This window comes from Glaciecola sp. 2405UD65-10 (genome assembly GCF_048820975.1).
GTDB lineage: Bacteria > Pseudomonadota > Gammaproteobacteria > Enterobacterales > Alteromonadaceae > Glaciecola.
On sequence record NZ_JBMEUF010000001.1, the window covers coordinates 2,076,175 to 2,133,845 of the forward strand.

The window sequence follows — 57,671 nt, forward strand, 5'->3', positions numbered from 1 at the left end:
ACAAATCAATGGCTCACTAGCCCAATGGATAGAGCAATCTGTTTCTTTTCCAAACTCCATGGTTGATTGTATTACGCCAGCTACTTCCGACTATGAAAAACAAAAATTGCAGTCATTGTTTGGAATTGAAGATAAGGCCCCAGTATTTTGCGAACCCTTTCGCCAATGGGTTCTTGAAGACAACTTTGTAAATGGCCGTCCTGCGCTTGAAAAAGTGGGCGTAGAGTTTGTTGATGATGTTGCCCCTTACGAACTTATGAAACTTCGTATTTTAAATGGTGGGCACGCATCTATTGCATACCCTGCAGCGTTAATGGGCATACAATATGTACATGATGTAATGGCAAATGAGACCATTAATCAATATTTAGCAAAGTTAATAAACAACGATATTATCCCAAGTCTTCCTAGTGTTCCGGGTGTAGATTTTAATGATTATTTTGCGCTAATTCAGTCGCGCTTCGCAAATCCTGAGGTAAAAGATACCGTTCCAAGGCTATGCATGGACGCGTCTAATCGCCTTCCTAAATTTATTTTGCCTATTATTCAAGCTAATTTAGATGAAGGGCGTGATTGCAAAGGTTTAGCTTTGGTAGTGGCCTTGTGGTGCAGAATGTGCGCTGAGGGCGCAAACGCAAAGGGAAGCATTAGTATTAACGATCCTCAAGCTGAACGCCTAATTAACAATGCCGTGAAAGCGAAGCAAGTACCGACTATCTTTTTGCAAATGAATGACATATTTGGTGACTTAGGTAATAATGGTGTTCTTCAAGAACATTTCGCATTTTGGCTAAACTTGCTTTGGGAACAAGGTACAGTATTAGCCCTAGAAACATATCTGCAAGAATAAGCTCAGCAGTATAAAAGGTAATCCATGTCTACGTTAAGTACGCCATTAAAAAGTGCAAACATACAGCTAGTAATTTTTGATTGTGACGGCGTACTTGTTGATAGCGAAGGTTTAAGTAAACGAGTACTTTTACAAATGCTAGCAGACATAGGTGTGGTAGCCTCAGATGCTTATTTTGACCAGCATTTTTTAGGCAGAAGCTACGAGGCTGTTACCGCAAGTATATTCAACGATTACTCAGTAACTTTACCTGCAACTTTTCAACATGAGTATCAAACACAGTTACTTCAGGTTTTTGCGCAAGAATTGAGACCCACTATTGCTCTTACGCAAATGCTTGCGCAACTTACCTTACCCTATTGCGTTGCAACAAGCTCTAGTCCCAATCGTGTTGATTTTGCCTTAAAGAGCACAAATTTAATCGATTACTTTGCGGGGCAAGTGTTTACTGCTTCTGAAGTAAAACATGGTAAGCCCGCCCCTGATTTATTTTTGCATGCTGCCAAGCAAATGGGTATGGCGCCACAAAATTGTTTGGTTATTGAAGACTCTCAAGCAGGCATTGAAGCAGGGCTGGCAGCAAATATGCATGTAATAAAATACGCAGGTGCAAGTCATTTGGTTAACAAAGCAGCTTCAACAAATGACAAACAAGATAAAATAACAATTATACGTGAGTGGCCGGAATTATTTTCTTATATTCCATCTGCGCGCTAAATATAAGTAAACGAGGTTAATGTGGTAAAGCTATCAAACACTGAAATGCGTAAGTTAGACGATGCAGCTCGAGCGGGCTGGTTGTATTATGTAGCTGGTAAAACCCAAGACGAAATTGCCAAAGATTTAAATATTTCACGCCAATCGGCTCAACGCATGGTGGCTTTGTCAGTGAGTAAGGGCTTAATAAAAGTGAGGCTTGAACACCCTATAGCAAAGTGCATGGATTTAAGCGTTAAGTTAAAAAATCGTTTTGATTTACTCTCGTGTGAAGTGGTTCCTAGTGAAAATACTGACACCACATCAAACTTAGGCTTAGCACAAGCAGGCGCTAGCGAAATAGAGCGTCACTTAAAGTCAGACCAACCCAAAGTAGTAGCTATGGGAACTGGCCGGGTGCTTAGAGCATGCGTAGACGAGTTAGCGATAATTGATTGTAAGCAACATAAAATAGTGGCCTTATTGGGTAACATGGCTTTAGATGGCTCGGCCTCAGCTTATGACGTAGTGGTTCGCATGGCTGAACACACTAACGCTAAACACTACCCCATGCCTTTACCGGTGCTTCCGCGCAGTAAAAAAGAAAAAGAACAACTGCAATCTCAGCACAATATTGCAAGTAACTTAGCCTTAGCAGCTAACGCAGATGTGACCTTTGTGGGCATTGGTAATTTAGGCCTTAATTCGCCATTACTTTTAGATGGTTTTATTACCCAAGAAGAGCAAGACGAGCTTCAGAAAAAAGGGGCCGTGGGTGAAATTATTAGCTGGGCCTTTGACCGCAACGGTAAACTTCTCGACTGCAAAGTTAATGATAGAGTGGCCAGTACGCCACTTACCGTTGGTTCACAAAAACCGGTAATTGGTATTGCCGCTGGCCAAGAAAAGATTGATGCTATTTTAGGAGCGCTGCGGTCAAAGATGATAAATGGGCTTATTACCAACGAATACACCGCAGAAAGTTTGTTAAGCTTAGATTAACTTTTAGTTCAAAGTGGCCGCAATGACAGAGTAGCCGCAATGACAGAGTGGCCGCAATGACAGGGGGCGTCATCGTGGCGTAGGCCACGACCTGCTGTTAGCTTTGGAGTTTGCGGCCTTCGCCGCAATGACAGAGTGGCCGCAATGACAGAGTGGCCGCAATGACAGAGTGGCCGCAATGACAGAGTGGCCGCAATGACAGAGTGGCCGCAATGACAGAGTGGCCGTAATGACAGAGTAGCCGCAATGACGGCCTTTGGTAATGACAATCTGGCTTATTGATATGCGCCGCTAGCGTAGTGTAATTCATAGCTGTGGCTGTAAATTTCAAGGATATTGCCGAACGGGTCTTCCATGTAAATCATGCGGTAAGGTTTCTCACCAGGGTAGTAGTAGCGTGGGGCTTTCATACGTTTTCTGCCACCGGCTTCGACTATACGCTCAGCCAAACCTTCTACGTCAGGGTCTTGAACGCAAAAATGAAACACCCCTGTTTTCCAATATTCAAAGTTATCTTCTGGGTTTTCTTGATTTTTAAACTCAAAAATTTCTACCCCCACGCGATCACCTGTTGATAAGTGCGCAATGCGAAACCTTTCCCAGCCGGCGCCAAATACATCAGTACACATTTCACCAATAGGCGAATCGTCTTCAGTAATTGTTGTTGGCTCCATAATTAAGTACCAGCCCAATACTTCAGTATAAAATTTTACCGCAGCTTCAAGGTCAGGCACTGATATACCAATGTGAGAAAAAGTACGTGGATATGGCTTGTTGGTTTGTAAGTTCATTGTAAGCTCCTATTTGCTAATTGATGTTTATATTAGCTAGACATACTCCAAACTTGAAATTATGATTAATTCTAAAATTGATAATATAAATTTATAGCATGATAAATCCACAGTGGCTTGAAACTTTTGTAACATTGGTTAAAACCGGTAATTTCACCCGTACTGCAGAACAGTTATTTATGACGCAGCCTGGCGTTAGTCAGCACTTAAAAAAGCTTGAAGAAGCTTGCGCTTGCCAGTTAATAATTAGGTTAGGTAAAGGGATTGAGTTAACCGAACAAGGAAACCGCGTTTATGAACATGCTATTCAGCTAAACAAGCACGAACAGGCCCTATTAGAAAGTTTAAGTTTTGATAAACCTTTTGAGGGGAAGTGTTTATTAGCCTGCTCTGGTGCATTGGCCCAGCGCATATATCCGCTTCTTACTGACTACCAAGTAAAACATCCTAAACTAAGCATACATTTAGAGGTTTCGCCTAACCGCGGAATTTTAAGCAGCATCCAAAATGCCACCTGTGATTTAGGAATGGTTACTCAAGCACCTGATGCAGAATTATTTTCATCACAAAGCATTGGCGCTGAAGAACTTTCTATCATTTTGCCAAAAAATAGCGCGGTAAATGAAAGTAATATTGCAGACAAACTAGTCCAACTTGGTTTAATTAATCACCCTGATGCCATGCATTATTTAAAATTGTATTTTAGCCACAGTAAAATTCCTAGCTTGGAAAAACTAGATCCAAACCGCATTTATCGAAAAGGGTATATTAATCAATTATCACAAATTTTATTACCGGTAAGTAAAGGGCTGGGTTTTACTGTGCTACCAACAAAGGTGGTAGAGAGCTTTAGCCAAGCAAGTACTTTACATATTTTCCCAACAAAAATTAGAGTGGCAGAGCCCATATACTTTGTTAAAACACCGCATAGAACTTTGCCCGCTAGGTATGAAAATATACAGGCTTTAATCAAAACAGAATTAACTGCCCATTAATAGTCTTACTAATGGGCTAAGCTAGTTTATTTACGGTTAAGTGTGTCAGTAAATATTTTAAACACTTTTTTAGGCTCAGTTGTTTCGCACACCTTGATAAGAGGATAGTGAGAAGACTCAACTAACATGCCCGCTTTTTCGGCATCTAAATGCTGGCGTGGTTTGCCGTCCCAGCGAGTGCTTGGCATCGTTAAATCTGAAGTAGGTAACCAAGGTTTACTGGTAGGTGCATGTTCAACGGAAAACGCTTTCATATATCCTTCGCAAAGGCTTTCATCTATGGCGATAACGGCAGCCAGAGTATCCCAAAAATAATATTCACCTGATTCAATAAACCAGTCATTTTTATCAAGCACTTTATCCCAAAATTCGCCCGCAGGCGTGGCTACTTTTTGCTTAAAATGCTTGGCGAATCCGGCGGTTACTCTAACACTATTGGTTACATCTAAACCAACTAACTCTATAGGCAATTTTGAAGCAAATACAATATCTGCCGCTAGAGGGTCAACAAAAATGTTCCACTCAGCACTTACATTGGGATGACCATCAGTAAAGTTTGGCACAATAATATTACCCGGCGCGTTAACGTTCCCCCCCATAATAATTAATCGAGACACATGTTTCACATCTTCCGGATATTTTTCTAACCATTGTGCAATATTCGTTAAGGTACCCGTAGCTACAATAACAACCGGTTCTAAAGACTCACCAATGACCTCATGGATAACTTGCGCAGCGTGCTTAGACGAGGCTTTTCGCTTGCTCTTAGGTAACTCAACACCTGACAAGGTATCTGAATCTTTGCGCCATGCATCAGGAAACACAGCATAACCATCAAGTGGCACGCTGTCACCGCATGCAACCACTACAGAATCTGCACTATATGGTGATAAATCAAGTAAGGCATTGGCATTTACAAGTCCAGGCTCACAGTGGCTTTCGCCACTCGCGGCTACGGTAATAGCGCGCACATCGGTATCGGGGTGTTGCAATAAAAATAGCAATGCGGCCCAATCGTCTATGGCCATATCGTTATCAAAAATAACCGGGCTTGCAAAGGTGCTTAACGAGAATAAGCTGGTAAAAAGAAGAATGAATCGTTTCATGAATTTGTCCTTAAGATACTGATAATTTGTGCTTGTTTTAATTGTCTATTTTGCGCACTTAATCAGTGCATTTGCACGCTAGCAACCAACGAAAGTGTGCGGCTAAGCAAGTATTGAAGCTAGAATCGCTATAAAAACGGGGCTTTTTAATACGTGAGCAATGGGAACTGAAATTGCATTACTGTTTTATCATCTTTCGCAATAAGAAGTAAGACTATGCAAACATTTATTGAAAAAATGCCAAAAGCAGAACTCCACGTTCACTTAGAGGGCACACTTGAGCCTGAAATGAGCTTTGCTCTAGCGGCCAAAAATGGCGTGAGCTTAAAACACGATACACCCGAGTCACTTATTGCAGCCTATGACTTTGTTGATCTCTCTTCGTTTTTAGCTATTTACTATCAAGCCATGCATGTATTGGTTGATGAAGATGACTTTTATCAACTCTGCTATGCCTATTTAAAAAAGGCTAGCAGCCAAAACACCGTATACGCAGAACTATTTTTTGACCCACAAGCACACACAAGCCGCGGCGTAAGTTTTGATACTGTTATAAGTGGTATTCATAAGGCGCAGCTTGATGCAGAAAAAGATTTAGGTATTAAAAGCCAACTCATACTGTGCTTTTTACGCGACATGAGCGCTGAATCTGCTATGGAGCACCTAACGCTAGCGGCTCCCTATTTAGACTGGCTGGTAGGAGTGGGGCTTGATTCAGATGAACGCAATAATCCGCCCATAAAGTTTGCTGAGGTGTTTGCCAAAGCCAAGCGCATGGGCTTAAAATTAACCATGCATTGTGACGTGAATCAGCTTAATACCCTTGACCACATTGAGCAATGCGTAAACCTTATTGAAGTTGACCGAATTGACCACGGCGTGAATTCGCTAGAAAGCAAAATGCTGTGTGAATTGATTGCCCAGAAACAGCTTGGGCTCACCGTATGCCCCGTATCAAATCAATTTGTGGTTCAGTCACTCACGGTAAATGAAATAAAAAGCATGTTAGAACAAGACATGCTAGTAACCATCAACTCTGATGACCCCGCCTATTTTCGCGCATATTTAAATGAAAACCTGTATGCCCTTCAAGAAGTGGGTAACTTTAACAAAGCTGAAATTGTGACCTTAGTGGGTAATGCATTTAAAGTAGCATGGATTGATGACGCTCAAAAAGCAGACTACCTGACTCAATTAAATCATTATGTACAGCAACATTAAAGTACGTATGAAGGCCGCGCTATCTAGGATAGCGCGCAGCTTCATTTTCACCCGCAAGAGTATTGAGAATAAATTCACGCAGATCATTGTTTGACTGCTTTAAGTCATCGCGTCTTAAATACATCATATGGCCACTTCTATACCCTTTGAAACTTAAGCGGTCTTTCATTTTACCGCTTGGATCTAATTGCCACATTGTGTATTTAGCATCAAAGTAATTGGTTGCACCATCATAATAGCCGGCTTGAACTAGCACGTTTAAATAAGGGTTTTGTGCCATTGCTAAACGCAAGTTTTCACCCGTGTTATCGTTGCTATTATCCCATGGGCGAACAGGGCCAAACATATTATATTTCATATCTGTTTTGTAGTTTAGCTCAGTGCGTATGTAGTGGTTTATGGCAGGAGTAAATGAATGAAGCCAAGAACTTAACTCAGCCCAATAGTCAGGTCTGTCGCCGGTTTCTTTTTTATCAATGCCTAAATAGCGGCTATCTAAACGACCTAGTGTTTTACCTTCGTCACGGAGTAACTCTTTCCAGAAAAACTGCGTACTAATATCTAAATTACTTTGTTCTACCGCTTTTTCGCTCAAACCACTGTAGCGAGCTACCTTTTTAATTGTGCTTTGTTTTTCTTGGCTAGATATAAAGCCGCCTTTTGCAATAGCCGGAATGTAAGCATTAACGGTGTAGTCTTCTACTTCCGCTAGCACGTCATATAAATCTTTTTGCTGTAAGTCAGCAGGAAGCTTTTTATGATGCCAAGCTGTAGCCGCGAAGTACGGTAATCTATTTGCCGCTTCTACCGGGCCTTCGCGCTCAATACCAATTTCAGTGGGTGATACAAGCACGACCCCATTTAAATACATCCACTGTGTATTTTGTAGTTCAAGAGCCAAACCCGATACCCGTGTTGTGCCATAGCTTTCGCCAATAAGGTATTTAGGCGATGTCCAGCGTTCATGCCTAGTTACAAAGGTGTTTAACCATTCAGCCAAATATTTGATGTCAGCATTTACACCAAAGAACATCGATTTTTGTTGCTCTTGTGAAAGTATGGCGCCATCTTTATTTTTAAGCACTCGGCTATAGGCCGTATTTACAGGATTAACAAAAACGATGTCAGCCACATCCAAAATAGAGAAAGGATTGGTTTGCACGCCATAAGGCTGAACGGGATAGCCTTCGTCATCAATGTTTAAAATTCGCGGGCCAGTATAGGCAACGTGCATCCATACCGATGCTGAACCTGGGCCACCATTAAACGAAATAACAAGCGGGCGTTTACTGCTGTTTTTTATGTCGGTGCGTTTGTAGTAAGTAAAAAACAAAGTAGCTACGGCATCGCCTTGTTCATCCCAAACAGGTTGCGTACCTGTAGTGGCGGAATAACTCACTCTATTTCCATTAATTTGCGTTTTGTGCTGGGTCACAACCGTGCTATCTGCACTTATATTTCGCGTACTTAATTCATCGGCTTTCACTAATTGAATGCTGAACAAGATAAGTGAAAATACTAAAATTTTGAATGTTTTTATGGGCATATTAAGCCTGCCGGTGTAAGTTAGATTCGCTTTTAGAATAAAGTACAAGCTACTGCTATTCAAGCACTCAACTAAAGTCTAACGAATAAGAATAATAATAAGCTGAATGTTAAATAAATGTAAAAAAGACACTTTATGCAAATTGTTAGGCAATTAAGGTAACACGGTTCAAGGAGATAAAATGAACGAAATGAACGAAATGATCAACGACATAGATATTAACGAATATTTACCGGCAGCGATTGAATGGGCCACAAATATTCTTCTGGCAATTGTGATTCTGCTAATAGGTTTATGGCTAGCTGGCAAAGTTAGAAACATAATAGTGAGTTTAAGTAAAAAATACACCCACTTTGATGACACCTTATTCCGCTTTTTAGGCAGTATGGCTCGCTATATTATTTTAGCCTTTGTGATTATTGCTGTACTCAATCGTTTTGGGGTACAAACGGCTTCTATTATAGCGCTTTTAGGTGCAGCCGGTTTAGCGGTTGGTTTAGCATTACAAGGAGCAATGTCGAATTTAGCGGCAGGTGTTATGTTGCTTATATTCAGACCATACAAAGTTAATGATTTTATTGAAGCGGCTGGGCGTTTCGGTAAGGTGACTGAAATAGATATGTTCACCACTATCTTGCAAACTTTCGATAATCAGCAAATTGTTATCCCTAACAGCCAAATTTGGGGTGCTCAAATTATCAATCATTCTCATCACCCAATTCGTGGTGTAGATATGCATTTTGGCGTTGCATATGATGAAAACACAGATGAAGTTCGCAAGGTTATTGATGGCGTGCTTGCTGCCCACCCTCATATTTTAAAAGACCCTGCACCATTTGTTGAAGTAGAAACCTTAAACAATAGCTCTGTTGATTTCTTGGTTAGGCCATTCTGCCTAGGTGAACATTATTTTGAAATTTTGTATACCGTGCCGGAATTAATCAAAAAAGCCTTAGATGAAAATGGAATTGAAATACCGTTCCCACATCGTAAAGTGATTTTGGTAAACGAAGATAAAGAATAAGTTGATTTAAGTAACTTAAACGCAAAGGGCACTTTTTAAGTGCCCTTTTTTGTACGTAATTATAAGCTTACATCAAATATAAGTACGACAGAATGAGTAGTGCTATCCAAATAGTTTCAGACACTATAAGCACTATTGGCAACATGCCTACCTCAGCTAATTTTCCCAAATTAGATTTCATTCCAATGGCGGTAATTGATACCACAAGGAAAAAGCGAGAAATTTCTGTGCCTGCGGTAATGACTAATTCGGGCAAACTTACAAAACTGTTAAGTAGCATTAAAGCAACAAAACCCACTAAGAAAAGCGGTAGCTTGGGTACTTCACCTTCTACATCGCTTGCAGTGCTATGCACACGCTTTACGATAGCCATCATAATCATCACTACGGGAAGCAACATGGCTACGCGTACTAATTTGGTTAAGGTGGCTAGGTCACCCGCATCTTGTGATACAGAATAACCAGCGCCTACAACCTGCGCTACATCATGAATAGTACCGCCTAAAAATATACCGGCCTGGGTGTCATTCATGCTTAATTGCCCAGCTATAATAGGATAAAGCACCATAGCAATAGTAGACATTGCCGTTACGCCTATTACAGTAAGAAGGGTATCGCGTTCATGATTTTTACCGGCTGGCAGTATAGTACAAATAGCTAAAGCAGCCGATGCCCCACATATAGCAACTGATCCGCCAGTAAGTGCGCCTAAGCGTTTTTGCAAACCCACACTTTTTGCCAGTACCACGCCTAAAATAATGGTCGAGAAAATAGCAAAAGCCAGCATAGCTGCCGTTTGCCACCCCAGCACGGCTAGGTCACCCAATGCAATACGCAAACCAAGCAACACCACACCTGCACGCAGTAAAGTACTGGCGGTAAAATCAATACCTGATTTACATACGCCATCATCTTGATACAAAAACGATATCGCCATACCCAGCAGTAAAGCAAACAGCATAGCCGGTGCACCGTAGTGCTCACTTAAAAACATTGCTGCCATACCGGTAATGGCGGCTATGCCAAAGCCAGGCCAAATAGATTTACACTTTGCCGCTAGCTTTGTCACAACAATTAACGCTCGGCAGCTACAAGCGCCACAAGCACTTGACGTTTTCTATCACCTGAAAATGGGCGGCGGCCATGCATAGCTCTATAGTTATCAACAAGTGCAACATCACCATCTTGCCACTCAAGGTCAAAGGTAAATTTTTGTGAAAGCTCAGCAATACGCTCCAAACCTTCTTTTGGAATGGCACTGCCATCGCCAAAGGTAATGGCTGATGATGGGTTTTCACGCACACCCTTCCAACCCATGTATGCCGCTATTAATTGATTGTAGAATGATTGCGAACCGTCACTTAGTTCAATTACTGCTGGCAACACGGGGGTAATGGCGCGCAGGCTACCATCTTCCAGCCATTCCCAGCTATATCCAAGCTCTTTTAATTTCGCTTCACCCTCGCCAGTGTTATTCACACTTAAGGTACTTTTCCAGCTTCTACCTTGACCTGAATTAGCATCATCGGCGGCGGGCATAGTCGTTGTATACTTAAGGCCTTTTTCTGCAAAATCTTGCGCAAGGGCTGGATTTTCGGCTTTTAATGCTTCAAATAATTTGTCAGAGCGGCACAGTGGTGTTGCCCCGCCTTTTTCTGCTGCAGACTGGCAATAAAAGAATAATTTACTTGGCGAAATAGGGGTTTGTGCCATTTCATGATGTAGAAAAATTTCGACATCTTTGGGTGCCTCGTTAGCGGTAAATACTCTTTCGGTAAAATTAATGCGTACCGCATTTGATAACGACTCTTTATAAGTAAAGTTGGCATAACCAAAGCCAGCAGAAAATATATCGAAGGTTTCAGCTGAATTTAATGGAAAACCGCGAAACAACAATGCGCCTGAAATGGCTAGCTGGGCTTCAAGCTCGGCTTGGTTAGCTTGAATGTAACTCACCGTATCTTCAATGGTTTTACAAGCCCCGTTGTTTACCACAATTTGCGGAAAAACTTGCTCGTTGTAATTGTGCTGGGTAGGCACCTTAGCGTATTCAATAGCATTGCTCATAACGCGCTCCTAGTCGTAAATTGGGTGAAAACGATTAAACGCGGCTTCACAGAAATGACCCGGATCATTAAAGCGGCGATTCATGTTTAAATCTGATATAGCCTGCATTTCTTCATTACTTAACTTGAAATCAAACAAGGCTAAGTTTTCACGCATTCTTTCAGGCTTTGAGGTTTTTGGAATAATGGCATTACCCCGTTGGATACCCCATCGAAGTACAACTTGTGCGGGTGTTCTGCCATGGGCAGAAGCCGCTTTTTTCACCACGTCTTGCTCAAGCACTGATTCTGTTTTATCAGCCATTTCTAACTCAAGGTATGACAACGCACCTAAAGGAGAAAACGCGGTTACATTTAGCTCATAGTCTTTGGCTAGTCGAATTAAACGCTCTTGGGTAAGGTATGGATGCGATTCAATTTGCAACATGGCAGGTTTAATACGTGCGTAAGTCATAAGATCATGCAATAAACCCGTATTGTAGTTACACACCCCAATACGCGTTACTTTTTTGCTATCAACCAAAGCTTCCATTGCTTCCCATGTTTTATAAAGGGGCACAGGAGCAAGCTCCATAGTAGGATTTTTCGCGCTTGTATCGTAAAACCACTCAGGCGGGTAACGCGTTTCAATAGGCACGAACTTTTGCGCAATAGGAAAATGTATAAGATATAAATCAAGATAATCTAACTTTAAGTCACTCAAGGTTTTTTCAAGCGCCAAAGGCACATGCTCAGGGGCGTGAAAGGTATTCCATAACTTAGAGGTAATCCAAAGCTCTTCGCGCGTGCATAGGCCGTCATTTATAGCGCGTTGAATACCCTCGCCTACTTCTTTTTCATTGCCATAATCAGAGGCACAATCTAAATGACGGTAACCCGCTTTTATGGCTTCATAAGCAGTGTCGGCACAAATGTCGGTATCGACCTTCCAAAATCCAAATCCCACTTCTGGAATTGTATTTAACGCATTCATAGCTTTAATCCTATTAATTAAAAAAAGACTTTAGTCTTGTATAAGACATAAGTTATTATAGCAAGGGTGGCATGTCAACAAAGTGTTAACAAATTTAATATTTTGAGGTTTGTTTGATTAAACGAAAAGTTATAAGGGCCTTTACCCTGCAAGGGTTCGCAGAGTGAAAAGTTAAATTGAGTTTTTGTTACCGCAGTAAATTTAGTCTAGTTCAACTTGGTAATGGTAATGGTCGCTTCTGCATTTGCTTTCGCGATATTCAATTAATTTGCCGTCAATAGATTCAGTAACACGAGTTACTAAAAGCAGCGCAGTACCCGCTTCTATTTGTAGAAGTTTTGCATCATCTTCTGTGGCTAATACAGCTTTGATGCTATCGCGCGTTTTAAATACAGTTTGGTTAAAGTCAGTTTGATAGAAGTGATACAAGGTATGTGGAATGTCTTTTCGTTCATGAATACCTGAGAAGTATTTCGCTGGTAAGTAAATGGTTTCGAGCATGCAAAACTCGTTATCAAGTATTCGTCGCCGCTCAATTTTGGTGACTTTTTCTTTACTCGTAATGGTTAAGGCACTTTGCACACTTTTATGAGGGCTTACTTGCTCAATATGTAGCAATTCTGCTTTGGGTAATTCAGCCCCTTTACCATCAGCCTGTAAAGGGAAAAAGCGAAATAGCGCGTCTTGAGCGGTGTGCTCTGATACGAACGTACCCACACCTTGGCGGCGAGTCACAATTTTAGTGTCAGTAAGCAAATTTAGGGCTTTGCGGACAGTCCCTTGGCTCACTTTAAATTCATCAGCAAGGCGAAATTCACTGGGTAACATTTCGCCGGGTTGCCATCTTCGCTCTACCACTAGTTGCTTGATATATTCCGCAACTTGCTGGTATAGCGGTTGAAACGCCAGACTGGGACCACCTAACTTATGATCAAACTGTGATGATGACATGTAACCCTAACCTAATGCTTGAAGTGTATTATTATGTTTTGTTTAAGTGTTATAGCGCATTTTTATATTAAATTACATACAACCAGAGGTGTATCAACGCAATGCAACTTGAAATCTTATTGCCCATGTTCATTCTATTAGGCTTTGCAACTATATTGCAAACCATAAGTGGATTTGGTTTTGGCTTAATGGTCGCATCAAGTTTTACACTATTTCACTTGCTCCCCCTTACCGCCACCACATTTATGATAAGTGTACTGGGCATAGTTAACTCTACTACCATTGTTATAAAAAACATACATTTAATACAAAAGCGCGCGTTTACCTTAATATTAATTGGCGGAATTCCGTTCATAGCCGCGGGCTATTTTTTACTGGAGTTTCTTTCAGTTGGGCTTGCGCTTTGGTTAAACGTTCTATTGGGCCTAGCCATACTTATATGTTGCATACTGTTACTAATTCGCAGTAGTAAAGCTAAGGCATCAGGGAAGGCTTGGGGTTTTTTAGTATCGGGTGCCCTAGGTGGTGTATTGGGTGGCTTATTTTCTACATTTGGCCCCCCGGTGGTGTTTCAATGTTATCGCCAAAGTTGGTCAGTGCATGAAATTCGTTTTACGCTATTGGCTGTGTTTAGTGTAACGGCTTTCATTCGTTTGGCCATGGTTCCTTTTGGTACCCTGCCGAATCAAATGACTATTATTTCAACATTGTTGGCAATTCCGCTTATATTAATATTTACAAAATTAGGCCGCGTTTTAGCACTCAATATAGAGGCTAAATTTGTAAGAGCCTTAGCAATTAGTATGCTCGCACTCAGCGGCATCACACTCATTGCGCAGAACTTACCTTTACTTATTTTGTAGATGCGGGGCGAAGCTTCTTTTTGTTTTTACGGGTAATACCTTAAGCAACTACACAGTAAACCAGCCTTTCACGTTACTTATATGTAATTGCTCATTGACAGGTAAGTTACATTTCATTAACTTATGTCTTATATAAGACACATAGAGTAAGCTAGTATGAGTAATGAATTTTCGGTAACAGAGCCTGATTGGAACAGCATTAAAGCTGCAGAAATTACCGCCAGCCCTTATTTAATAAATGATAAACATCTTGCCGTGCCTACACAATATGGCAGTTTGTTATTTTCAATTAGCAAATTTGGGCTGCGTATTCAATCTGGCGGCGAAACTGCTACTGTTGCAGATAGTTTTGACTACGGCATGCTTACTACTACGCCAAATGCCTTAGCGCTTACATATGCTGGTAGCGAACAGCAATACAGCATTACTGCAGGCGAGTATCGCTTAGACTTATTCTCAGCCCCGCTACACTTTAAGCTGTACCGCAATAATGATTTGGTGCAAGAATCGGCTACCGACGGTCACTTTGTACGCCAACATCGCCTACCGCCTTTTGCTAAAACAGACGCAGGTTGGATCATTAGCCTTGAACTTGGTGATGATGAGTCGGTTTATGGTTTGGGTGAAAAATGGGGGAAACTTGATAAACGCGGCCAACTGGTTCGTTCGTATAACCATGATGCACTTGGCGTAAATACAGAAAAGTCTTATAAAAATACTCCTTATGCTTGGAGCCCTGAAGGCTGGAACTTATTTGTTCACACACCCACGCCAGTGACTCACGGCGTAGGCTATGCGCCTTGGTCGCAGCGCGCGTATATTTGCGTAGTAGAAGACACTCAGCTAGACATGTTTTTGTATCACTGTGATAGCCCAGCACAAAGCATCCACACTTATAGCAGCTTAACTGGGTTTGCGCCGGTTCCACCGAAGTGGAGCCTAGGCGTTATTCTTTCCAAGGCCTATTATAAAGACTCACAAGAGCTATTAGCAGTTGCCCGCGAAGTGCGCGAAAAAAACATGCCTTGCGATGTGATAACGCTTGATGGCCGGGCGTGGCAAGACACCGATACCCGTTTTGCATTTGAATGGGATCCAACTCGCTATGCCGATCCTAAGCCTGTGCTTGATGAACTAAAAGCAATGGACTTTAAAATTTGCGTATGGGAATACCCCATGATTTCAGTGAAAAACCCACTGTACGCAAAAGCGGCTGAAAAAGGCTGGTTAATTAAAGACAAACGCACAGGTGAAGCTTATCGCTACGAATGGGATTTAAGCCCTTTCGGTGAAGTACTTACTCCACTGCCTGATTCAGGTATTTTAGATTTCACCCACCCCGACGCTTACGAATTTTGGAAAGAATCACACAAGCCTTTATTTGAATTGGGTGTTGATATGATTAAGGCTGATTTTGGCGAGCAGTTAGAAGATGACAACATGCTCTCTTACAGCGGTGATTCAGGTGACCGACTACATAACGTATACAGCATGCTATATAACCGCTGCGTATACGAAGCGGCTGAGAAATACTGCAAAACCGGTCCGTTTTTATTCAGCCGTTCTGCATGGACCGGCAGCCAGCGTTTTCCTTCACAGTGGGGCGGTGACCCTCAAGCCGACTGGCACGGTTTAGCTGCTAGTATTCGCGGCAGCCTTTCTTGGGGTATGTCGGGTGGGCCATTCTTCGCCACCGACATCGGCGGTTTTTATAAAGATACACGCGATTCAGAGTTATACGTTCGTTGGACGCAAGCATCAGTATTTTCAGCTCATATGCGTTTACATGGCATTGGCCCTCGCGAACCTTGGTCATACTCTGAAGAGGCCTCTGAAGCGGTATTTGAAGCACTTAAACTGCGTTATCGTTTATTGCCTTATTTAGAAAAAACCACACTTCAAGCCAGTGAAACCGGTTTGCCCGTGCAACGCTCTATGGCACTCGCTTTCCCTAATGACCCCCTTGCTCGCCAATTTGAACAGCAATTCATGTGCGGTGAAAGCTTATTAGTGGTGCCTTGCATTGTGCCAGGGGGTAAGGTGAAGTTTTATTTGCCTGAAGGTGAGTGGCTTCGTTTCAACGTAAATAACACCGGGGCAGCAAATGCAAATACCTACCAAGGCGGTAAATACTACGAGCAAATTTTAAGCTTAAATGAACTTGCCGTATTTGTTCGCAGGGCCGAGCACGTTATTTTAGGCCCCGAGGTAGAGCATACCGAAATGGATATGTCGGCAACCACTATGTGGCCGCGCTAGCGCTTGGAGTATTAGCATGAACGTGACGCTTACCTTACTGACCTGCATGGCTTTTATGGCTGTGGTCGCTTTTATTTCATATCAAAAAACAAAGGGCGAAGTAAACACACAAGATGGTTATTTCCTTGCAGGCAGAGGCTTAACCGGTACTTTCATAGCCGGTTCTATGATCTTAACAAACTTGTCTGCAGAGCAGCTTATAGGCCTTAACGGCTCAGCATTTGGTTACAATTTAAGCGCCATGGCCTGGGAAGTTACCGCCGGTATTTCTACCATTATTATGGCTTTGATATTTTTACCTCGCTACTTAGCTGGTGCATTCTCAACCCTACCTGAATTTTTACGTGACCGCTTTGATGACAAAGTAAGAAGAATGACGGTAGTCTTATTTATGGTGGGCTATACCTTAATTACTATTCCGTCGGTGCTTTATTCAGGTTCTATTGCGGTACTGCGCTTGTTTGATGTGCCAGGACTACTCAATTTGAATTACGAAACCAGCTTAGTCGTTACGATTGTAATGGTGGGCAGTATAGGTGCCCTGTACGCCATATTTGGCGGGTTAAAGGCCGTTGCGGTATCAGATACCATTAATGGTATTGGCTTATTAATTGTAGGTTTGCTTGTACCTATATTAGGTTTGATTGCATTAGGTGACGGCAGTTTTTCAGCCGGCCTAACAACCATAGCCACCACAGAAACTGAAAAACTGAATGCGATTGGGGGGGCCGATGATCCCGTGCCCTTTGGTACCATTTTTACTGGGATGTTATTAGCCAATTTATTTTATTGGGGTACTAATCAATATGTTATTCAGCGTACTTTAGGCGCTAAGAACCTCGTTGAAGGTCAAAAAGGCGTGTTGTTTTCGGGCTACTTCAAAGTATTGGTTCCATTTATGATGATGTTGCCTGGTGTAATTGCGTATCATTTATATCAAAACGACAGCATGCAAACCATTGACCTAGCCTACCCGCATTTGGTTAAAGACGTGCTTCCACAGTATTTATCAGGCTTTTTTCTAGCCGTGCTATTGGGCGCGGTGTTTAGCTCGTTCAACTCTCTATTAAATAGTGCGGCCACCCTATTTTGCCTAGACGTATATAAACCCTTTAAAAAAGAGAAAGTGAGCGACTCAGAGCTTATTCGTGTGGCTAAAATTACAAGTATAGTGATTGCGGTAGTGTCTTTTATAACGGCGCCTTTATTGATGTTTGCCCCCGAAGGCTTGTGGCAAATTATACGAATATTCACAGGTTTTTATAACATTCCTGTTATTACGATTGTGTTAGTGGGTTTGTTTACTAAAAACGTGCCCGCTTTAGCGGCAAAAGTGGCGATTATATTTCACGTAATTGCGTATGGATTGCTTAAGTTTGTATGGCAGGTAGAAATAAACTTCATTCATATTTATGCCATTTTATTCGCAATAGAATTAGCCATAATGCTAGCGATAGGCCACTTCTACCCAATGGCAAAACCTTGGAAGTTTATACCTAAGGCCGAAGTGGATATGACACCTTGGCGCTATGCTATTCCTTGCGCAATAATACTCGTTGCTTTAATTGCAACCTTGTACCTTATGTTTTCACCCATAGGGTTTGTGGGCGGCATAAGCGCTGCGTTTATCCCATCGTTATTAGGGGTATGGTCAACCTGCGTTATTGCAATAATGTTTAGCTTGAAATGGTGGCGTGCAAGGTATGAATTGAGCTTAAAGCACCTAGCAAGCGAGCCTAGCTAAGGCTTGGAGGTCGTGGCCTTCGCCACGATGACAAGAATTAGCCACTTTTCGTCATCCCCTTGAAGAAGGGGACCTTTGCTAAAGCTGAGGTGGGAGGTCGTGGCCTTCGCCACGATGACTAGCTATTTATTAAAGAGCGAATTTACTCTTGTGCTTTATACAAACGCTCAAATTTCAGGCCTTTCGCGGTTCGGTTATCAAAACCTTGCCAGTAAGTATGCTCATCTTTCTCTTGGCCGCTTTCATCTTTAGCCCATACACCATCGTTAGAATTAGGCACTAAGTCTAGGTAGGGTTTCATATCATCATCATTTTTCAAATATTTATTTAGCCAAGCGCTTACAAAGTGCTGTGCAATATTATTCATACGTACGTTATCCCAAACCGCATCAGAGTAGTGAGCACTCACACTACCGCCAAGTTCAGCGTTGTATACATATGACTCCTCAGGAGCAGGCATAACTGCGCCGGCATTATGGTTTGCGTTCATGTAAGTTAATAAGCTTCGGTCAACGTTTTTTGCACCTTGCCAAATGGCGCGCACACCGTTTTCATAACCTGAAACATCATCCTGTGAACCCGACACAAGCATTATTGGAATAGATATGGTATTAAGGTCAAACATATTGTAGTTCATTCCCCAAGGGGCAAATGCAATAATGGTTTTTAAGCGTTCATCAACCTTAGGCTTGAGCCCTGATTGATGGCGCTTTAATGTGCCAAATGGCGCTGATAATGGACTGCTCACAGCTTCTTTTGTTATACCTGCTCCGGCATTAATAAGTGCTCCATAGCCCCCCATAGAGTAGCCAATTAATGCAGTATTATTTGCATCAACCAGCTCATATAAAAATGAGCTTTTATCTGCGGCCATGTTAGCTAAGTGGTCTAAAACAAAAAGCTGATCGACTGGACGATTAACTAAGGTTGAAGCGAATGCATCTTTTGATCTGTAGGTTGAATCGGTGTGGTCAATTGATACTACCACGTAACCTTTTGATGCAATATTTTCTGCTAAATGTGCCAATAAGAATCGGTTTCCTGGATAACCGTGCGACACAATTACTAAAGGAAATGCCTTTTCGCTGGCAATGGCTTTTGCATCACGAATCGCTCTTCCGTGCAATTCTACTTGCTTTTTACCATCACGAATATACGCATTAATTATGGTGTTGCTCGCAGTGGCAGTACTCGAAGCTTGTGCCGGATACCATACTTCAGCGGTTAAGGGCCTGTCATACATGGGCATTTCATTGGGCTTAGATTGTTTTGGATCAAGCGCTAAAATATTGATTTGATCAGGGTTAACTAACTCAAGGGTTCTCACGCCAATTTTATATTCGCCATAAGCGGCTAATTGTGGTGCATCAGGGCGCTGAGCATCGATTCTATTTTCAGCCAAAGCAAAATTTAAAAGGCCTAGGCTTATTAATAACATGCATCCTTTGGTGAAAGTTTTTACTCTCACGTTTTTCAGTACAACAGATGAATCCACTTGATTTCTCCTAAATAAAAGACGAATTATGCCCATACAATTATGACCATTTGATAACAAAAAATATGAAACCACATTTATTGTGGCAGCTCACTTTGTATTTAACTGACAAATACAAGATAAAACACGACACTTATTGTTATATTATTGTATAAGCACTGCGAATTGTGACTATTCACAGCAACTAAAACATCGCAATAAAAAACTCAAAAACAAATAAAATCATATAGATAAAGAACTGCGCCCTTTTACAATCTTAATTCAAACCAAAACCAACCTGTTAACAAAAAGATTGCAATTGATTTACTTTTTAGTTAAGTTTTACCTGTCTTTTGTCTTATACAAGACAAAAGAAACTTAAACACATTTACGTAAAACAAAAAAGACCGTTGGACACACGGCACATTGTAAGTGCAATAAACCTATAAAAATGAAATCGTGGAGAGCACCATGTTACTAAAACCTAGCACACTACATACAGGTATTACTCGGGCATTAGCTATTAGTACTTGTATGACAATCGGCTTTGCAGCCAATGCACAAGAAGTTGAAACTGAGGAAGATAAAGGGCTCATGGAGACCATTACAGTTACTTCACAAAAACGTGTAGAAAATCTAAATGAAGTCCCTGTTGCCGTATCAGTTTTACGTGAAGACCAAATCAACTCTGCGTTTTCTGCCAATATTGAAGGTTTACAAGCCTTGGTGCCATCCGTTAGTTTCCGTAAAGGAAACACAACCAGAAACTCAGCTATTACTGTTCGTGGTATTGGTACAATTTCATTTAGTGTTGCAGCTGAGCCAAGCGTATCAACGGTAGTTGATGGTGTAGTGCTAGGGCGTTCTGGCCAAGCATTCGTTGATTTATATGACTTAGAACGCATTGAAGTGTTACGTGGCCCGCAAGGTACCTTATTTGGTAAAAATGCGTCTGCCGGTGTTGTGAATATTACCACTAAGCGCCCAAGTGATGAATTTGAAGGTTCAGCGGAGGTCACCTTATTCCAAGACAATGAATATCGTTTAAAGAGCAGTGTATCAGGCGCATTAAATGACAATGTAAACGGTAGTTTAACGGTACTGAAATCACAGTTTGACGGCTACATTAAAAATGTTTACAACAACGAAATGACCAACGGTTATGACAAAGAAGGTATTCGTGCCATGCTTGATATTGAAGCGGGTGACGAAACTGACGTACTATTCATTTTTGAAAATGTAGAATCGAATGATGGATGCTGCGCTGATTTAGAGCTTTCGCCAAGTGGTCGCCACCCGGGTTCTGAAGCCTTACCTAACAGCACGGGAACTGGGGATTTAGATTTAGAGCAACGCCTAGTTGATCATGATTTTGAAACACGTACCTTAGATGAAACCACCGGCTTTTCTATGCAAATAGATACTATGTTTGGGGATCATCAATTTACCTCTATTACCGCATACCGAGATTGGGACAACACTGAATTTCGTGAAGGTGACTTCACTTCTACCGCGGGTACTCGCCCTTTCCCTGTTTTTGCAGAACCGTTCCAACTTCATGACATAGGTGCGCAAAATTGGAAGCAAACATCACAAGAATTCCGCATTGCTTCGCCAGTAGGAAATGATTTTGATTATCAGGTAGGTGCATTTTGGTGGAGCCAAAAATCAACCAGAAACTTTACTCGTGATGCAAGTTGCCAAAACAATGGTGGGCAGTTCCCTGCAGCAATTAGCACCTATTTAACAGAGACCTTTGGCATTGCTGAACCAAGTGATGATCAAGTAAATCAATTTATTGAAGATGAAGGCCTAAGCTGTAATTCAAATGATATTGTAAGTGCCACTGCTTACATGGAAACACAGTTTGATAACTGGGCGCTATTTGCTGATGGTAAATACCATATTAATGACGATTTACGCCTATTGTTTGGCATTCGCTACACTGATGATGAAGTAAGTTACTCACACAATAGAAGCAGCAATGACCAATACAGCAGAACGGGTGTTGGCGTGCGTAGTTTTGATACCGACTATAGCGGCTCTACTGATGAAAGTAATGTGTCAGGGAAATTAGGTGTGCAATATGATTTATCTGACAGCAGCATGACTTACCTAACCTTCTCACAAGGTTATAAAGGCCCTGCATTTAACGTATTTTATAATATGTCAGCAACCGATACGTTACCCATTGGCGAAGAAACGTCTGATGCATTTGAGCTAGGTTATAAATATGCAAGCCGCGATATTATTTTTAACGCAGCGGTATTTAGAACCGACATTGATGGCTTCCAAGCGAACAACTCTGAACTACTTGATGAAGTTACTATTACTCGCTTAACCAATGCGGGCTCGGTAACTACCCAAGGCATTGAGTTTGATTTCATGTGGCAAGTAAATGATGACTTTGCTTTAAGTGGCGGTTTATCAAAAGTAGATGCGGAAGTAGATGAATTCCGCTGCCCTGTAACCGACCCTACTTGTACGGGTAGTTCAGGTGCTGATTTACCGTTTTCACCAGATCTTAAATACTCCGTTACGGGTGAGTATATTTGGGAAATGGAGAACATGGATATTATCTTAAACGGTTCATACGTTTATACCGATGAAATGTTTGTTGGTGCACCGGGTGCATTTGCCACCGATAGCGACCCTGCCGTGCTGCCTGACTACGCAATTCTTAATGCGAGTTTAGCGTTCTCATTCAGCGATGATGATTATCGCATTAGTTTAATTGGTAAAAACTTAACTGACGAAAGCTATGTAACCACATACAGTGGTGACAACTTCCGTTATCAAATCCCGCGTGACGCAGACCGTTACTTTGGTGTGCAATTACGTGCTAGATTCTAATTACATGTAAACAAAAATATAAGGCGCCTAGTTGGCGCCTTTTTTCATTAACGTAACACTCATAAAGTGACTTAAAAGTTTTCGCGCCAATGAATAAGTTTATCTTCTCCTTTGTACACACCAAAGCTCGCTGTAGCGGTAGGTAGTTCATCAAATACACCGTCATTGTCCCAGTCATATAAAAGCCACTCAAAAGCATCATACGACACCCCTAGCTTGCCCTGATTACCTGCGCCTGGTGCTTGTAAAATAATTGCCTCTGACTTTCCAGACACAAACTGCCCAGTGCCTCCACTTACCTCTGTAAGAGACGGTGCTAGGCTTATATTGCTTAGAATTAGATTTGAGGCATCATATTCTAGGCAGTTATCAGCGCTAGACACGAGAAAATTATCGCCATCGAAATATTCCACTTGGAGTACCTGAGCTAAGTCTTCTGTTTCTGGGCCAAAACTGTTATTCAGTACCAAACGGCCAAAATAGACATCCAGTCCTGTAGGTGACGCCGCTGCTAAACTAGATGCTTCAATGGCGTCTGTATCAATTACTGACAACACGTCAAAATTAATATTAGCGGTAAATGGCGCTACTTTCGTATTTGCTGAGCGTGGATAGAAAAAGTGATCGTCACTCGAAAGCTGATAATGTAATACGCCTCTTGGCAGTGAATTTGTGCTTGTTGTATTGGTTAAATCGAATTGGCTTAATATGCCTTCGCTTAAATTGGCTTCAACACTTAAGTAGCTTCCGTCAACACCGGTGGCTTGTTCATCTTGAGTAGGGTTAGCAATAAAAATAGATGACGAACTCAGCTTCATAAAATCATTTTCACTACCTTCAGCATCTTGGTAATAATTTTGTGTAACCGCCCCTTGTTTATTATAAGCCGTTATTTCCAACACGGGGTTAGTTAAATAGGATATAGCCCCTTTAGAAGCCGTTTCTTGATCTTTTTGCCCGCTGTAAGCAATAAACGACATTGCAGTGGAGCAGGTTGCTTGGAATAAGCCGTCATCGGCTATAGTTTGTTCAAAATGATGGGGAATAAAGCGCCCTATATTTACGTTGTCGGCATTAAGAACAATACCTTGGCCACCGTAGTTGGCATCTTGAATGTCTAAACTGAGTAAACCAACCTCTGAATAACTCGCATCGCTATAACTAGAAACCCCGCCTGAAAAATCAGACAGATTTACATTGGTAAACGCTGGAGTAAGGCTTGATGAGAGGCTTGAGCCATTAGCATAAACGAAACTTCCATCAACGTTTCCTTGAATATTAGGCGCGCTGCGAGTCAGCGCCACTTGCATTTGGCCGGGAGTATAATTGCCAGTGAGGGCTCCTAATGCATTAACAGCGCTAACACTAAAATTAAAGCTTTCACCAGCCTTATGAGTAACAGCTGAATCAGCAGCATTACCATTTAATTCCACACTCCCATTGTTGACGCTAGCGACTAACTGAGCAGGGCTTACCCAAAAAGCATTACTACTGCCTGAAACCTCAACACCATTGTTACTGTAACTTGCATGCAGTTGAATGTTTCCTGCATCTAAATACATGGGGTTAGCGATAGTAGCAATGCTGTTTGCGTCAAAATTAACACTCACACTGCTTGTGGTAGGGTGCTTAGCTATTGCGTTTCCATTAGTGGTAAAACTAAGGCCACCATTGCCGCTAGGTTCAATATTTTCCTGTGATAAATTAACACTTGTTGCTCCGCTAAATAAAGACTCACAAACGCCGTTGTTTGATCCAACAGCCTGAATTTGTAGCGTGTCAGGAAAACTTTGACCCGCAACTTGATTCGGAATTATGGTGTTTGCATCACCTGCGTATAAAAACTTAAATGCGGCATTTGTGTAGTTTAAATCACAAGAGTTGGTGCTGCCATTATTGCAAATAAAGCCGTCGGTTGCCTCAATGGACGCATTGGCTATTGATAAGGTAAGAACCTCTTCATTGGTGCGGCTCACACTGACTACCGTGCTTCCCGTAAAAGTCTCAGTGCTTATAAGCGTGTTGTTACCCAAAAAGTCCAAGCTAATTTCATCAGGGCTTAAGGAAGAGCAGCTTTCGTCGACACATGCTCTTACAGTTATGTTTTCAGCCTCACAGGTTAAGCCACCTCCATCATGCACTATCTCATAGTGATGCGGAGCCTGCCCCACACATGAGTGAGTTTCATTCATAATAGTGTTAATTTGCGAAACACTTAAGGCGCCATCGTAAATACGAAACTCGTCAATTAAGCCATGAAATCTATATTCGCTGTCGGAGTTCCAACCACCAATACGCGCATCACTTGAAACGTAAGCTAAGTTGTTAAGAGGTGAGCCGGCTAACTGACTTAACGCTTGCTCTTCACCATTTATATAGATTTTGTTGCTACTTACTTGCCCATTGGTAAATTCAAATACGAAGTGATACCAGGTATTGGCTAAGCCTGAACTGTACATACCATACAAATCACTATTACTAGTATTAAAGCCAATCCCTCCGCCAGCTATAAATATATCGTACAGCTCAAAACCAATAGGCATTATTCCATTTGTGCCGTCCCATTTCATCCAAAATGCGATCGACGTTTTAGCGCCCGCTGTTGTATCAAGCGGTACATTGCTAAGTGCAATAGCACCATTACTTTGGCTCGCATACCCGCAAGTTCCTGGATTACCATCCACCGCTGGTGAGGCAATTTCAGGGCTGGAGTTACTAATTATATTCGCGTGATTTTCATTGCCAGTGTAGTCAATAATTTCACCAGGAGTGCCATCCCACACTTCTTCTTCAAACCTATATTCTAAGACGGGAGTTACCTCACCTTGGCAAAAACGCGTGCTTCCATCATAGTTATTACCTACATTTTGATTAGTATATACTTCCGTAATTTCAGATTCATTCAAAGCAGTATCAAATATTAATAGTTCATCAAGCAGGCCATCCCAAGCTTGCGATGCTTGAAAACTGCCTCCCACTGAATCTTGCTCTTGGCCTATAATTAGACCGCCCTCGTCAATTGACACCGCGCCGCTTTGAGAATTCATCTCGCATTCAACCAATGTTCCATCTACGTAATAACATAAATTCCTTCCGCTTCGTGTCCACACTAAATGATGCCACTCACCGTCACCTATACCACCATTACTTGTTGCTGAACGAGATGATTTAATATACGGTTCAAATGTACTCGTACCGTTAAAAAACATTAACATTTCATTATTTTCATTGGCATTTGCACCTGACAAAACAGCGCCGCTGTTTAAGTTATCAATTTTACTCCACACCGATACAGAAAAATCGCTAAGTCCGTCAGCAGCCTCTTTGGCTAAACTCAAGTAATCACTTGTGCCCGTTGCAGTAAAGTCGCCAGCTGCACATATTTTGCCATTTTCAGTGGTGGTCATATTAATTGATACGCCATGATGTTCATATCCAGAGCTATCTGACACTTCGTTCGTAGCTCCTATCCAAACATTTTCATCAAACTGATAATTAGCGACGGGGCGAGATTTACATGAGTAGGTTTCATTCACAAGCGTTGTCACCTGAGCACTGCTTAGCTCACCGTCAAATACTTGCACTTCGTCAATTAGTCCGTGAAACCGATAGCTACTGTTTGCTGACCACCCCCCTATACGCATTTCGCTTTTAACATAGCTTCGTCCGTTTGACGGAGTCCCCGTGCGTTGGCTAAGGTTTTTTAGGACACCGTCAATGTATATCTTACTATTGGCCACATTTCCGTTGTTAAAAACAGCTACAACGTGGTGCCAAGAGTTGGCCAAACCATTTACAGAAATACCATATACGTCATTATTGCTTGTGTTGAAGCCAAATCCGCCGCGATAAATAAAAAGGTTATATCTGTTCCAGCCAATGGGCATTACGTATTCAGTACCATCCCAGTACATCCAAAAAGCAACCGTAGTTTTAGTGCCGTTACTTGAAGTGTCTACAGGTAAATTTCGCACTTGAATTGCGCCGCCAATTTGGCTTATGTAGTCACAAGTACCGGGGCTGCCGTTAATGGCTGGTGATGAAAACTGAGAACTGGTATTGCTTAATATATTGCCAACATAGCCATTGCCGGAGCTGTCACTCACTTGATTTGAGCTCACTTCCTCAAATGTAAATTTCGCAAGGGGTTCGGGGCTAGACTGCGCATTTGAATAGCCAGCGAATAACAACTGAACACTTAAGATGCAAGTTAAAAAAAGTATGCGTTTGCAACAGCAAATTTTTTTGTAAAACTCGAAAGAGGAAACAGACGATAAGCAATTTATCATTAACTATATTACCTTACTGCGACAGAATCTTGTCATTAGCTCAATGTTCAGCCGCCAAATTGACCATATTATGGCAAGCCAAGCAAAAATTACGCCATGCACTGCAACACAAAGCTATAGAAAGAAGCTTGTCGCTATTCAAGCCACGTAATGTTGGTGAAATACTATGTTTCATTGTCGCACAAAATCAAGGCCTTACGAACGAATCACTTTTACGAAAGAATACTTAAGTATAAATATTTATACGCATAAGAAATGGCGGTATGGAATACTCACTTTACTTTTGTGATCTTTTTTGAGATACATGACATTTATTAATAAACAATATTTTATAGCAGTAGCTATTCTATTGGCCTCATTTTCTGCGAATGCAGAAAACAACTTTGCTGACCGCTTCACTTTTAGTGGTTTTGGACAAGTTGTTGCTGGCTATTTAGATGAATCAGATGCTGACTACCAAGGTTATTCCAATAGCGTGTACTTGGGTGAACAGTCGCTTTTTGCGGTCCAAGCTGATTTTACCTTCAATTCTTCACTTAGTGTTTCCGGGCAACTATTAGCGCATTCAGCTAGTGATAGAGATTCCGGTGTGGAATGGTTGTACCTAAATTATGAGCCTAGCGCGAATTGGCGATTTAAATTAGGAAAGCTGCGCACCCCCTTCTTTCGTTATAGTGACGTAATTGATGTAGGTTTTGCCTACCCATGGATAAGCGCTCCGCAGCAAGTTTATAGTGGATTTTTATTTTCAAACTATGAAGGCGCCTCTGCAACCTATTTACGTAGTTATAAAGATTACAACTTCGAAATTGAAGCTTACTACGGTGTGTACAGTGGTTCGTTTAGCCGGGCGGGTGAAGACACGCCATTTGATGTGGATGAAATTAAAGGTTTAATATTTAGTGTTAATCATGGCAACTTAAATATGAGAATCTCGACCATAGAGTCTTCTGATTTTGATGCTGAAATACCTGATTTCGACGGGTTTGCTGATATTTTGGAGATAAGTGGTTTTATCGATAATGCCAATGCCTTTCGTTTCGATGGCAAAGCTACTGCTTATCAAGCCAACATCAATTATGACACTTTAGATTACTTTGCCGCAGCTGAGGCAATAAAGATCACTTCTGATGTGCTGGCGGTTCCCGAACTAACCGCGTATTACGCCACAGCAGGGTATAACTTCCACCCCTTCCAAGTGCATATTACGTATTCCACTTCGAAGAGTTCGTACAACGTACCTGAAAATCAGATTCCCGTAGGTATTGCGCCACAAATTGATCAGTTGTCGTATGCCTATGACCTAATCACGTCGAGTCTGCCTTTGTATAATTTAGATTCGGTTACATTTGGCGCGCGCTGGGATGTGCGCCACAATATTGCGTTAAAGGCAGAGCTTACTCTTCTTTATGGTGAAGACGGCGAAGGCTCATTCTATTCTAATATTACTGATGAGGGTTTTGATAGAAAATCAAGACTGTATCAGCTTGGAGTGGAGTGGTACTTCTGATGAATTTATTAAAACACTTCATGTTCGCCGTACTAGTTTGTTTTGCATTTACTAGCAGCGCTCAAGGCCTCATTATTGTTGCGAATACTAACGATAACCTTAAGATAGAAAAGCGACAGGTAAGAGACTTGTTTATGGGGAATAACTCCCAAATAAGTTTACAACCCATCGCCCTGTCGCCTTCAAGCGAAACGCGCTTTGTGTTCAACACTAAAATTGTGGGCTTAACTGAATCTAGAATTCAATCTTACTGGACGCAAATGCGCTTTAGCGGAAGAAGACGCCCGCCTAAAGAATTTGATTCAATTGAAAAAGTGCTTGAATACCTTAAGAGCACACCGGGCTCGGTGGCTTACATTCCTAGCGGAACTGAGATCCCATCGGAATTAACGGTAATATATCAAGTAGATTAAAACGCGTTAACCTGCAAGTACAGGGGCTAGGCACATTAACCTCGCCCCCCTGCAATGCAAGTATGGGGAACTTACTTCAGAGCTTGCGCAATACTCTTATTGCCGTTAAACAGCTCTGTTACCAAGTTGGAATCAGCTGGATTTTTAACAATATACAACAGCGCTTTGGCTACATCTGCGCGAGTAATTTTAGCATCGTCTTTGTTACTCGGGCGTTCAGTGGTGATTTGCTCGCTTGGCTCATCATCAGTCAAGGTGCCAGGGCGCACAATGGTATATTTCAAGCCTCTTTGTACTAAATGTTCGTCAGCCATGTGCTTGGCAACTAAATACGGCTGCATTTCTTCTGGGCCAGAAGATGGCGCATCAGCACCAATTGAACTCACCATTATGAAGTGCTTAATATCATTATTTTTTGCATAATCCGCGGCGCGACAAGCAGCCCACAGGTCAATCAAGATTGTTTTATCGGCACCAGTATTTCCACCTGAGCCCGCTACAAATACTACCTGTGTGCAATCTTCGAATGCGTGTTCAAAATCTTTTGTAAGATCTGCTTCAATTATTGATAAGTTGGCATCATCAAATTCTGATAATTTGTTCTTATCACGAACAAGGGCTGCAACTTTTTGGCCGTCGTTAAGCATATTACGCGTTAACTTTTTACCTATTTGTCCACTTGCGCCAATAATTAATGTGCGACTCATTGTATCTCCTTAAACAAATTTATTTCAAAGTACTGTTACTTTGCCAGTTACCTTGAAGCAAATACTGTTCCTATGGGGCGTATACTCTGTAACTCACTGTTTATAGGGCTTGTGGTTTTTTTAGACGTAATAGCTAGCTACCTGCATGTAAAGTTATCATGCAGGTTTGTAAATATAACAGGGGGAGTAAAGAATTAGCAGCCCGTAATAGTTAGGCTGTAAAATACAGGTTCATCAGGAAAGCTAGTGTCTACATTGTAGTAAACGTTGCACGAGTCAAATGTTGTATAGCCTTGCGGTACTATATATATAGCAGGTGTGTTAGGTAAATTATAAATACCCCAATCAGCCGTAATCGAGTCATTCGCGTTTATCATTACTTCATAAGAGCCTTGTAGCGCTTTAATTACGTTGGCCCCTGCAGGAGTAAGGTTACCTAAAGTCGTATTAACCGTTTCATTTCCTAAAGTAATGGAGCCTGCTGATGATTTTTCTTGCCCTGCCAACACTGCTTTGCTGTATACAAGTGTATTCGCTGATTTTAGGGCCGCCATTAAAGCATTCATTTGCGCTTCGCGTGCATCATCTTGAATATCAATGAAACGAGGCGCCGCAGTGACCGACAAAATACCTAAAATCACAATCACTATAATAAGTTCAATAAGGGTAAAACCGCCTTGTATGTTTCTCTTAATCAACTAAACATCTTCTTTTATTAAGCGTGTAAAACGCTATTAACATGGTAATGACTAGAAGTTTATGCGCTTAACAAGGCCTTGTCATGGGGCACTACAATACCTTTATATTCAGTTTAATACTCAAGGTGTATTAACATATTGCATTTAGCACTACTTTTTACTTAATGCCTCTGCTAATTCATAGTTACCTTGGCTTAAAGCAATATCAGTTAAGCCATTTCCCGCTTTGTCTTTAGCCTTAATATTAGCGCCTGCGGCGCTGAGTTCGTTAATAGTGTTGGTGCGGTTAAATAAGGTAGCGAACATCAATGCCGTTTGCCCACTTGCGTTCACTTGATCTATATCGCAGTCAGCCTTTATTAAGGCTTTAATTGCACCAAAGTTCCCTTTAAATATAGCGCCCATTAGCGCAGTATTACCTGTATTGTCTTCCTGGCATGGGTTAACGTGTTTATTGCTAAGCAAAAACTTAACAGCCTCAGTGTGGCCATGGTATGCCGATAGTATAATTGCAGTGTACCCTTTTTCATCGGCTACATTAGGATTTAGCCCAGCTTCGTAATAGGTTTGTAGAGTAGCAATATCACCTTGGCGCGCTGCATCAAAGTACATAGCCTGTAACTTAGCACTATCATTTGCCAACGCCAGCAGGCTTACCTGCATTAAAATAAACAACGACAGTAATTTAAATGCCGTGTTGTTAAATGTAAAAAGCTTAAAGTTTTTCATAGCCGTATTCCTGAAACATTGGGAAAATGAAAAACATGGCTTGTAGTTACTGTTTCAAGCCATGTAAATTCAAGGTTTATAAAGTGGCTTATAAGTCCATGTTATAAGCAATACGAGCGTAGTCATCAGCTACTTTTTTCGCTTTGCTTTCGCGCGCTTGCTGTGCTTCCATAAGTTCCTTCGCTACTGATTTAACTTTGGCAAGCGGTGCTTTAGCAAGCTTAGCTACGCCGGTTCCATAATTAACATCAGCGTTGTACATATAGGCACTAATAATCACTCTTATCTCTTCTTCTGGCACACCGGCTAAGGTATTACCTAAGTTTTGAATCAAGTTCTTTTGCTCGGCTTTCGTGAATGAACGGAATCTCTCACCGGCTTGAGCAAAGTTGCGCTGTTTATAAAATGGCGCTTGTTGTGTCGTACCTGCTAATGGCGTTTGAGCATATTTGTACTGGTTGTCGTCATTCACATTTAAGCGGCGGCTTGGCTGGTAGTTAACATCACGAGATGTGCTACTAGTGCGTAATTTACCGTGCTGCTCATGGTTGTTGATTGCAGCGTTGCGCGGCGCATTAATTGGAATGCGGTAAGCATTTACACCTATTCTATAGCGCTGAGTATCAGCATATGAAAATAAACGGCCTTGTAGCATTCTGTCTTCCGAGGGCTCAATACCGGGAATTAAGTTACTTGGTGCAAATGCTGCTTGCTCAGTTTCTTCAAAGAAGTTGTTAGGTACTCGATTAAGCGTTAACTTACCAATTTTCTTCGCTGGAATAAGTGTTTCAGGCCAAATTTTGGTGGTATCTAATGGGTTGAACTCAAAGTCATCAAGTTGTTGCGGCTCAATAACTTGCAAGTACAAATCCCACGACGCGGTTTCACCTTTATCACCAATGCGAGTGTAAATATCAGTAGTCATAGGTTGAAAATCTTTGCCTTGCATCATTTGCGCTTCTTCAGCAGTAAAGTTTTTTACACCTTGGTTTGTTTTCCACGTTAATTTGAAGTATTTCACTTCACCTTTTGCGTTCACAAATTTATAAGCATGCACACTTGAGCCATCCATGTTTAGGTAACTTTGCGGCGTACCTAAATCAGAGAAAAGGTGCGTAAGCATATGGGTTGACTCTGGCACATGTGAGAAAAAGTCAAACAATCGAGCGGCACTTTGCGCGTTAGTAACTGGCGATGGCTTAAGGCTATGTACCATATCTGGAAATTTTATTGCGTCGCGAATAAAGAACACCGGAAAGTTGTTACCAACTAAATCCCAGTTCCCTTGCTCTGTATAAAATTTAACGGCAAATCCTCTAGGATCACGCAAGGTTTCTGGCGATAAATGACCATGAATTACTGATGAAAATCGAACAAATACATCTGTTTTTTTGTTTTCACCCTGAAACGGCGCCGCTACGGTTATGTCTGACAAGTCTTCATAATTTTCGTAATAACCATGAACACCGGTTCCTCTAGCATGCACCACACGCTCAGGCACTCGCTCTCTGTCAAACGCTGCTAGCTTTTCAATTAAGTGGCTATCTTGCAATAGTACAGGTCCCCAAGGGCCTGCAGTTTGTGAATTTTGATTGTCACCAACGGGGGCGCCATTTTGGCGAGTAAGTGTGTTATCAGCGGCGCCTGCATTGGCGACACTAAATAATGCGGTTATCGCAATAATAGTAAGTTTTAATTTCATGGTCATTCTCCATTTAGAGTTGTTGTTCTTAGCGTATTGTTTTATTTCACAACCTAAGCGCTTACTTCAGAAATCAGACAGATAAATGTTAGTAACCGACTGCTCTTTGGTTGATAAGGAGTATGCTAAGAACTGAACTTTAAGGAAAATGATTAAAACCAATCAATCCAATCTAATAAACCGATTGATTGGTTTCAGTATAAAAATAAATGAGGGACGAGATGCTCGTTTTAATTAAATTACGCTAAATGCTTTTCGAAAAATTGCAAGGTGCGTTGCCACGCCAATTCAGCATTTTCTTTGTCATAACGGCCTGTAGAATCATTATGAAAACCATGATTTGCGCCTTCATACATATGCATCGTAAATGCTACACCTGCCGACTTTAAATTTTCTTCGTAGCCTGGCCAAGTAGCATTTACGCGTTTATCAAGCTCACCTAATTGAATTAGAAGCGGTGCTTTTATATTTTTCTGTAAAGATTCACTGGCGGGTGTGCCATAAAATGGAACGCCTGCACTTAGTAAATTAGGCTCAACCGCGGCCAAGTAATTCACAATATAACCACCAAAGCAAAATCCAACCGCGCCTAATTTGCCGTTGCTCAAGGCATGGGATTTTAAAAAATGGGCTGCGGCTACAAAATCATTTTGGATTTTTTCTCTATCTAAAGATTTCTGCATTGCGCGCCCTTCGTCATCATTCCCCGGGTAACCACCTAAGGGCTCAAGCGCATCAGGAGCAAAAGCAACAAAACCGGCTTTAGCTAAACGCCTTGCCACATCTTTTACGTAAGGGTTAAGCCCTCGGTTTTCATGAATAACCAACACTACAGGGAGTTTGCCACTTTTGTTTGTAGGCACAACTAAATAGCCTTTACCTTTTCCATGCCCTTTTGGTGAATCAAATTCTTCATAAGTGGCTGTTAAGTCATCATCGTTAAACGACACTTGTTCAGCAAATGCGTAGTTCGGCATTAACGTGCTAGTGAGCATACTCATAGTAAAACCCAATGCGGCTAGGCCACCTAGCTTTTTCATAAACGTTCGGCGGTCTATTAATCCATGGGCATATTCGTCGTACCAATCAAAAGCTTCTTGCGGGATGTGATCTGACTGCGGGATATTCATGTTTCTCCTTAACTCGCGGTTGTTTTTACTCGTAGTAATACCTTAACGTAATAAGACCGAATAACGATTAATTTACTTCCCAATATTTACATTTCTGTTTGCTCAGCTTTTTCCTGCGTCATGTTCAGGGCCGTTATTGGGTATGGTATTATGATGCCCTCTTGCTTAAATCGTTCATGCAATTTTTTCATAAAAACCGATTTTATAAAAAAACGATTAAAATACTCTTCGGCGCGAAGCATTACGGTAAAGTTAATACTAAAACTGTCAAAGGTATGAAACACAACAAAGGTTTCATAATCGCTAATGCCCCACTTGTGCGCACTTAGTACTTCGCGCGCCACTTCTAAGGTGACTTCTTCAACTCGTTCTAAATCAGAGTCGTAGTGAACTCCCACTTCTACCGGCACCGATAACTGTTTTTCTGGGTAGTAGTAGTTAATCACCTTTGATTTCGCAAGTAAGCTATTTGGCATAATAACTATGTTATTGGGCAACATCTTTATCCAAGTAGAACGCCAGCCAATTTTCTCTACAAAGCCTTGCTCACCTGAATCCAATTCTATGTAATCACCCACTCTAAAAGGTTTGTCGGCCACGATTTGTATGCCTGAGAAAAAGTTTTCCAGAGTAGGTTGAAGCGCTAAGGCAACCGCCAACGAGCCAATACCTAGTGAAGCCAACACCGGTGTAATTGATACGCCCGCGGTGCTTAATACCACTAGAATTCCGATACAAAAAATAAGTACCCGCAAAGAACCTTGCAACAAACTACCGCTGGTCTTTAATAAAGGGGAGTTAGGCTTATATTGCGCAATGCTTAGCATGCTAAATTTGTCGATAAATATAATAGTTGCCACAACTAGTAGTATGTGGCTAAGCAACATAATTGCATCAAAAACTTGTTTTGAGATATCACTAATGTCGTTTATAACAATGGCGGTCACAGAAATCGTTAAAGCTAGAAGCAACACGCTTAGTGCGCGCCTGCTTGATGCTAGTAAGAGTTCCCCAAAGGTGAAGCGAGTTTTTATCACTAAGCGGTTTAGCCCATAAAATACCATGCGCTTTAACGACCAAAGTAAAAAGTAAACGCCCACAAATAAGACAATATAAACTAGCCAAACAGGCGAATTATGAGCAAGATTTAACAGCGGCTCTAGCAAAGTTTCCATATGCTCCTATTTAGAAATAGATATTCAGCTTGCAACATGGCAGTGCATAACTCAGGTAAAGGCTTGTTGACTGCCCTTTAAAATGCACCCTAGTTTCACAAATATGCGAATTTACAGTCTTTATTAAACTTCGTGCACAATTTACGCCACTTATAAGGTAATTTTGAGGTAGCGTTTTAAAGGGCTAGTGACTACTGATGCAGTTACCGACTGACATATTACCCATTTTTGCGCCAGTCAAATTCCATTTGTTTCGCAGTTTGTTCAGCAGTGCTCGCGCTTAAAAGCCTAGCAACCAAATGCAAGCTCATATCAATGCCCGCTGAAATCCCGCCTGATGTTACAAATTTACCTTCATCCACCCAGCGCGTGTTTTCAATAACAGTAAGTAGGGGGTAGTCTTCACGAAGCGCTTGAATGTCTTCCCAATGCGTTGTTACCTTTAGCTCTTTAAGCACACCTGCTTCAGCTAGAATAAACGCACCGGTGCAAACTGATGCAACTAAGCTAGCCTTTTGTGAAGTTGCCGCGATCCACTCTAGTACTTCGGTCTTTTCTAATTCGCCGGTGTGTATTCCGCCCACCACAATAAGAACGTCTATATCTGGGTGTTCATCAAAATCGAAATGAGGGTTAACGCTATAAGCGCCTCGGGCAAGCACTGGCTCGAGGTTTTGTGCAATGAGAAATACATTAAATGCACTTTTAGGTGGTATAAATCTGTTTGCTGTGGAGAACACTTCAAAAGGTCCAGAAAAATCGAGTACTTCAGCGTTTTCGTAAATGTATATTGCTACGTTCAATGCGCGCTCCTCTTAGCATTTACGCTCGGTAAAAAAGATTTAGGCAAATACTTGATTGCTCAATATATAAGCACAATAATAAAAACAATAGCATGTAGTGGTAGCCATGGCGAACACTATCAAAGTATTCAGTTACGTAGTTTGAGGTGAATGAATGTATCGAAAACAGCAAGTAGCTTTCACCTTAGTAGAGTTAGTGATAGTAATTGTGCTTCTTGGAATTCTTGCTGTGGTGGCTGCGCCTCGTTTTTTAGATATTGGCCGTGATGCACGTATAAGTGCGTTAGAAGGGCTTTACGGTGCCATTCAATCAGGTAGTCGCTTAGCTTTTTCGAAGTGCCTTTCTGATAGCACTTGTGATGTAGATGAAGAAGCAGCACCAGGTAACGGTTTGAATAACAGCATACTAGTGCAAGGCGAATTTATTACCCTAGCCTATGGGTACCCGCGCCACACACCAGGTGGAATTGCACGAATGGTGAACGCTACCGATATTAGTGAGGGAGGCGAATTTCATATAACAACATACGTGAGTGATGGGAGAAATGGACTACGCTTTCGCCCCAATGAAGACTATATAGAAAATCAATGCGAGATTAGATATTCCCAAGCCTTATTTAGTGGAGATACTCCGTTAATTGAGTCACAACTTGACGAGTGTTAACAAAAACACCCCAAATTAACAATAAATAATTCACAACTTCGCTTAAAATGTCGCTAACTTTGTAAAAAATGCGATAAAAGAGCGTAAATATCGTTAACTTGCGTTGAACATAAGATGCAGGAGCCGTAAAATGCCCGCCTGCATTTTTTCCATCCAATAAAGAGTAATTTATGAAGCAACATTTTTCTTTACGCGCCGCTGTTTGCGTTGCGCTAGCCTCTACGGCATCTTCTTCAGTTTTCGCTGCGGGTTTTCAAGTAAATGAGCATAGCGCCAATGGTTTTGGGCGCGCAATGGCGGGTCAAGCAGCTATGCCAGAAAACGCAACAATTCTTGCGACTAACCCAGCGGCAATTATCGCTTTTGATACCCCTCAATTCAGTGCTCAAATAAGCTATATCAACCCTAGCATTGATATTCGCGGCGATATGGACGTTACGGTATTTAACCAAAGCGGTGAATCGGTATTTGCAAACACCTATGACATAGGCGAAGAAGATATTGCCACCGCCGCTTTTGTGCCATCTATTTTTTATACCGCTCCTGTAAACGATACAATGTCATGGGGTATAGGTGCGTTTACTAACTACGGCCTTGCAACTGACTACAGTGATAGCTTTAACGCACTTCACTTTGCAGATGAAGCTGAAGTCATGTCATTTACCATTAATCCAGCTATCGCTTATAAAGTATCTGATACATTAAGCCTAGGTTTGGGTGTAAGCGTAACTTACGCTGAAGCTGAAATAGGTACGTCAATTCCGCAAATATTTGGCCCCTTGCTAGGCAGTGAAGCTTTAGGCAATTTAACAGTAATAAAAATGTCGGGTGATGATATTGGTTTTGGCTGGAACGTTGGCGCTTTTTGGCAGGCAACTGACACCACAACATTAGCGCTTAGTTACCGCAGCGAAACCAAATTAGATCTTGAAGGTGAAATTGAGTCTGATTTAGGGGCTATTATCCCAGCAGTAGCTGAATTATATAACCAAGATGGTTCGCTGTCTTTAGACCTAGCTTCTATTACTGAGCTTGCCGTTGATCAAAAGCTTGACGAGCAACTATCGGTTCAAGCCAGTGTTGTTTTCACTCAGTGGAGCGTATTTGATAAACTAAATGCTGAATTAGACAGTGGTGATGAATTACTGTTAAAAGAAGAAGATTTTGATGACTCTTACCGCTTTAGCCTTGGCGCAACTTACTTATACAATGACCAAGTAACATTACGTGCAGGTTATGCTTTTGACAACGGAGCGGTAACAACAGAGCATCGTTCATTGAGTATTCCTGATACTGACCGCCATTGGTACACCGTAGGTGCCACTTACGCGCTTAGCGAAACCACTACCATTGATATGGCCTATGCTTATATTACAGGCAGTACAGCTGAGGTGAGCCAGCAACGCGCTTTAGGCACAATAGTGAGTGACGTTTCAGCTACCGAGCATGCCAAAGCAAATGTATTTAGTTTGCAAATTAATACTAGCTTCTAAATAACTCACTTTTAGTGAGCCAAAAGGGCATCAATATTTGATGCCCTTTTTTATGTGTACTGCGTGCCCAATTAGTTCAATGCTTTAGGTTTGTAAGTTCTCCGCACTATCGCCCTCTTCAGCATCATCGCCGGTTTGTTTTTTCTTAATAACACGGTAAACCACATACAAAATAACCGCTGCAACAATAGATGTGGCTGCGAGTCCTGACGGCTCTTTCATCATTCGCAAAGCACCTTTTCCAAAAAATACTGCGCTTAATGCCAATGGTGCTATGCCAAGCGTTGATCCTATGCAGTACTTCCAAAAGTTAAGCTTAAGTGACCCTCCAATAATACTGGTAATAGTAAATGGCGGTGTTGGAGCAAGCCTTAATGCAAGTACAGCCCAAGGGCCTTTATCATCAATTTTGTCTTTTATTTTGTTTAAGTGCTTTTCAACGGTTTCACCAAAAAAGCTAGTCCCTAGCGCCCTGCCAATACCATAACCACTTAGACTGGCCAATAAAAAACCCGCTACACAAATAAGCAAGCTAATCCAAATATTAAATACGAGGCTAACGGTAAATGCCATTAGCGGGACAGGTATGAGTATTGCGCCGCCAACAAAGAAAATAGCTAAAAAAATGATTGCGGTTAAGGCATTTTCTGGCACGTCATTGGTGAGTTCGGTTATTTTGTCTATTTTGAGGTATTCACTCAAAGGCGTGAAAAAATACACTGCCACCAACGCTCCAATTACGGCTATTACTGCAAATATCTTTATTATGTTTATGTTTTTCATTATTTCGCCTTTTCCACTAACCACTCAAAAATACTTCTATGTGCTTTCATATAAAATAGGTATTCAGGATGCCATTGCACGCCAAGCACCTGTTTGTTTTCTTTACTTTCAATAACTTGATTCAAGCCGGCCTTCTCTTTAGCCGTAACCTCTAGTTCATCAGCCGGCCTAGCAATGGCTTGTGAGTGGATTGCGTTTACTTTTAGTGGGTCATCGCCTGCTATATCCGCAATTAATGAATCCTCTTGGGTATACAGCACTTCTTTTTGCGGAAAGGGGGTTCTTATACGCGCATCGTTTTTTAATAATGGCAAGGTAGATGTGTACATTGTGCCGCCTAAACTGGCATTAATAAGCTGATGACCTCGGCAGATACCAAGAATTGGCTTATTGTTATCAAGCGCATATTTTATAAAGCGCTTCTCTAACTCATCTCTGGGCTTATCGTACTTAGACTCTCCCGCTACAATACGATTAAGCAATTCCATTGGGTATAGAATACGCTCTTTTATTTTGAGTGAATTCGAACGTTTAGCTTTGGTAAGCTTTTCTTCTTCAAAATTGTCTGGGTGGACGTCTGATCCTCCACCAATAATTATGCCATCAAAATCAAAGTTACCATCAAATGAACTAGGCCGAACTCTTATGGGCTCACCACCGGCCAGTTTTACGTTTAAAGCCGTGAACAACCAAGCAGTTGTGCCTGACTTATCAGGCCCTGTTACTGCAATTCGTGCTTTTTTATTTGCGTTCATTTTCTACAACCTTCAATATTTACAACATTTTTAACTCAATCGTTATTAAGGTAAGTTCTCAGCAAGTTTTAAGCCTAATCAAAAATACAATATTTTGAATGGATTAAGGTTTTGATTTGTATGAAATATTTAGTGAATCGCCGTATCTTGAAAGAGGATGTTTTATTTTGAAATAAGATGACTAACAGAAAGGTTTACCCTGTGAACGTGTAAATGCTTCACAAAGGCAGAACAAATAAGAATAAAAAAGGCGGCTAACATGCCGCCTTGTTAAATAAGCCTACTTGGTAGGCATTAAGGTGATTTCTCTTACGTCGCAGCGTTGGTCTGCTGAAATGGCAAACAGAACAGCATCGGCTACATCTTCTGGGTCGAGTTTGTCAGGCTTTGCTTCATCAAAAAATGGAGTATTCACCATACCTGGGCATATTGTAGTGCAGCGGCCTTCCCATTCTGACATTTCAGCAGCAAGGTTTTGACCAAAGCCATATGCAAACCATTTAGAAGCGCCATATACAGAGCCTTTCAACGCTATTTTACCCGCTATGGAACTAGTAATAATAAAGTGCCCTTTATTAAGCTTGAGTGAGGGGAGCGTGGCTTTTGCGGTATATAGCAAGGCATTAATGTTGACGTATAGCATGGTTTTCCATTCATCTGGATCACCTTGTTCAATGCCCGATGAATTGGCCCCCATGCCAGCATTGGCAAATACTACGTCTAAGCGCTCAAATTTATCTATTGCTTTTTCAACAACATTTTCAAGTTCACTTAGTTGCGTAACATCTGCTGTTACTGCTAATACTTTATCTTCACCCCAACGCTCAACTATATCTTTAAGTTTGTCAGTGCTTCGCGCTGTAATTACTGCTTTGTGGCCTGCTTCTACCACTTTATCAACGGTAGCCGCACCAATACCACTTGATGCGCCCGTAATTAGTACTACTTTTTCGTTATCCATTAAATTACTCCTTTAGTTAGATGAGTTTTATTCGCTTAGCTGGCTTTTGATAGCCTCTACAAAGGCGGGGATATCATTTGGGTTACGGCTAGTGACTAGCTTACCATCCACCACTACCTCTTCGTCTTCCCAAAGGCCACCAGCATTTAGCATGTCAGTACGAATACTTGGAAACGAAGTTATTTTTTTATCTCTTACAATATCAGCCTCTGCTAATAACCATGGTGCATGGCAAATAGCAGCTATCGCTTTCACTCTATTTTCTTGCGAGCTTGCTCGAATAAAGCTAATAACTTTATCGTTAGTGCGCAAAACATCGGGGTTAATTTGGCCGCCCGGCAAAATAACGGCATCGTAATCACTGGGTTTAGCCTGTTCAATTTGTTTATCAACTGAGATTGATTCACCCCAGTCTTTTTCATCCCAGCCGCGAATCTCTTGGTTGTCATCTATCGAAATAAGATGAATTTGAGCCCCCATGGCTTCGAGTTTACTTTTGGGTTCAAATAACTCACTTTGCTCAAAACCGTTTGTTGCAATTATTGCCAGAGTTTTGTTGTTTAGCATTGAATTGTTAGACATTTCTTCTCCCATTTACTTACTGTAGAAATTTGTGGCCAACACACCGTGTGTGCGAGCCTTTACAGCGAGTAAATAGCAACACCTATACCAAGTGTTAATTATTAAGCAAGGCCATTAGTAGTGGGCACTCGCAAAGGGATGAACTATTTAAGATAGATAAATAAATTATGTTGGTATGAAATTGTGAAACAAGGATGTAAAAATTACATCCTTGTTTCAGCCTAGCTGAGTAGGATATTACATCGTACTTAACCAATAGTTCATTGATAAAGCCTAGCCGTCATTTGAGTGCTTTAAAAATTATAACGGTTCTGTGGTGGTACTAATGTTTATTTGGGTCAATCACCTCATTACGTGTAAACAATTGCATACCTAAAGATAAATAAAAATAACCTTCAAATAAGAAAAAAACGCTATAGTTTTTAGTCATATGGAAGATACATAATTGAAAGGTTTTTTACACCGTCTCTATTAAGAGGCTATATAAACAAAGTAGGGCATTTAACTATGAACAACAATTCTGTAAGACAATCCGGTTTTACACTAATAGAACTTATTATCGTAATTGTAATATTGGGTATTCTTTCAGCCGTGGCATTGCCAAGATTCTTAAATGTACAAGGTAGTGCTAATGCATCGATTGTAAAAAGTATGGCAAACCACTTACAAAAAGCCAGTGACATGGTCAATGGTAAGGTCACACTAGAGGGAAGAGCTGCCACGAATTCCACCACAATAACTGACGAACAAGGCAATTCGATATCAGTTGCTTATGGCTACCCACATCACGACTGGAACAGTGCGTTCGAATTTATGATAAAAGCAAATGTAACCATGACTTCTGCCAGCGCGTCTTGCACAAATGATTTTTGTGTAGATGAGTCGCATGATATTTCAGGCACTATTACCGCTACAGGCGCTAACTTAGCTTTAGTTATGTATCCTAGAAGCACGACCGGAAACGATAGTTGTTATGCCTATTATATTTATGATCAAACTTCAGCAGGAAATGAGCCTCTGATTGGCGCAATTACAACAGGCTGTTAAGAGCCAACGCTGTCGTTTATTTAACGCTCCCTATTGTTGTATCACAGCCCTTATATTGATAAGCAAGCCCATAATAAACTTATATTTTTTTCTATTATCGTTTAAGCTACTCCAATGAAGGTAAACTCGTTTTCTACCAGGATGAAATTAGCGTAAACAGAATGAAAAATTTAACTAAACAACAAGTAATTGAGCAACTTCAACTAAGCCATCATTTTGAAGGCGGCTACTTTCGCCAAAGCTTTAAAGCCGAGCACCGTGACATGGTAAACACCGCCCGTGGTGAGCGCACCACCATGTCCGTTATTTATTACATGCTAAGTAATGACAACAGCATTGATCACTTCCATACGAAGCACTCTGATGGGATTGAGTTTTATCATTTGGGAGCGCCTATTACGTATCATATGATTTATCCTGATGGACGCTATGAAAAAGTAGTGGTAGGCCCAGATATAGCGAATGGGCAACAGCTACAGTTAGCGGTTCCCGGAGGGACATATAAAGCCGCAGAGCTAACTGCTGGAGAATATGGTTTAGTGAGCGAAGCGGTAGCACCCGGCTGGGAGCCTGAAGATATGATTGAAATTTATCAGCATGAGCTCCTCGAGAAATTTCCGCAGCACGAAGTTATTATTAAGAAATTGGCAAATAGTGAGCAATTAGCAAACATTGAGTAGCTTCATTCATACTTAAACACTCACCAAGATGAGTTTGCGAGGCTAGTTATACAAGCGTTTTTTTCCGAATACGAGATTTCAAGCGCTTTTTACACTCAATGTGCACTACCTTCTCAATTTTTGCATACACTTTAAGGTTGGCATCTACCACGTCTATCTTACATACGTATAAGTATTGCCCCTCTTCTTCAAGTGTTTTGTTGATGAGGGCTTTCTCTTCATTTGATAATTCTAAAATGGCATACAAACGACGCTTCCCTGGCCTGATGTACTTTATAGTGCTCGATTTATCTATAGGTAAGTAGCGCTTCCAATTAATATTTAAAAATACTAAGGCCATCCCCATAGGGTCGGTACCCGAGAACATGCTACCGCCAAAAAAATTACCGAATGCATTTATTGTTCTATAACAATATGGCAGGGTGACTATGCCCTTAGTCATACATGGCGACAAATATATAACCCGGCCTCCTGAGAAAAAGTGATTAGGTATAATATTAAACACACGTCTTATCCAGCGTGTTTTTAGACTTTCTTTTCCCTTTTGATGGCGCTTCACAAATCGATACGCTTCGGGAAGTGAGAACAAACTGAACATTGATTATTTTCCGTATAGTGAAACAAACATGGCAGGAGCCTTAACTACTGCCTTGCTTGTTTTTCTTTTAGTTTTCGTTATTGATGCGTTTAAGTATTAACGCAATATTATGGCCACCAAAAGCAAAAGATTGGCTTAAGCCATATTCAGCCTCTACAGGCTGTGATTCCACTGCAAAATTTAAGTCATTGATAGGCTCTTCCAAATTCGGCATGCCATGAGCCTGTTGATGCATTAGCGTTTTAGCCGTAATAATAGCCTCTAAAGCCCCCGCGGCACCAATAGAATGCCCAGTTAATGCTTTTGTTGACGCCACTAGCGGCCTGCTGCCAAATAACCTTTTTATGAGTGCTGATTCAGATTCATCACCGCTAATGGTACCGGTGCCGTGAGTGTTAATATAATTGATATCTTGCTGGCTGATGTTTGCAGTTGATATCGCCTGCTCTATGGCAATTTGTGCTTGTTTGGCGCATGGGTCAGGTTGCATCATGCTAAATGCATCAAAGGTGTTACCACCCCCCACTATTTCGCACAAAATATTTGCACCGCGTTTGGTCGCATGCTCATACGATTCTAACACCAATGCACCAGAGCCTCCCTCGGCTAATAAAAACCCGGCTCTTTGTTTATCAAATGGGCGATTGGCTAAGGTTATATCCCCTTTGTTTTGGGTCAAGGTTCCTGATACATCAAAGCCTCTAAACGAAGCACCATAATCATCATTTAAATATTCTGAGCCGCCGGTTAGCGCAATATCAAGAAGCCCATTTTTAATGGCATTAAAACTTGTTAAGATTGCACTTGAACCTGCTGCGCAAGCTAAATCAATGGTTTGATTCGGCCCATTTATGGAAAATTGTATTCCCAAAAATGCCGATACCGCGTTTGACATCAGCATAGGAATGGCAAATGGGTTCAACTTTCTAGGTGCAAGCCAATCTTGAAAGTGCAAGCTTTGCTTTTGCTCATCGCTAAGCATCCCCTCAAGCGCTTTCTTGTTTTTACCTAGCACTAATAAAGAATGATTGTTAAACGCAGTTGTGATGCCACCCACAGCCGTACCCGTAATAACGCCCATTCGCTGTGTATTATCAAGCTCATTAATTTTTAAGGTGCGCTTTGTGTCACCCTCTGAAAAAGTAAACCCAGCCTGCTTAAGCGCCTCAGTCGCTGTAATATATTGATGCACAGTAACAAGATCTGTTTTAAGTAGCTGCGCTTTAGTTACGCCTCTTGCAGCGTAATCTAAAGGTGGCAACGGTGCCCACACTTCACATTTAAAGTCGTTAAAGAGCTGCCACTGCTTTGGAATGTTACTTACCTGTGATTGCCGCTTGAGTGCACTTGCCCACATTTCATCAACGGTGGTGCCAATATTACACAAGGCACCCATGCCGGTGATCACTACACGACGGCTAGACTTCATTTACCCAAGACTCCTTCTATTGTTGTGGCTAATGTTTAATGCCAATGCTTAAAATATTCGAACAAATACTATATTGATAAATAGTTTTGTTACAGCGTTTATTCACATTCGCCGAAAATGTGGCGCTGCATCAATGTATCGTTTTAAAACGATGTGGTACCATCAATTCGTTTATAATCTTACCTAGCGCGTAACAAGGCACATCTTTAAATGAAATCACTCAGTTCTGAACAAAAGCTATTGATTCGCAAGGTAAATCAATATACGAAAGAAGATATTAGTAAAAGCACATGGGCAGTTTTGAGTACTTCAGGGCTATTTGCTGTAACAGCAATAGCGGCCGCTGCAGCGCCTTTTATTGTTTTGAATATAGCATTGGCCGTTTTAGCTGGCCTGTTATTGCTTCGATTATTCGTGCTTTACCATGACTACATGCACGGCGCTATTTTACATAAACAGAAATGGGCGAAGCCGTTCTTCTCGGTGGTAAGTGTATTTATATTAACGCCCAAAAATGTATGGCGGGAAACACACAACTATCATCATGCGCACAACGCGAAAATTACCTCATCACATATTGGCTCATATCGCGTGGTTACCAAAAAGCAATGGCAAAAAATGAGTAAGGCAGAACAAAGCTTTTACTTATTTTTACGGCACCCACTCAATATGTTGATTGGCGTGTTCACCGTGTTTATATTGGGCATGATTGTGTCGTCAGTTGCAAGAAACATCAAAAAAAATTATGACGGCATAATATTGCTGGTAGCGTATATTGCCATTAGCAGTGTTGTAGTTTATTACTTCGGTTTTTTAACTTACGTATATGCCTTACTTATACCTCAAGCAATAGGCGGCTGCTTAGGCGCTTACCTATTCTATGCGCAACATAATTTCCCTGGCGTTGAGTTAAAATCAAATGCTGAATGGACGCCAGTTCATGCCGCCCTGCACTGCTCTAGTTATATGGAAATGTCACCCATTATGCATTGGTTTTCAGCGAATATTGGATACCACCATATACACCATCTTAACCATCGTATACCGTTTTATCGCCTGCCAGAGGTGATGCGCGAAATACCCGAACTGGCACCTGCTCATGTTACATCGTGGTCATTTAAAGATATAAAAGCGTGCTTCGCGTTGAAGGTATGGGACGAAGAAAAAGGGCTTATGGTGGGGAGCGCTTAAACGGCCATTTTAATACAAATATTAACGTTACATACGACTTACCAGCAGTATAAATATTAGCCTACATTGTCAATGATTTGGCAAATTCATGTGCTATAGTAAAATTTCATTACTACTTAGGGAAAGTCAAATGAAACGTTCTCGTATTTTTTTACTTTGGACAATATCAGTATTCTTCGCATCTTTTGCACACGCCACCGATTATTCAAACTACAGCGAAGCCGCTCTAAAAAAGTTACTCAATGAAATTGCTGTGGTTGAAACCAAAATTCTTATGCCTATGCGTGATGGTGTTGGACTTTCAACTGACATTTACCGTCCAAAGAATGCGAAAGGCCCAGTGCCCGCGATTTTTGTTAAAACGCCATATAATATGAATAGCTTAAATGCGCGTAGCTTGCGAAGTGCTGTAGAAGCGGTAAGCCGGGGCTATGCTTATGTTATGCAAAATGAGCGAGGACGTTACTTTTCTGAGGGAAAATTTGAAATACTTGGATACCCCCGAACAGACGGCGTTGATGCAATTGACTGGTTAGCCAATCAAGAATGGTCAAACGAAAAAATAGGTACCATTGGTTGCTCATCAAGCGCCGAGTGGCAACACGGGCTAGCGGCCATGGATCATCCAGCGCACGTAGCCATGATCCCCCAAGCTTCAGGTGCCGGCATTGGCCGTGTGGGTGATTTTCATGAACAGGGTAATTGGTATACCGGTGGTGTACAGCGCATGCTGTTCTTCATATGGTTGTACGGTGTAGATAATCCATTACGCGCCCAAATTCCTGAAGGTTTGTCACCAGAAATTAGAACGCATATTGCACAATACAATGATTTAAAAACGAATAAACCTTCTGTGGATTGGACGAAACAAATTCAACATTTGCCCATACAAGAACTATTGAGTAGTTTGGGCGAACCCAAAGGTACATTCGAAGAATTAGTTAAACGCACACCGGCTTCAAAAGCTTGGTTTGAGGGCGGCTTGTATCATGATAACGAACCTTGGGGCGTGCCAAGCTTATGGTTTAATTCATGGTATGACGTGTCTATTGGACCCAATATGGCATTATTTAATCATGCCACTAAGAACGGCAATACAGCGCAAGTACGAGAAAATCAATATGTGGTTGTTGCCCCCAATAACCATTGCCGCTTTGCTGGATTGGGGCCTGATTTTGTAAGTGGCGACCGTAACTTAGGCGATACTTCGTTTGACGATACCGCTCTTATTTGGTCATGGTGGGACAAATGGCTAATGGGTAATAGCAAAGCATTTGATGAAAACACGCCTAAAGTGCAGTATTACACAATGGGCGCAAACAAATGGCAGGCTGATACTCAATGGCCACCAAAAGCGGCTAAAGACGTCAAAATATACTTAAACTCTGGTGGTCAGGCTAATAGCCTATACGGCGATGGCAAACTCAGCTTTGATAAGCCAAATAGTGGCTCAGATACCTTTTATTACGATCCCATGAATCCGGTACCTACTATTGGTGGCGGTGATTGCTGCAATGGCGGCTTAGTTGAAGCAGGCGCCTTTGACCAACGCAGCATTGCAGTAAGAAACGATGTATTAGTATTTACCAGCGAACCGCTGAATGAAGCACTAGAGGTTACCGGCTTCGTTGATGCGGTGTTGCATGTATCATCAAGCGCAAAAGATACCGACTTCGCGGTTAAATTGGTAGATGTGGCTCCTGACGGCACCGCTTATATTATTGATGACACAATTATGCGTGCACGTTATCGAGAGGGTTATAACACACAGGTGATGATGACCCCCGGCGAAGTGTACAAACTCGACATGACACCAATGACCACCAGTATTGAATTTCAAAAGGGGCATCGCATTCGTGTTGAAGTTACCTCGTCGAACTTTCCAAAATTTGCTCGTAATTTGAATACAGGCGGCAATAATTATGATGAAAGTGAAGGCGTAGTGGCAACAAATAGTGTTCACCACTCAAGTGAATACCCATCTTACTTAGTTCTGCCTGTAGTAAACAACTAAGCACTAAGGGCAGGCGTTCAATCGCTAGCTGTAAATTTACTCACCTTTGAGTTCAACAAAGCACCCACGCTATTGCAGCGTGGATGTTTTGTATTACGTTTTGCAAAATAAATAAAACTAAGCAGGATTGAAGCTCACATCTCAATTAGCGTAAATATTATGCAATATGCAATTTTTAACTAAATAGATCCCTCTATAATTAGACATTGCTTCTTAAGATATATATCCTCTCGCAACTGTCATTTTAGTGTAATTATTCTGTGTTATGAAATCTGTTTTGCCTTTAAGCTCTGAGTTGAAATTAAGTCGTTTATACGGCTTTTCTGTTGTCGCTCTTGTTCTTTTGACCTGTTTTTTATTTGGCCTGTCTTTTTATCTTGAGCCACAAACACGCGCATTACTAATGAAAGAGAATGGCGTGATTGAAAATTTAACAGTAGTGGGCTACTTACTTTGTGTATTTACTATGTTACTCAAAGGTGGAGCCGCTTACCTAAAAAAATACTGGTACTTTGCAACAGTACTACTGGCCTTTGCCGCAAGGGAGCTTGATTTTGACAAACGCTTCACAAATTTTGGCGTGTTGAAAAGTAAATTCCTTGTACACCCTGACGTAAGTTGGTGGGGAAAAGTGATTGCCATGGCTATTGTACTTTTTATTTTACTCGCCTTAATAACGATAGTTCGCCGTCATGGGCGAACGTTTCTCGCGGAAGTTTTTGCTTTTGACTGGTCAGTTAAAACCTGGAGTATTGGATTTGCTGGCGGCTTTTTAGTCTTGTCAAAATCAATTGATGGATTAGGCCGAAAATTGTCAGATTGGGGAATAAGCCAAATTAGTGACCAAGCTGATTTAATCGCTTCCATGGCGGAAGAATCTATGGAGTTTACTGTTCCGTTTTTCTTTTTATTAACAATTCTATATTATTTCAACTGTCAAAAAGGCTCGCGTTAACTTATAAACCTATTATCAAGCCGTAATATAATCGTTTTATAAGTTAAATTTATTACTTACGTTTATGGCAGATTTTTATTGTTAGCCGAAATAAAAACAACAATTAAAGCATACCCTATAAAAACTGCGCTTTTAGTAACGTGGTTAAGCTTACTCATTTTCAGTGGCAGTTTTACGCTGTTGCTCGAATATGGCGGCTTTACATTCCTAGGCCTTATTGGGGCAATCTTTGCTAATGCTACTGGTGCAGGCGGTGGTGTGGTATTTGTACCATTTTTTAATCAGCTTGCGTTATCAAGCCAAACTATTGTTGCTACAAGCTTTGCCATTCAATGTTGCGGTATGACCGCAGGTGCTATTACTTGGTATAGGCACTATCAATCTATTAAAGAAAGCCATAACGATACCCAGTGGAAGGGATTAAATAAAGGGCTGCAATATACCGTTGTGCCTGCAGCAATGGGAATACTAAGCGCTCAATTTCTATTGGGTGAATATACAGATACAGTGCAAACACGTTTGCACTTCTATTTTGGCTTATTCTCAGTTTTTTTAGCCCTTGCAATTTATGGTTCTATTCCTCTTCTTAAGCGCCAAGCTCAAAAATTTGAATTTGCTTTAGTAGATGCACTTGCACTCTGTTTTATTGCTTATTTAGGGGGAATAATTACCGCGTGGTTGTCAGTGGGTGTAGGAGAAATTATTGCTGTGTATCTTATTTTGCGCGGTTTTAGTATTAATTTTGCCATCGCCCTAGCGGTAATATTGTCAGCCTTCAGTGTTTGGACCGCTATGTATTACCACATAACCGTTTCTGAAGCGGTGTATTGGCAAATAGTTATATTTGCAGGTGGTGGCGCTATTGCCGGAGGCATAATAGCCAAGCATGTGGTTTTGTTTTTCTCGCCCATAAGGCTGAAAATATTCTTTGCCACTTGGATACTAATAATGGGCCTTGCAGCTTTACTTTTTCCTTGAGTTTTTAAACAATGAATCCTCGAAGTGCTAGAAAAAATTAAGAGATATCACTTTAGAGTAGGCGCATCAGTAATTGATGCACCCATGCGTTCTTTTAAGTAAAGATTCAGAAAGTTCGTTTAAGCACTACCGCACATTGAATAGCTTGTTATTACTATGAAATTCTAAACATCATTGAGGGCACTTTTTTGACAACAAATAAAAAGCCGAGCAGTAAAAGCGCGAAGCAAGCCCCTTCAATGCACAGCAGAAATGTGCATAAAAATGGCTACCCCATGGAAGCTTTATGCAAAGCGCACCCTGCACTCAGCGAATATGTTGTGAATGCTAAGAGTGGTAAGCAAAGCATCGATTTTGCCAAGCCCCAAGCGGTGAAAGCACTAAACGCTGCATTACTTATGCACTATTACGGTTTAAAAACTTGGGATATCCCCCCTGGATACTTGTGCCCTCCTGTACCTGGCCGCGCTGACTACATTCATGGCATAGCCGATATATTAGCTCAATCAAACGCCAAAGCTTTACCCAAAGAAAGTAAAATACGCGGGCTAGATATTGGCACGGGTGCAAACGCTATTTATCCAATAATTGGCAGTTACACTTATGGGTGGGAATTTGTAGGCTCAGATATTGATGCGGTGTCAGTTAAATCAGCCGAATTATTAGCTGCCAAAAATCCTTCCCTTACTCCCCTTTTCTCAGTACGTAAGCAAACTGATAAATCAAAAATTTTTGGTAATATTATTCAGCCAGATGAACATTTTACATTTACTATGTGTAACCCTCCGTTTCATAAGTCGGCCGAAGATGCCGCACTAGGCAGTGAACGCAAAGCGAAAGGCTTGAAAGATAATAAGCACAAACGCAATGGTAAAAAACAAACTCAGAATAAGGGCACTAACAGCGCACTTAACTTTGCAGGCACTCATAATGAGTTATGGTGCGAGGGCGGCGAACTCGCCTTTATTCAGCGCATGATAATTGAGAGCGTGCAATTTAAGCAGCAGGTAGTTTGGTTTACTTGCTTGGTGTCAAAAGGTGAGCATTTAAAAGCGATAGAAACTAGCCTTAAATACTACAATGTTAACGAGTATAAAATAGTAAACATGGCACAAGGACAAAAGCTCAGCAGGTTCGTTGCTTGGACGTTTATGTCAGTGTAATTTAAATTGTAATTTAGCCAGCGTATTTATCAAATAAATTGGCTATTTATGTTTACTGAGTGTGCTAGTGCTTTTTCAAAAGGTAATACAAAACCTTTCCCCTCATATAATAATTCTTCAGCTAGACATATTTTGTTGCATTTAAAAAGCATCATTGTTCAGTATTCGTGCTAAAACTATACAGTATAAAATTCAAACAAGAACAATAAGGGACTACTTCGCATGCTTAGCATTAACCAACTTACTAAAACTTATTCCAATGGCGTACGTGCTCTTGATGGTATTAATTTAAAAATACCTAAAGGGATGTTTGGCCTATTAGGCCCTAATGGTGCGGGTAAATCATCTCTTATGCGCACCATTGCAACCTTACAATCTCCTGATTCAGGCAGTATCCAATTTAATGACATTGACGTACTCGCTTCACCTAATGAATTGCGTGAGCGTTTAGGTTATTTACCACAGGATTTTGGTGTATATCCGCGAGTAAGTGCAGAGAAGCTGTTAGATCATCTAGCCATACTTAAAGGTTTGAGTAATAAAGCTGAGCGCAAAGAGACTGTACAAGGTTTGTTGGTACACACTAACCTTTGGCAGCACAGAGACAAAGCCGTAAGTGGTTATTCTGGTGGTATGCGCCAACGTTTTGGTATAGCCCAAGCTTTGCTTGGAGATCCCGATTTACTTATTGTTGACGAACCCACTGCGGGGCTTGATCCTGAAGAGCGTAATCGCTTTCATAATCTACTTGTAAGTTTGGGTGAAGAGAAAGTGATTATTTTATCTACCCATATTGTGGAGGATGTTTCAGAACTTTGCCCTAATATGGCGGTACTAGGGCAAGGGCAAATATTACTTGAAGGTAATCCCATTGAGCTAACGCACCAACTGGCACAGCGTATTTGGTGCAAGCAAGTAAGCATGGAAGAGCTTAAAGAAATTGAGCAGCAATATAGTTTGATTTCGTCACGCTTGATTGCCGGCAAACATGTAGTGCATGTTATGTCTGACAACGCGCCTGAGGGCTTTGACCCCGCTCCCGCAAACTTAGAAGATGTGTACTTTTCAACATTATACAATTCTCGTAAAAACAGCGCGAAAGCGGCATAAGGAGCGCTGTTATGTTATTACCCACTCTAGGTTTTGAATGGCGTTATTACTTACGCCAACCTTCGTTCATTGTTACCACATTAGTGTTTTTCTTACTGCCCTTTTTAGCCACCGCAACTGATAGCGTGCGCATTGGCGGTGGCGGTAATGTTTTGTACAACGGAAGTTTTGCCATTGCACAAACCATGTTAATTATGGGCGTATTTGCGCTGTTTCTGTTGGTAAATTTTATTGCTGGTACGGCTACTCGCAATCACACATCTAAAATGGGTGAATTAATTTATACCAAGCCAATAAATCCCCTGCATTATCAGTTAGGACGCTTTTTGGGCTCTTTACTTATTACATTAACGGTATTCGCAGCCGTTCCTGTTGGTATCTTTTTGGGCTCCATCATGCCATGGGTTGACCCTGAGCGCGTAGGCCCAACCAATCTGGCGTTTTATTTTACTATTTACTTCTATATAACCGTGCCTGGCTTTTTATCCTTGGGCATGATTTTTTACGCACTTGCGCAGCGTGTACGCTCAATGATGGCCGCTTATTTAACGGCTTTAGGGGTGTTTATTGTGTATGTTGTAGGTGGCACGCTAACCAGTGAACCTGAGTTTAGAGAAATAGCCGCTCTCCTTGATCCATTTGCTTTACGTACTTTTGGAGAAATTTCTCGCTATTGGACCGTATTTGATAAAAACGTGAGCGTGATTGCGCTTGATGGTGTGCTACTTCAAAACCGTTTGCTTTGGTTGGGTATAGGCAGCGCCACCCTTCTTATTTTTGGTAACTTGTTTTCGTTCAAATGGCAGCAAAACACCAAAAAAGTTAAAGCGAGCAAAGCGTCAAAGCAGGCTGCTCCAATTGGAAACAGTATTGCGTATAAAGCTTCAGTTAAACACCAATGGCAAAAATTTACGACCACCCTAGCTTTCGAAATGAAACAAGTGCTATTTAGCCCCGCAATGCTGGTACTAGTGCTATTTAGCATATTTAATTTAACGTCATTATACGCAGTACCATACGGAGGAGCATACGGCACCAACAACATGCCCCTGACCCAAACCATGGTGGGTGCCATTGTAGATAACTTTGGCCTAACTATGATTATAGTACTCATTTACTACAGCGGTGAAATAGTATGGCGTGAACGCAGCAGCGGCATGGGCGATATTATTGATTCAACGCCTGTATTTAATGCTGTATTTTGGGTATCAAAGTTACTGTCAATGTGGGCTGTATTAGCCGTTTTGTTTTTGGTAGGCATGTTGTTTACCATTTTTTACCAATTAACTAGCGGCTATACAAATTTAGAACTAGGACTATATATCAGCCGGCTATTCTACATAGAACTGCTCCCTTGGATGTGGCTCACTGTGTTGGTATTTTTTATTCAGGTATTAAGCCCAAATAAATATTTAGGCATGTTATTAGCTTCTGCATATCTTATTGCCAACATGGTATTTGAGCAGTTGGGTGTAGAGCACAATATGTGGGATATTGGTTATGGTCCTAGCGTGCTTTATTCTGATCTTAATGGATACGGATGGTTCTTAACTGGTTTCAATTGGTACATGCTTTATTGGGGGGCTTTAAGCTTAGCATTATCAGTAATTGGCTACGGTTTATGGCAAAGAGGACCTGAAACTAAACTCAAAGATCGCATTAAGTTACTAGCATACCAGTTGGGTAAAAGCGGCAAAGCCTTGTTAACAGTTAGCTTAATAGTATTCTTTTCTACGGGTGGTTTTATTCATTACAACACCAAAGTGTTAAATGAGTTTGTTGGCCGAGATGAAGGCCTTGACCAACAGGCCGAATATGAACGCCAATTTGTAGAATATGAGCATAGCAACATTCCCGTTGTGACTGCGGTGAATGCCTTGGTTGATATTTTTCCTCATGAACGAAAAATTGAAGCCCGCGCAGATATTGCATTTAAAAACAAAGGCGAAACGCCCATTGAACGAGTATTAGTTTCGCTTCCACAGCACACACCAACATGGGAAATAAATTTAGCACGAGCAGAAGTAGTTGAAGTACTAAAGGGCTATCGCACAGCTTGGCTTGAGTTTTCCCCAGCACTTGCGCCAGGAGAAGAACTAGAGGGCAGTATTAGTGTGGTGCGAGAGCACAAAGGCTTTAAAGACCGCGGTTTTGATTTAGAACTTGCCGAAAATGGCACGTTCATAAACAACTATTCCTTATTTCCTTCATTTGGTTTCAACACTGATTGGTTGATTAGCGATAGGCACGAACGTCGTAAACGCGATTTACCCGAACGTCCGCGAACGAATAAGCTTGAAGATACAAGTAAGTACACTCAAAATTTCTTCGGTAGCGGTGTTGATTTCATTGACTTTGAAACAACAGTATCCACTTCTGAAGAACAAATTGCGATTGCGCCTGGCTACCTACAAAAAGAATGGACTGAAAATGGTCGTAGATATTTTCATTACAAAATGGATGCTCCTATGGTGGCGTTCTTTTCCTTTTTGTCTGCTAAGCATGAAGTAAAGCGTGATGTGCATAAGGGCGTAAATATTGAAGTGTATTATGATGCTAAGCATGCTTGGAATGTGGATATTATGATTCAAAGTGTGAAAGATTCTTTGGATTATTTTGAAGCCAATTTTGGCCCGTACCAACATAAGCAAATGCGTATTATTGAGTTTCCAGGTTATCGCTCATTTGCGCAAAGTTTTGCCAATACCGTACCCTATTCTGAGAACATTGGCTTCATTGCTGACTTGCGAGATCCTGAAGATATTGACTATGTGTATTATGTTACCGCTCACGAAGTAGCTCACCAATGGTGGGGGCACCAGGTAGGGGCAGCTAATGTGCAGGGAAGCCAAGTAATTTCGGAGAGTTTGTCACAATACAGCGCAATTATGGTGTTAAAAAATCGCTATAGCGAAAATCAAATTCGACGTTTCCTTAAGTATGAACTTGATTCATATTTACGCGGTAGAAGCAGCGAATTTCTCGAGGAAATGCCTTTCATGCGCGCTGAAAATCAGCCATATATTCACTACCGTAAAGGCTCGGTGGTAATGATGTCTGTGCTAGACCGCTTGGGCGAAAAACGTCTTAACACAGCCCTTAAGGAAATGGTTGATGAATTTAGATATCAGTCAAATCCTTACCCTACTACCCTTGATTTACAAGAGGCTCTTTATGCCGTAGCCACGCCAGAGGAAAAGCTATTTATTGCAGATTTATTTGAGCAAATAACCTTGTACGATCTTAAGATAGCTGATGTAGCAGCAGAGCCGCTAGAAGAGGAATATGAAATTACTATGGTAGTAACTGGCGCTAAATATTCCGCCGATGGGCAAGGAATGGAAACTGAGCAAGCTCTTGATGAATGGGTTGATATTGCTGTGTTTAGTGAAGATCCTGCTAAGCTAAGCGATGATGCTCAAGTGCTATATAAAGCGAAACATCAAATTAAAACAGGCTCAAATACTATAAAAGTAACGGTATCAGACATGCCAACATATGTAGGCGTTGACCCTTTCGTTAAGTTGATTGACCGCGACAGCGGAGATAACGTGAAAAAGTTATAGCCATCTTACAGTCTAATATATTGTGAAGGTAAGCGCCGCTCCATTAGCGGCGCTTTAATAACAAGCGAATAATTTCGCGCTCAATACCTTAAAAAAGTAATATTCAATAAGCCACGATAGCTTGAATTTATGTGAGCTCGCGCTTAAAGGCATCTTTGTAACGGCGCGACAACATAAGCATTTTGCCATTTTTTAATTTCATTTCACTGTCACCGCTAGCTAAGGGCGTGATTGATTCCACCATGTCATATCGCACCGCGTAAGACCTATGTATTCGGCAAAAGCCTTTATCTTTAATCTGCTCTGTTAAGGCGGTTAAGGTTGCTCTAATTGGATAAATTCTTTCATTAATGTGTAAATTTACATAATTACCTGACGCTTCCAACCACTCTACATCATCAATTTTTATAATAAATTCTTTGCCCAATTTTTTAACTAACAGGCGGTCTAAATTGTTGGCAGGTTTAGTATTTTCACCATGCATCACTGGGTTAGCCTCACCTTGCAAATGCATAACAATAAATTGATAGCCTTTAATTATTAACACAAAAAAGATAAAGCTCCATAAATCTTTCCTGTATTCATATAGCAGTTCAAACCCTACGTTGCCAAAGTCATAATTTCTATTTATGGCTAAATATACAATTTCTCGCATACCCACCATTAAACCCACATGGCTTAAAGAAAAAACAAGCGAAGCTATGAAATAAATAAATGTTGAGCGTCTTAGAGCTTGCCACTGAATTGGCTCTTTTTTGAGTAAATAAACAATAAGCGGAAATAAGAGCAAGGTACTTAATGCACTTGAATACTCCCAAACGAAAGGCTCCCATGCGCTGAATAATAAACCGCTAGATTCGCGCCTTTGTTCCATTAAAACCGAGGTAGCTATAATTGTTGCGTTAATTAAAAAGTAGGCAGTAACAATTAAAATTTCATAGCGCAATTTATATCGCTGAAAGTGAGAAAGGTAGTTCATAGTTTTCCGTTAAATTTTCATCACAGCAGGCAACCGCTTGTCCCCAATAGCCGTCAATTAACTCTTTTGCAAATTGAAGGGCATTTAATTGTGTCACACTTTAGGTGCTAACCAGTTCAAATTTAAGAGTTTTTATATGCATAGTAGCATCAACAATATACGGGCAATTATCAAGCATTACTTTATACCTAGTAATGAAAACATGTTTAGCCGGCGCTTCGATCTAGACTGGCTACGGGTGGGCGTTTTTGGACTTCTAATTTTTTATCACATTGGCATGTTGTATGTGCTTAATTGGGAATTTCACTTTAAAAGCCAGTATCAATGGCAGGGCTTAGAGATGCTAATGCTGCTAGTATCACCTTGGCGTATGGCTATTTTGTGGTTTATTTCAGGTGTCGCTATAAGGTTTTTGTTGGTAAAAGTAAGCATTGAAAAATTCATATTTTTACGCTCAATACGCTTACTACTGCCGCTCCTATTTGGAATTTTAGTGATAGTTCCGCCGCAATTATATGTAGAGATGACACAAAAATCAGGTTTAGATCTATCGTATTGGGAGTTTTTACTAGAATTTTTCTCTGCAAACAGTTCAATATTTACTAGCTACCAAGCTGGAATTTGGCCACACATTGATGTTAATCATTTATGGTACTTGCGCTCGTTATGGCAGTTTTCACTCATACTCATTTGCCTATTACCCTTGTTAAATGCAAACAAAACAGAACAATTTATAGACTGGGTCAACCGTAGTCCAGCCCCCCTAGCGCTCATCATTTATTGTTTACCTGTATTCCTTTTACACATTTTTTGGGACGCCGAAACGCGTAGATACCCACTAGGGTTCTTATTCATGATATACGGTTACTTGAATGCTTGTTCACCTTCATTTTGGCAACAATTACGTAAACACTTACCCAATTTGCTTAAAATAACACCCTTAGTACTCGCTTTGTTTGTGTGCTTTTATCAATTTATGTGGCTACCTTATGGCGAAACAGCACACCCAATGTTGCAACTTGCTGGCTTACTAACTTATAGCGTATCAAGAGTATTAGGCGTATTTACCTTGCTAGCACTGGCCTACACATACTTAAATAAAAACTCTCCTAAGCTTTCGTATTGGTCACAAGGTGTATATGCATTTTACATA

General features: G+C 41.2%; 48 protein-coding genes (2 of these 48 only partly in view). 24 read left to right on the plus strand and 24 right to left on the minus strand.

Annotation, left to right across the window (positions count from 1 at the left end; genetic code table 11):
- The 3 genes in view from ACOI22_RS09335 to ACOI22_RS09345 are tightly spaced (at most 24 nt apart) and all read left to right on the plus strand, a layout consistent with a single transcriptional unit that may run on beyond the window.
- Positions 1–850, plus strand: partial view of a mannitol dehydrogenase family protein gene (locus ACOI22_RS09335; RefSeq protein WP_420671755.1) — the 3' portion only. 620 nt of this gene lie to the left of the window's left edge; the window shows 850 of its 1,470 coding nt (coding positions 621–1,470); the start codon falls outside the window, past its left edge; the stop codon is at positions 848–850.
- A 24-nt stretch (positions 851–874) separates the two neighbouring features.
- Positions 875–1,567 carry an HAD family hydrolase gene (locus tag ACOI22_RS09340; protein ID WP_420671756.1) on the plus strand — a complete coding sequence of 231 codons (693 nt, stop codon included), beginning with the start codon at positions 875–877 and terminating at the stop codon, positions 1,565–1,567.
- A 21-nt stretch (positions 1,568–1,588) separates the two neighbouring features.
- A complete protein-coding gene (locus ACOI22_RS09345; protein ID WP_420671757.1) occupies positions 1,589–2,548 on the plus strand; it encodes a sugar-binding transcriptional regulator in 960 nt (319 codons plus the stop codon).
- 275 nt (positions 2,549–2,823) lie between these two features.
- On the opposite strand, the gene ACOI22_RS09350 is transcribed toward ACOI22_RS09345, so the two are convergent.
- Positions 2,824–3,339, minus strand: coding sequence for a lactoylglutathione lyase family protein (locus tag ACOI22_RS09350; RefSeq protein ID WP_420671758.1), 516 nt, complete (start codon positions 3,337–3,339; stop codon positions 2,824–2,826).
- Positions 3,340–3,437: 98 nt separating this feature from the next.
- On the opposite strand from ACOI22_RS09350, the gene ACOI22_RS09355 reads away from it, so the two are divergent.
- A complete protein-coding gene (locus ACOI22_RS09355) occupies positions 3,438–4,334 on the plus strand; it encodes a LysR family transcriptional regulator (protein WP_420671759.1) in 897 nt (298 codons plus the stop codon).
- Positions 4,335–4,360: 26 nt separating this feature from the next.
- Here ACOI22_RS09355 and ACOI22_RS09360 read toward each other — a convergent pair whose 3' ends face one another.
- Positions 4,361–5,440, minus strand: coding sequence for a nucleoside hydrolase (locus ACOI22_RS09360; RefSeq protein WP_420671760.1), 1,080 nt, complete (start codon positions 5,438–5,440; stop codon positions 4,361–4,363).
- Positions 5,441–5,656: 216 nt separating this feature from the next.
- Here ACOI22_RS09360 and add point away from each other — a divergent pair, with 216 nt between their 5' ends.
- Positions 5,657–6,661 (plus strand): adenosine deaminase, encoded by a 1,005-nt coding sequence (gene add, locus ACOI22_RS09365; protein ID WP_420671761.1) that lies wholly within the window; start codon positions 5,657–5,659, stop codon positions 6,659–6,661.
- A gap of 19 nt (positions 6,662–6,680) precedes the next feature.
- Here add and ACOI22_RS09370 read toward each other — a convergent pair whose 3' ends face one another.
- Positions 6,681–8,207: a S10 family peptidase gene (locus ACOI22_RS09370; protein WP_420671762.1), complete on the minus strand. Its 1,527-nt coding sequence runs from the start codon at positions 8,205–8,207 to the stop codon at positions 6,681–6,683.
- A 190-nt stretch (positions 8,208–8,397) separates the two neighbouring features.
- Here ACOI22_RS09370 and ACOI22_RS09375 point away from each other — a divergent pair, with 190 nt between their 5' ends.
- Positions 8,398–9,231 (plus strand): mechanosensitive ion channel family protein, encoded by an 834-nt coding sequence (locus tag ACOI22_RS09375; RefSeq protein WP_420672351.1) that lies wholly within the window; start codon positions 8,398–8,400, stop codon positions 9,229–9,231.
- Positions 9,232–9,298: 67 nt separating this feature from the next.
- On the opposite strand, the gene ACOI22_RS09380 is transcribed toward ACOI22_RS09375, so the two are convergent.
- The 4 genes from ACOI22_RS09380 to ACOI22_RS09395 all read right to left on the minus strand — a co-directional run bounded on the left by ACOI22_RS09380 (position 9,299) and on the right by ACOI22_RS09395 (position 13,221).
- Complete coding sequence (locus ACOI22_RS09380; RefSeq protein WP_420671763.1) at positions 9,299–10,300, minus strand: YeiH family protein; 1,002 nt, start codon at positions 10,298–10,300, stop codon at positions 9,299–9,301.
- Between the two features lie 5 nt (positions 10,301–10,305).
- Complete coding sequence (locus ACOI22_RS09385) at positions 10,306–11,298, minus strand: TauD/TfdA family dioxygenase (RefSeq protein ID WP_420671764.1); 993 nt, start codon at positions 11,296–11,298, stop codon at positions 10,306–10,308.
- A 9-nt stretch (positions 11,299–11,307) separates the two neighbouring features.
- Entirely contained in the window at positions 11,308–12,270 is a 963-nt protein-coding gene (locus ACOI22_RS09390; RefSeq protein ID WP_420671765.1) for an aldo/keto reductase, read from the minus strand.
- A gap of 201 nt (positions 12,271–12,471) precedes the next feature.
- A complete protein-coding gene (locus tag ACOI22_RS09395; RefSeq protein WP_420671766.1) occupies positions 12,472–13,221 on the minus strand; it encodes a GntR family transcriptional regulator in 750 nt (249 codons plus the stop codon).
- Positions 13,222–13,322: 101 nt separating this feature from the next.
- Between ACOI22_RS09395 and ACOI22_RS09400 the strand changes: the two genes are divergently transcribed.
- The 3 genes from ACOI22_RS09400 to ACOI22_RS09410 all read left to right on the plus strand — a co-directional run bounded on the left by ACOI22_RS09400 (position 13,323) and on the right by ACOI22_RS09410 (position 18,087).
- Positions 13,323–14,084 (plus strand): TSUP family transporter, encoded by a 762-nt coding sequence (locus ACOI22_RS09400; RefSeq protein WP_420671767.1) that lies wholly within the window; start codon positions 13,323–13,325, stop codon positions 14,082–14,084.
- A 156-nt stretch (positions 14,085–14,240) separates the two neighbouring features.
- Complete coding sequence (locus ACOI22_RS09405) at positions 14,241–16,343, plus strand: alpha-xylosidase (RefSeq protein WP_420671768.1); 2,103 nt, start codon at positions 14,241–14,243, stop codon at positions 16,341–16,343.
- A gap of 16 nt (positions 16,344–16,359) precedes the next feature.
- A complete protein-coding gene (locus ACOI22_RS09410) occupies positions 16,360–18,087 on the plus strand; it encodes a solute:sodium symporter family transporter (RefSeq protein ID WP_420671769.1) in 1,728 nt (575 codons plus the stop codon).
- A 142-nt stretch (positions 18,088–18,229) separates the two neighbouring features.
- Here the strand turns inward: ACOI22_RS09410 and ACOI22_RS09415 are convergent, their stop codons facing one another.
- Complete coding sequence (locus ACOI22_RS09415; RefSeq protein ID WP_420672352.1) at positions 18,230–19,525, minus strand: alpha/beta hydrolase family protein; 1,296 nt, start codon at positions 19,523–19,525, stop codon at positions 18,230–18,232.
- Between the two features lie 507 nt (positions 19,526–20,032).
- Between ACOI22_RS09415 and ACOI22_RS09420 the strand changes: the two genes are divergently transcribed.
- Positions 20,033–22,414, plus strand: a complete 2,382-nt coding sequence (locus ACOI22_RS09420; protein WP_420671770.1) for a TonB-dependent receptor — start codon at positions 20,033–20,035, stop codon at positions 22,412–22,414.
- 71 nt (positions 22,415–22,485) lie between these two features.
- On the opposite strand, the gene ACOI22_RS09425 is transcribed toward ACOI22_RS09420, so the two are convergent.
- Complete coding sequence (locus ACOI22_RS09425; protein WP_420671771.1) at positions 22,486–26,604, minus strand: DUF6701 domain-containing protein; 4,119 nt, start codon at positions 26,602–26,604, stop codon at positions 22,486–22,488.
- A 403-nt stretch (positions 26,605–27,007) separates the two neighbouring features.
- Between ACOI22_RS09425 and ACOI22_RS09430 the strand changes: the two genes are divergently transcribed.
- Together ACOI22_RS09430 and ACOI22_RS09435 are read left to right on the plus strand one after the other, a co-directional pair.
- Complete coding sequence (locus ACOI22_RS09430; RefSeq protein ID WP_420671772.1) at positions 27,008–28,213, plus strand: hypothetical protein; 1,206 nt, start codon at positions 27,008–27,010, stop codon at positions 28,211–28,213.
- Complete coding sequence (locus ACOI22_RS09435) at positions 28,213–28,626, plus strand: hypothetical protein (RefSeq protein WP_420671773.1); 414 nt, start codon at positions 28,213–28,215, stop codon at positions 28,624–28,626. The genes ACOI22_RS09430 and ACOI22_RS09435 overlap by 1 nt, the downstream gene beginning before the upstream one ends.
- Before the next feature lie 71 nt (positions 28,627–28,697).
- On the opposite strand, the gene ACOI22_RS09440 is transcribed toward ACOI22_RS09435, so the two are convergent.
- From ACOI22_RS09440 to ACOI22_RS09470, 7 genes are all read right to left on the minus strand, one after another.
- Positions 28,698–29,333 (minus strand): NAD(P)-binding oxidoreductase, encoded by a 636-nt coding sequence (locus tag ACOI22_RS09440; RefSeq protein WP_420671774.1) that lies wholly within the window; start codon positions 29,331–29,333, stop codon positions 28,698–28,700.
- 194 nt (positions 29,334–29,527) lie between these two features.
- On the minus strand, positions 29,528–30,031 hold the full coding sequence (locus ACOI22_RS09445; RefSeq protein ID WP_420671775.1) for a prepilin-type N-terminal cleavage/methylation domain-containing protein: 504 nt from the start codon (positions 30,029–30,031) through the stop codon (positions 29,528–29,530).
- A 150-nt stretch (positions 30,032–30,181) separates the two neighbouring features.
- Positions 30,182–30,694, minus strand: a complete 513-nt coding sequence (locus ACOI22_RS09450) for an ankyrin repeat domain-containing protein (protein ID WP_420672353.1) — start codon at positions 30,692–30,694, stop codon at positions 30,182–30,184.
- Positions 30,695–30,848: 154 nt separating this feature from the next.
- On the minus strand, positions 30,849–32,468 hold the full coding sequence (locus tag ACOI22_RS09455; RefSeq protein WP_420671776.1) for a catalase: 1,620 nt from the start codon (positions 32,466–32,468) through the stop codon (positions 30,849–30,851).
- Positions 32,469–32,701: 233 nt separating this feature from the next.
- A complete protein-coding gene (locus ACOI22_RS09460; protein WP_420671777.1) occupies positions 32,702–33,592 on the minus strand; it encodes a dienelactone hydrolase family protein in 891 nt (296 codons plus the stop codon).
- Positions 33,593–33,678: 86 nt separating this feature from the next.
- On the minus strand, positions 33,679–34,767 hold the full coding sequence (locus ACOI22_RS09465; protein WP_420671778.1) for a mechanosensitive ion channel family protein: 1,089 nt from the start codon (positions 34,765–34,767) through the stop codon (positions 33,679–33,681).
- Positions 34,768–34,985: 218 nt separating this feature from the next.
- The gene (locus tag ACOI22_RS09470; RefSeq protein WP_420671779.1) at positions 34,986–35,570 is read right to left on the minus strand and encodes a DJ-1/PfpI family protein; all 585 of its coding nucleotides are present in this window, start codon (positions 35,568–35,570) and stop codon (positions 34,986–34,988) included.
- Positions 35,571–35,724: 154 nt separating this feature from the next.
- Here ACOI22_RS09470 and ACOI22_RS09475 point away from each other — a divergent pair, with 154 nt between their 5' ends.
- Positions 35,725–36,234: a pilus assembly FimT family protein gene (locus ACOI22_RS09475; protein WP_420671780.1), complete on the plus strand. Its 510-nt coding sequence runs from the start codon at positions 35,725–35,727 to the stop codon at positions 36,232–36,234.
- A 170-nt stretch (positions 36,235–36,404) separates the two neighbouring features.
- On the plus strand, positions 36,405–37,727 hold the full coding sequence (locus tag ACOI22_RS09480; RefSeq protein ID WP_420671781.1) for an OmpP1/FadL family transporter: 1,323 nt from the start codon (positions 36,405–36,407) through the stop codon (positions 37,725–37,727).
- Between the two features lie 84 nt (positions 37,728–37,811).
- Here the strand turns inward: ACOI22_RS09480 and ACOI22_RS09485 are convergent, their stop codons facing one another.
- The 4 genes from ACOI22_RS09485 to ACOI22_RS09500 all read right to left on the minus strand — a co-directional run bounded on the left by ACOI22_RS09485 (position 37,812) and on the right by ACOI22_RS09500 (position 40,808).
- Positions 37,812–38,510, minus strand: coding sequence for a TVP38/TMEM64 family protein (locus ACOI22_RS09485; protein WP_420671782.1), 699 nt, complete (start codon positions 38,508–38,510; stop codon positions 37,812–37,814).
- The gene (locus ACOI22_RS09490) at positions 38,510–39,265 is read right to left on the minus strand and encodes a gamma-glutamyl-gamma-aminobutyrate hydrolase family protein (protein WP_420671783.1); all 756 of its coding nucleotides are present in this window, start codon (positions 39,263–39,265) and stop codon (positions 38,510–38,512) included. Before ACOI22_RS09490 ends, ACOI22_RS09485 begins: the two co-directional genes overlap by 1 nt.
- Positions 39,266–39,545: 280 nt before the next feature.
- The gene (locus ACOI22_RS09495) at positions 39,546–40,226 is read right to left on the minus strand and encodes an SDR family oxidoreductase (protein ID WP_420671784.1); all 681 of its coding nucleotides are present in this window, start codon (positions 40,224–40,226) and stop codon (positions 39,546–39,548) included.
- Positions 40,227–40,253: 27 nt separating this feature from the next.
- Positions 40,254–40,808, minus strand: a complete 555-nt coding sequence (locus ACOI22_RS09500) for a type 1 glutamine amidotransferase domain-containing protein (RefSeq protein ID WP_420671785.1) — start codon at positions 40,806–40,808, stop codon at positions 40,254–40,256.
- Between the two features lie 507 nt (positions 40,809–41,315).
- Here ACOI22_RS09500 and ACOI22_RS09505 point away from each other — a divergent pair.
- Positions 41,316–41,855 carry a prepilin-type N-terminal cleavage/methylation domain-containing protein gene (locus tag ACOI22_RS09505; protein ID WP_420671786.1) on the plus strand — a complete coding sequence of 180 codons (540 nt, stop codon included), beginning with the start codon at positions 41,316–41,318 and terminating at the stop codon, positions 41,853–41,855.
- 161 nt (positions 41,856–42,016) lie between these two features.
- Positions 42,017–42,535 (plus strand): cupin domain-containing protein, encoded by a 519-nt coding sequence (locus ACOI22_RS09510; RefSeq protein ID WP_420671787.1) that lies wholly within the window; start codon positions 42,017–42,019, stop codon positions 42,533–42,535.
- A 46-nt stretch (positions 42,536–42,581) separates the two neighbouring features.
- Here the strand turns inward: ACOI22_RS09510 and ACOI22_RS09515 are convergent, their stop codons facing one another.
- Both ACOI22_RS09515 and ACOI22_RS09520 read right to left on the minus strand, forming a co-directional pair.
- Positions 42,582–43,133 (minus strand): PaaI family thioesterase, encoded by a 552-nt coding sequence (locus tag ACOI22_RS09515; RefSeq protein ID WP_420671788.1) that lies wholly within the window; start codon positions 43,131–43,133, stop codon positions 42,582–42,584.
- 67 nt (positions 43,134–43,200) lie between these two features.
- The gene (locus ACOI22_RS09520; protein WP_420671789.1) at positions 43,201–44,562 is read right to left on the minus strand and encodes a beta-ketoacyl-[acyl-carrier-protein] synthase family protein; all 1,362 of its coding nucleotides are present in this window, start codon (positions 44,560–44,562) and stop codon (positions 43,201–43,203) included.
- Positions 44,563–44,772: 210 nt separating this feature from the next.
- On the opposite strand from ACOI22_RS09520, the gene ACOI22_RS09525 reads away from it, so the two are divergent.
- The 7 genes from ACOI22_RS09525 to ACOI22_RS09555 all read left to right on the plus strand — a co-directional run bounded on the left by ACOI22_RS09525 (position 44,773) and on the right by ACOI22_RS09555 (position 55,539).
- Positions 44,773–45,753 carry a fatty acid desaturase family protein gene (locus ACOI22_RS09525; RefSeq protein ID WP_420671790.1) on the plus strand — a complete coding sequence of 327 codons (981 nt, stop codon included), beginning with the start codon at positions 44,773–44,775 and terminating at the stop codon, positions 45,751–45,753.
- Between the two features lie 130 nt (positions 45,754–45,883).
- A complete protein-coding gene (locus tag ACOI22_RS09530; protein ID WP_420671791.1) occupies positions 45,884–47,767 on the plus strand; it encodes a CocE/NonD family hydrolase in 1,884 nt (627 codons plus the stop codon).
- Between the two features lie 418 nt (positions 47,768–48,185).
- Positions 48,186–48,722: a hypothetical protein gene (locus ACOI22_RS09535; RefSeq protein WP_420671792.1), complete on the plus strand. Its 537-nt coding sequence runs from the start codon at positions 48,186–48,188 to the stop codon at positions 48,720–48,722.
- 78 nt (positions 48,723–48,800) lie between these two features.
- The gene (locus tag ACOI22_RS09540) at positions 48,801–49,700 is read left to right on the plus strand and encodes a TSUP family transporter (protein WP_420671793.1); all 900 of its coding nucleotides are present in this window, start codon (positions 48,801–48,803) and stop codon (positions 49,698–49,700) included.
- 188 nt (positions 49,701–49,888) lie between these two features.
- Positions 49,889–50,863 carry a 23S rRNA (adenine(1618)-N(6))-methyltransferase RlmF gene (gene rlmF / locus ACOI22_RS09545; RefSeq protein WP_420671794.1) on the plus strand — a complete coding sequence of 325 codons (975 nt, stop codon included), beginning with the start codon at positions 49,889–49,891 and terminating at the stop codon, positions 50,861–50,863.
- A gap of 222 nt (positions 50,864–51,085) precedes the next feature.
- The gene (locus ACOI22_RS09550; protein WP_420671795.1) at positions 51,086–51,973 is read left to right on the plus strand and encodes an ABC transporter ATP-binding protein; all 888 of its coding nucleotides are present in this window, start codon (positions 51,086–51,088) and stop codon (positions 51,971–51,973) included.
- A gap of 11 nt (positions 51,974–51,984) precedes the next feature.
- Entirely contained in the window at positions 51,985–55,539 is a 3,555-nt protein-coding gene (locus tag ACOI22_RS09555) for an ABC transporter permease/M1 family aminopeptidase (protein WP_420671796.1), read from the plus strand.
- A 127-nt stretch (positions 55,540–55,666) separates the two neighbouring features.
- Here the strand turns inward: ACOI22_RS09555 and ACOI22_RS09560 are convergent, their stop codons facing one another.
- Positions 55,667–56,518: a LytR/AlgR family response regulator transcription factor gene (locus tag ACOI22_RS09560; RefSeq protein ID WP_420671797.1), complete on the minus strand. Its 852-nt coding sequence runs from the start codon at positions 56,516–56,518 to the stop codon at positions 55,667–55,669.
- Positions 56,487–56,615 carry a hypothetical protein gene (locus ACOI22_RS09565; protein WP_420671798.1) on the minus strand — a complete coding sequence of 43 codons (129 nt, stop codon included), beginning with the start codon at positions 56,613–56,615 and terminating at the stop codon, positions 56,487–56,489. The genes ACOI22_RS09560 and ACOI22_RS09565 overlap by 32 nt, the downstream gene beginning before the upstream one ends.
- A gap of 39 nt (positions 56,616–56,654) precedes the next feature.
- Here ACOI22_RS09565 and ACOI22_RS09570 point away from each other — a divergent pair, with 39 nt between their 5' ends.
- A protein-coding gene (locus tag ACOI22_RS09570; RefSeq protein ID WP_420671799.1) for an acyltransferase family protein crosses the window boundary here: on the plus strand, positions 56,655–57,671 show its 5' portion. 270 nt of this gene lie beyond the right edge of the window; 1,017 of the gene's 1,287 nt are visible here — the first part of the coding sequence; it begins with the start codon at positions 56,655–56,657; the stop codon falls past the right edge of the window.

What these genes read in the sequence shown, in the direction of transcription:
- ACOI22_RS09340 (WP_420671756.1), top strand. Translation starts at nt 875, where the DNA reads ATGTCTACGTTAAGTACGCCATTAAAAAGTGCAAACATACAGCTAGTA.
- ACOI22_RS09350 (WP_420671758.1), bottom strand. Translation starts at nt 3,339, where the DNA reads ATGAACTTACAAACCAACAAGCCATATCCACGTACTTTTTCTCACATT.
- ACOI22_RS09355 (WP_420671759.1), top strand. Translation starts at nt 3,438, where the DNA reads ATGATAAATCCACAGTGGCTTGAAACTTTTGTAACATTGGTTAAAACC.
- ACOI22_RS09360 (WP_420671760.1), bottom strand. Translation starts at nt 5,440, where the DNA reads ATGAAACGATTCATTCTTCTTTTTACCAGCTTATTCTCGTTAAGCACC.
- add (WP_420671761.1), top strand. Translation starts at nt 5,657, where the DNA reads ATGCAAACATTTATTGAAAAAATGCCAAAAGCAGAACTCCACGTTCAC.
- ACOI22_RS09370 (WP_420671762.1), bottom strand. Translation starts at nt 8,207, where the DNA reads ATGCCCATAAAAACATTCAAAATTTTAGTATTTTCACTTATCTTGTTC.
- ACOI22_RS09375 (WP_420672351.1), top strand. Translation starts at nt 8,398, where the DNA reads ATGAACGAAATGATCAACGACATAGATATTAACGAATATTTACCGGCA.
- ACOI22_RS09385 (WP_420671764.1), bottom strand. Translation starts at nt 11,298, where the DNA reads ATGAGCAATGCTATTGAATACGCTAAGGTGCCTACCCAGCACAATTAC.
- ACOI22_RS09390 (WP_420671765.1), bottom strand. Translation starts at nt 12,270, where the DNA reads ATGAATGCGTTAAATACAATTCCAGAAGTGGGATTTGGATTTTGGAAG.
- ACOI22_RS09395 (WP_420671766.1), bottom strand. Translation starts at nt 13,221, where the DNA reads ATGTCATCATCACAGTTTGATCATAAGTTAGGTGGTCCCAGTCTGGCG.
- ACOI22_RS09400 (WP_420671767.1), top strand. Translation starts at nt 13,323, where the DNA reads ATGCAACTTGAAATCTTATTGCCCATGTTCATTCTATTAGGCTTTGCA.
- ACOI22_RS09405 (WP_420671768.1), top strand. Translation starts at nt 14,241, where the DNA reads ATGAGTAATGAATTTTCGGTAACAGAGCCTGATTGGAACAGCATTAAA.
- ACOI22_RS09410 (WP_420671769.1), top strand. Translation starts at nt 16,360, where the DNA reads ATGAACGTGACGCTTACCTTACTGACCTGCATGGCTTTTATGGCTGTG.
- ACOI22_RS09415 (WP_420672352.1), bottom strand. Translation starts at nt 19,525, where the DNA reads ATGTTATTAATAAGCCTAGGCCTTTTAAATTTTGCTTTGGCTGAAAAT.
- ACOI22_RS09420 (WP_420671770.1), top strand. Translation starts at nt 20,033, where the DNA reads ATGTTACTAAAACCTAGCACACTACATACAGGTATTACTCGGGCATTA.
- ACOI22_RS09430 (WP_420671772.1), top strand. Translation starts at nt 27,008, where the DNA reads ATGACATTTATTAATAAACAATATTTTATAGCAGTAGCTATTCTATTG.
- ACOI22_RS09435 (WP_420671773.1), top strand. Translation starts at nt 28,213, where the DNA reads ATGAATTTATTAAAACACTTCATGTTCGCCGTACTAGTTTGTTTTGCA.
- ACOI22_RS09440 (WP_420671774.1), bottom strand. Translation starts at nt 29,333, where the DNA reads ATGAGTCGCACATTAATTATTGGCGCAAGTGGACAAATAGGTAAAAAG.
- ACOI22_RS09450 (WP_420672353.1), bottom strand. Translation starts at nt 30,694, where the DNA reads ATGCAGGTAAGCCTGCTGGCGTTGGCAAATGATAGTGCTAAGTTACAG.
- ACOI22_RS09455 (WP_420671776.1), bottom strand. Translation starts at nt 32,468, where the DNA reads ATGACCATGAAATTAAAACTTACTATTATTGCGATAACCGCATTATTT.
- ACOI22_RS09460 (WP_420671777.1), bottom strand. Translation starts at nt 33,592, where the DNA reads ATGAATATCCCGCAGTCAGATCACATCCCGCAAGAAGCTTTTGATTGG.
- ACOI22_RS09465 (WP_420671778.1), bottom strand. Translation starts at nt 34,767, where the DNA reads ATGGAAACTTTGCTAGAGCCGCTGTTAAATCTTGCTCATAATTCGCCT.
- ACOI22_RS09475 (WP_420671780.1), top strand. Translation starts at nt 35,725, where the DNA reads ATGTATCGAAAACAGCAAGTAGCTTTCACCTTAGTAGAGTTAGTGATA.
- ACOI22_RS09480 (WP_420671781.1), top strand. Translation starts at nt 36,405, where the DNA reads ATGAAGCAACATTTTTCTTTACGCGCCGCTGTTTGCGTTGCGCTAGCC.
- ACOI22_RS09485 (WP_420671782.1), bottom strand. Translation starts at nt 38,510, where the DNA reads ATGAAAAACATAAACATAATAAAGATATTTGCAGTAATAGCCGTAATT.
- ACOI22_RS09490 (WP_420671783.1), bottom strand. Translation starts at nt 39,265, where the DNA reads ATGAACGCAAATAAAAAAGCACGAATTGCAGTAACAGGGCCTGATAAG.
- ACOI22_RS09495 (WP_420671784.1), bottom strand. Translation starts at nt 40,226, where the DNA reads ATGGATAACGAAAAAGTAGTACTAATTACGGGCGCATCAAGTGGTATT.
- ACOI22_RS09500 (WP_420671785.1), bottom strand. Translation starts at nt 40,808, where the DNA reads ATGTCTAACAATTCAATGCTAAACAACAAAACTCTGGCAATAATTGCA.
- ACOI22_RS09505 (WP_420671786.1), top strand. Translation starts at nt 41,316, where the DNA reads ATGAACAACAATTCTGTAAGACAATCCGGTTTTACACTAATAGAACTT.
- ACOI22_RS09510 (WP_420671787.1), top strand. Translation starts at nt 42,017, where the DNA reads ATGAAAAATTTAACTAAACAACAAGTAATTGAGCAACTTCAACTAAGC.
- ACOI22_RS09515 (WP_420671788.1), bottom strand. Translation starts at nt 43,133, where the DNA reads ATGTTCAGTTTGTTCTCACTTCCCGAAGCGTATCGATTTGTGAAGCGC.
- ACOI22_RS09520 (WP_420671789.1), bottom strand. Translation starts at nt 44,562, where the DNA reads ATGAAGTCTAGCCGTCGTGTAGTGATCACCGGCATGGGTGCCTTGTGT.
- ACOI22_RS09525 (WP_420671790.1), top strand. Translation starts at nt 44,773, where the DNA reads ATGAAATCACTCAGTTCTGAACAAAAGCTATTGATTCGCAAGGTAAAT.
- ACOI22_RS09530 (WP_420671791.1), top strand. Translation starts at nt 45,884, where the DNA reads ATGAAACGTTCTCGTATTTTTTTACTTTGGACAATATCAGTATTCTTC.
- ACOI22_RS09550 (WP_420671795.1), top strand. Translation starts at nt 51,086, where the DNA reads ATGCTTAGCATTAACCAACTTACTAAAACTTATTCCAATGGCGTACGT.
- ACOI22_RS09555 (WP_420671796.1), top strand. Translation starts at nt 51,985, where the DNA reads ATGTTATTACCCACTCTAGGTTTTGAATGGCGTTATTACTTACGCCAA.
- ACOI22_RS09560 (WP_420671797.1), bottom strand. Translation starts at nt 56,518, where the DNA reads ATGAACTACCTTTCTCACTTTCAGCGATATAAATTGCGCTATGAAATT.